Source organism: Streptosporangium sp. NPDC002524 (assembly GCF_040295985.1).
Taxonomy (GTDB): domain Bacteria; phylum Actinomycetota; class Actinomycetes; order Streptosporangiales; family Streptosporangiaceae; genus Streptosporangium.
In genome coordinates this window covers 340,153-395,607 of record NZ_JBEOWK010000004.1, presented here as the reverse complement: position 1 = coordinate 395,607, position 55,455 = coordinate 340,153, and the positions used below count along the sequence as shown (strand labels likewise).

55 protein-coding genes and 3 tRNA genes (2 of these 58 cut by a window edge) are annotated in these 55,455 nt (G+C 70.9%); 29 read left to right on the top strand and 29 right to left on the bottom strand.

Annotated elements, in window-relative coordinates:
• Positions 1–561 carry the 5' portion of an ABC transporter ATP-binding protein gene (locus tag ABT053_RS08880; protein ID WP_502991710.1) on the bottom strand. It extends 243 nt beyond the left edge of the window, so 561 of the gene's 804 nt are visible here — the first part of the coding sequence; it begins with the start codon at positions 559–561; its stop codon lies beyond the left edge, outside the window.
• 187 nt (positions 562–748) lie between these two features.
• Between ABT053_RS08880 and ABT053_RS08875 the strand changes: the two genes are divergently transcribed.
• Both ABT053_RS08875 and ABT053_RS08870 read left to right on the top strand, forming a co-directional pair.
• On the top strand, positions 749–1,399 hold the full coding sequence (locus ABT053_RS08875) for a response regulator (protein WP_350968322.1): 651 nt from the start codon (positions 749–751) through the stop codon (positions 1,397–1,399).
• 131 nt (positions 1,400–1,530) lie between these two features.
• Positions 1,531–2,493: a DUF4328 domain-containing protein gene (locus tag ABT053_RS08870; protein WP_350968321.1), complete on the top strand. Its 963-nt coding sequence runs from the start codon at positions 1,531–1,533 to the stop codon at positions 2,491–2,493.
• Positions 2,494–2,576: 83 nt separating this feature from the next.
• Here ABT053_RS08870 and ABT053_RS08865 read toward each other — a convergent pair whose 3' ends face one another.
• Both ABT053_RS08865 and ABT053_RS08860 read right to left on the bottom strand, forming a co-directional pair.
• Positions 2,577–2,843, bottom strand: a complete 267-nt coding sequence (locus ABT053_RS08865; protein ID WP_350968320.1) for a DUF6504 family protein — start codon at positions 2,841–2,843, stop codon at positions 2,577–2,579.
• Between the two features lie 68 nt (positions 2,844–2,911).
• Positions 2,912–3,667 carry a GntR family transcriptional regulator gene (locus ABT053_RS08860; protein ID WP_350968319.1) on the bottom strand — a complete coding sequence of 252 codons (756 nt, stop codon included), beginning with the start codon at positions 3,665–3,667 and terminating at the stop codon, positions 2,912–2,914.
• A 445-nt stretch (positions 3,668–4,112) separates the two neighbouring features.
• Between ABT053_RS08860 and ABT053_RS08855 the strand changes: the two genes are divergently transcribed.
• The 7 genes from ABT053_RS08855 (at position 4,113) to ABT053_RS08825 (ending at position 11,994) form a co-directional block, all read left to right on the top strand.
• Entirely contained in the window at positions 4,113–5,282 is a 1,170-nt protein-coding gene (locus tag ABT053_RS08855; protein ID WP_350968317.1) for an ABC transporter substrate-binding protein, read from the top strand.
• Entirely contained in the window at positions 5,279–6,160 is an 882-nt protein-coding gene (locus ABT053_RS08850; RefSeq protein ID WP_350968316.1) for an ABC transporter permease, read from the top strand. Before ABT053_RS08855 ends, ABT053_RS08850 begins: the two co-directional genes overlap by 4 nt.
• Positions 6,148–7,002 (top strand): ABC transporter permease, encoded by an 855-nt coding sequence (locus ABT053_RS08845; protein WP_350968315.1) that lies wholly within the window; start codon positions 6,148–6,150, stop codon positions 7,000–7,002. The genes ABT053_RS08850 and ABT053_RS08845 overlap by 13 nt, the downstream gene beginning before the upstream one ends.
• A complete protein-coding gene (locus ABT053_RS08840) occupies positions 6,999–8,174 on the top strand; it encodes an ABC transporter ATP-binding protein (protein WP_350968314.1) in 1,176 nt (391 codons plus the stop codon). Before ABT053_RS08845 ends, ABT053_RS08840 begins: the two co-directional genes overlap by 4 nt.
• Positions 8,164–8,994, top strand: a complete 831-nt coding sequence (locus tag ABT053_RS08835; RefSeq protein WP_350968313.1) for an HAD family hydrolase — start codon at positions 8,164–8,166, stop codon at positions 8,992–8,994. Before ABT053_RS08840 ends, ABT053_RS08835 begins: the two co-directional genes overlap by 11 nt.
• A 37-nt stretch (positions 8,995–9,031) precedes the next feature.
• Positions 9,032–10,891: a serine/threonine-protein kinase gene (locus ABT053_RS08830; RefSeq protein ID WP_350968312.1), complete on the top strand. Its 1,860-nt coding sequence runs from the start codon at positions 9,032–9,034 to the stop codon at positions 10,889–10,891.
• A 140-nt stretch (positions 10,892–11,031) separates the two neighbouring features.
• The gene (locus ABT053_RS08825) at positions 11,032–11,994 is read left to right on the top strand and encodes a quinone oxidoreductase family protein (RefSeq protein WP_350968311.1); all 963 of its coding nucleotides are present in this window, start codon (positions 11,032–11,034) and stop codon (positions 11,992–11,994) included.
• Between the two features lie 73 nt (positions 11,995–12,067).
• On the opposite strand, the gene ABT053_RS08820 is transcribed toward ABT053_RS08825, so the two are convergent.
• Genes ABT053_RS08820 through ABT053_RS08810 form a run of 3 tightly spaced genes read right to left on the bottom strand, consistent with a single transcriptional unit; the run spans position 12,068 to position 14,851 of the window.
• Positions 12,068–13,150 carry a PucR family transcriptional regulator gene (locus ABT053_RS08820; RefSeq protein ID WP_350968310.1) on the bottom strand — a complete coding sequence of 361 codons (1,083 nt, stop codon included), beginning with the start codon at positions 13,148–13,150 and terminating at the stop codon, positions 12,068–12,070.
• Positions 13,150–13,953: a DUF2705 family protein gene (locus tag ABT053_RS08815; RefSeq protein ID WP_350968309.1), complete on the bottom strand. Its 804-nt coding sequence runs from the start codon at positions 13,951–13,953 to the stop codon at positions 13,150–13,152. Before ABT053_RS08815 ends, ABT053_RS08820 begins: the two co-directional genes overlap by 1 nt.
• Positions 13,922–14,851, bottom strand: a complete 930-nt coding sequence (locus tag ABT053_RS08810) for an ABC transporter ATP-binding protein (RefSeq protein WP_350968308.1) — start codon at positions 14,849–14,851, stop codon at positions 13,922–13,924. The genes ABT053_RS08815 and ABT053_RS08810 overlap by 32 nt, the downstream gene beginning before the upstream one ends.
• A gap of 370 nt (positions 14,852–15,221) precedes the next feature.
• Here ABT053_RS08810 and ABT053_RS08805 point away from each other — a divergent pair, with 370 nt between their 5' ends.
• Entirely contained in the window at positions 15,222–16,055 is an 834-nt protein-coding gene (locus ABT053_RS08805; RefSeq protein ID WP_350968307.1) for a patatin-like phospholipase family protein, read from the top strand.
• 188 nt (positions 16,056–16,243) lie between these two features.
• Positions 16,244–17,278 (top strand): 1-acyl-sn-glycerol-3-phosphate acyltransferase, encoded by a 1,035-nt coding sequence (locus ABT053_RS08800; RefSeq protein ID WP_350968306.1) that lies wholly within the window; start codon positions 16,244–16,246, stop codon positions 17,276–17,278.
• Positions 17,279–17,307: 29 nt separating this feature from the next.
• On the opposite strand, the gene ABT053_RS08795 is transcribed toward ABT053_RS08800, so the two are convergent.
• The 6 genes from ABT053_RS08795 to ABT053_RS08770 all read right to left on the bottom strand — a co-directional run bounded on the left by ABT053_RS08795 (position 17,308) and on the right by ABT053_RS08770 (position 25,069).
• Positions 17,308–19,629 carry an NACHT domain-containing protein gene (locus ABT053_RS08795; RefSeq protein ID WP_350968305.1) on the bottom strand — a complete coding sequence of 774 codons (2,322 nt, stop codon included), beginning with the start codon at positions 19,627–19,629 and terminating at the stop codon, positions 17,308–17,310.
• Positions 19,521–20,624 (bottom strand): NACHT N-terminal Helical domain 1-containing protein, encoded by a 1,104-nt coding sequence (locus tag ABT053_RS08790; RefSeq protein WP_350968304.1) that lies wholly within the window; start codon positions 20,622–20,624, stop codon positions 19,521–19,523. Before ABT053_RS08790 ends, ABT053_RS08795 begins: the two co-directional genes overlap by 109 nt.
• Before the next feature lie 243 nt (positions 20,625–20,867).
• Positions 20,868–21,086: an SHOCT domain-containing protein gene (locus ABT053_RS08785; protein ID WP_350968303.1), complete on the bottom strand. Its 219-nt coding sequence runs from the start codon at positions 21,084–21,086 to the stop codon at positions 20,868–20,870.
• Positions 21,087–21,397: 311 nt separating this feature from the next.
• Entirely contained in the window at positions 21,398–22,921 is a 1,524-nt protein-coding gene (locus ABT053_RS08780) for a cobyric acid synthase (RefSeq protein ID WP_350968302.1), read from the bottom strand.
• Positions 22,922–23,304: 383 nt separating this feature from the next.
• Positions 23,305–24,207 (bottom strand): cobalamin biosynthesis protein, encoded by a 903-nt coding sequence (locus ABT053_RS08775; protein ID WP_502991714.1) that lies wholly within the window; start codon positions 24,205–24,207, stop codon positions 23,305–23,307.
• A gap of 55 nt (positions 24,208–24,262) precedes the next feature.
• Positions 24,263–25,069, bottom strand: coding sequence for a phosphotransferase enzyme family protein (locus ABT053_RS08770; RefSeq protein WP_350968301.1), 807 nt, complete (start codon positions 25,067–25,069; stop codon positions 24,263–24,265).
• 448 nt (positions 25,070–25,517) lie between these two features.
• Here ABT053_RS08770 and ABT053_RS08765 point away from each other — a divergent pair.
• A tRNA-Arg gene (locus tag ABT053_RS08765) sits at positions 25,518–25,591 on the top strand.
• An 880-nt stretch (positions 25,592–26,471) separates the two neighbouring features.
• Here ABT053_RS08765 and ABT053_RS08760 read toward each other — a convergent pair.
• Together ABT053_RS08760 and ABT053_RS08755 are read right to left on the bottom strand one after the other, a co-directional pair.
• Positions 26,472–26,843, bottom strand: coding sequence for an STAS domain-containing protein (locus tag ABT053_RS08760; protein ID WP_350968300.1), 372 nt, complete (start codon positions 26,841–26,843; stop codon positions 26,472–26,474).
• 511 nt (positions 26,844–27,354) lie between these two features.
• Entirely contained in the window at positions 27,355–27,888 is a 534-nt protein-coding gene (locus tag ABT053_RS08755; RefSeq protein WP_350968299.1) for a hypothetical protein, read from the bottom strand.
• 238 nt (positions 27,889–28,126) lie between these two features.
• Between ABT053_RS08755 and ABT053_RS08750 the strand changes: the two genes are divergently transcribed.
• Positions 28,127–28,453, top strand: a complete 327-nt coding sequence (locus ABT053_RS08750) for a hypothetical protein (protein WP_350968298.1) — start codon at positions 28,127–28,129, stop codon at positions 28,451–28,453.
• Between the two features lie 23 nt (positions 28,454–28,476).
• Here ABT053_RS08750 and ABT053_RS08745 read toward each other — a convergent pair whose 3' ends face one another.
• Positions 28,477–29,379 (bottom strand): ADP-ribosylglycohydrolase family protein, encoded by a 903-nt coding sequence (locus tag ABT053_RS08745; RefSeq protein ID WP_350968297.1) that lies wholly within the window; start codon positions 29,377–29,379, stop codon positions 28,477–28,479.
• A gap of 147 nt (positions 29,380–29,526) precedes the next feature.
• Here ABT053_RS08745 and ABT053_RS08740 point away from each other — a divergent pair.
• From ABT053_RS08740 to ABT053_RS08725, 4 genes are all read left to right on the top strand, one after another.
• Positions 29,527–29,607: transfer RNA gene (locus ABT053_RS08740), tRNA-Tyr, on the top strand.
• Between the two features lies 1 nt (position 29,608).
• Positions 29,609–29,682 (top strand) — tRNA-Met (locus ABT053_RS08735).
• A 455-nt stretch (positions 29,683–30,137) separates the two neighbouring features.
• Positions 30,138–30,659 (top strand): SigE family RNA polymerase sigma factor, encoded by a 522-nt coding sequence (locus ABT053_RS08730; RefSeq protein WP_350968296.1) that lies wholly within the window; start codon positions 30,138–30,140, stop codon positions 30,657–30,659.
• On the top strand, positions 30,656–31,915 hold the full coding sequence (locus ABT053_RS08725; RefSeq protein WP_350968295.1) for a hypothetical protein: 1,260 nt from the start codon (positions 30,656–30,658) through the stop codon (positions 31,913–31,915). Before ABT053_RS08730 ends, ABT053_RS08725 begins: the two co-directional genes overlap by 4 nt.
• Positions 31,916–32,209: 294 nt before the next feature.
• On the opposite strand, the gene ABT053_RS08720 is transcribed toward ABT053_RS08725, so the two are convergent.
• Positions 32,210–32,827, bottom strand: coding sequence for a hypothetical protein (locus tag ABT053_RS08720; RefSeq protein ID WP_350968294.1), 618 nt, complete (start codon positions 32,825–32,827; stop codon positions 32,210–32,212).
• A gap of 2 nt (positions 32,828–32,829) precedes the next feature.
• Positions 32,830–33,402 (bottom strand): RNA polymerase sigma factor, encoded by a 573-nt coding sequence (locus ABT053_RS08715; RefSeq protein WP_350968293.1) that lies wholly within the window; start codon positions 33,400–33,402, stop codon positions 32,830–32,832.
• Positions 33,403–33,607: 205 nt separating this feature from the next.
• Between ABT053_RS08715 and ABT053_RS08710 the strand changes: the two genes are divergently transcribed.
• From ABT053_RS08710 to ABT053_RS08690, 5 genes are all read left to right on the top strand, one after another.
• Positions 33,608–34,570, top strand: coding sequence for an NAD(P)H-dependent flavin oxidoreductase (locus ABT053_RS08710; RefSeq protein ID WP_350968292.1), 963 nt, complete (start codon positions 33,608–33,610; stop codon positions 34,568–34,570).
• A 258-nt stretch (positions 34,571–34,828) separates the two neighbouring features.
• The gene (locus ABT053_RS08705; RefSeq protein ID WP_350968291.1) at positions 34,829–35,449 is read left to right on the top strand and encodes a histidine phosphatase family protein; all 621 of its coding nucleotides are present in this window, start codon (positions 34,829–34,831) and stop codon (positions 35,447–35,449) included.
• A 145-nt stretch (positions 35,450–35,594) separates the two neighbouring features.
• A complete protein-coding gene (locus tag ABT053_RS08700; protein ID WP_350968290.1) occupies positions 35,595–35,927 on the top strand; it encodes an SCO4225 family membrane protein in 333 nt (110 codons plus the stop codon).
• Positions 35,924–36,061 carry a hypothetical protein gene (locus tag ABT053_RS08695; protein WP_350968289.1) on the top strand — a complete coding sequence of 46 codons (138 nt, stop codon included), beginning with the start codon at positions 35,924–35,926 and terminating at the stop codon, positions 36,059–36,061. Before ABT053_RS08700 ends, ABT053_RS08695 begins: the two co-directional genes overlap by 4 nt.
• A 466-nt stretch (positions 36,062–36,527) precedes the next feature.
• Positions 36,528–37,649, top strand: a complete 1,122-nt coding sequence (locus ABT053_RS08690; protein ID WP_350968288.1) for a YihY/virulence factor BrkB family protein — start codon at positions 36,528–36,530, stop codon at positions 37,647–37,649.
• 278 nt (positions 37,650–37,927) lie between these two features.
• Here the strand turns inward: ABT053_RS08690 and ABT053_RS08685 are convergent, their stop codons facing one another.
• Positions 37,928–40,168 (bottom strand): family 2 encapsulin nanocompartment cargo protein terpene cyclase, encoded by a 2,241-nt coding sequence (locus tag ABT053_RS08685; RefSeq protein ID WP_350968287.1) that lies wholly within the window; start codon positions 40,166–40,168, stop codon positions 37,928–37,930.
• A 221-nt stretch (positions 40,169–40,389) separates the two neighbouring features.
• Positions 40,390–40,602, bottom strand: a complete 213-nt coding sequence (locus tag ABT053_RS08680) for a hypothetical protein (protein ID WP_350968286.1) — start codon at positions 40,600–40,602, stop codon at positions 40,390–40,392.
• Between the two features lie 263 nt (positions 40,603–40,865).
• Here ABT053_RS08680 and ABT053_RS08675 point away from each other — a divergent pair, with 263 nt between their 5' ends.
• Both ABT053_RS08675 and ABT053_RS08670 read left to right on the top strand, forming a co-directional pair.
• Positions 40,866–41,819, top strand: a complete 954-nt coding sequence (locus ABT053_RS08675; protein WP_350968285.1) for a hypothetical protein — start codon at positions 40,866–40,868, stop codon at positions 41,817–41,819.
• Positions 41,806–42,990, top strand: a complete 1,185-nt coding sequence (locus tag ABT053_RS08670) for a helix-turn-helix domain-containing protein (protein WP_350968284.1) — start codon at positions 41,806–41,808, stop codon at positions 42,988–42,990. The genes ABT053_RS08675 and ABT053_RS08670 overlap by 14 nt, the downstream gene beginning before the upstream one ends.
• A gap of 12 nt (positions 42,991–43,002) precedes the next feature.
• On the opposite strand, the gene ABT053_RS08665 is transcribed toward ABT053_RS08670, so the two are convergent.
• From ABT053_RS08665 to ABT053_RS08635, 7 genes are all read right to left on the bottom strand, one after another.
• On the bottom strand, positions 43,003–43,236 hold the full coding sequence (locus ABT053_RS08665; RefSeq protein WP_350968283.1) for a hypothetical protein: 234 nt from the start codon (positions 43,234–43,236) through the stop codon (positions 43,003–43,005).
• A 190-nt stretch (positions 43,237–43,426) separates the two neighbouring features.
• Positions 43,427–44,014 (bottom strand): TetR/AcrR family transcriptional regulator, encoded by a 588-nt coding sequence (locus ABT053_RS08660; RefSeq protein ID WP_350968282.1) that lies wholly within the window; start codon positions 44,012–44,014, stop codon positions 43,427–43,429.
• A 462-nt stretch (positions 44,015–44,476) separates the two neighbouring features.
• Positions 44,477–44,941 carry a hypothetical protein gene (locus ABT053_RS08655; protein ID WP_350968281.1) on the bottom strand — a complete coding sequence of 155 codons (465 nt, stop codon included), beginning with the start codon at positions 44,939–44,941 and terminating at the stop codon, positions 44,477–44,479.
• A 192-nt stretch (positions 44,942–45,133) separates the two neighbouring features.
• Positions 45,134–45,946, bottom strand: a complete 813-nt coding sequence (locus ABT053_RS08650) for an SAM-dependent methyltransferase (RefSeq protein WP_350968280.1) — start codon at positions 45,944–45,946, stop codon at positions 45,134–45,136.
• 145 nt (positions 45,947–46,091) lie between these two features.
• Entirely contained in the window at positions 46,092–47,006 is a 915-nt protein-coding gene (locus ABT053_RS08645; protein ID WP_350968279.1) for a Sco1979 family transcriptional regulator, read from the bottom strand.
• 283 nt (positions 47,007–47,289) lie between these two features.
• Positions 47,290–47,994 (bottom strand): hypothetical protein, encoded by a 705-nt coding sequence (locus ABT053_RS08640; protein ID WP_350968278.1) that lies wholly within the window; start codon positions 47,992–47,994, stop codon positions 47,290–47,292.
• 357 nt (positions 47,995–48,351) lie between these two features.
• Positions 48,352–49,845, bottom strand: a complete 1,494-nt coding sequence (locus ABT053_RS08635) for an Nramp family divalent metal transporter (protein WP_350968277.1) — start codon at positions 49,843–49,845, stop codon at positions 48,352–48,354.
• A gap of 325 nt (positions 49,846–50,170) precedes the next feature.
• On the opposite strand from ABT053_RS08635, the gene ABT053_RS08630 reads away from it, so the two are divergent.
• Both ABT053_RS08630 and ABT053_RS08625 read left to right on the top strand, forming a co-directional pair.
• Positions 50,171–50,659 (top strand): PepSY domain-containing protein, encoded by a 489-nt coding sequence (locus ABT053_RS08630; RefSeq protein WP_350968276.1) that lies wholly within the window; start codon positions 50,171–50,173, stop codon positions 50,657–50,659.
• Positions 50,660–50,980: 321 nt separating this feature from the next.
• On the top strand, positions 50,981–51,766 hold the full coding sequence (locus ABT053_RS08625; RefSeq protein WP_350968275.1) for an NIPSNAP family protein: 786 nt from the start codon (positions 50,981–50,983) through the stop codon (positions 51,764–51,766).
• Between the two features lie 33 nt (positions 51,767–51,799).
• On the opposite strand, the gene ABT053_RS08620 is transcribed toward ABT053_RS08625, so the two are convergent.
• Positions 51,800–52,480, bottom strand: coding sequence for a hypothetical protein (locus ABT053_RS08620; RefSeq protein WP_350968274.1), 681 nt, complete (start codon positions 52,478–52,480; stop codon positions 51,800–51,802).
• A gap of 157 nt (positions 52,481–52,637) precedes the next feature.
• Between ABT053_RS08620 and ABT053_RS08615 the strand changes: the two genes are divergently transcribed.
• Together ABT053_RS08615 and ABT053_RS08610 are read left to right on the top strand one after the other, a co-directional pair.
• Positions 52,638–52,886, top strand: coding sequence for a hypothetical protein (locus ABT053_RS08615; protein ID WP_350968273.1), 249 nt, complete (start codon positions 52,638–52,640; stop codon positions 52,884–52,886).
• A gap of 130 nt (positions 52,887–53,016) precedes the next feature.
• Positions 53,017–53,298, top strand: a complete 282-nt coding sequence (locus ABT053_RS08610) for a hypothetical protein (RefSeq protein WP_350968272.1) — start codon at positions 53,017–53,019, stop codon at positions 53,296–53,298.
• A 353-nt stretch (positions 53,299–53,651) separates the two neighbouring features.
• Here the strand turns inward: ABT053_RS08610 and ABT053_RS08605 are convergent, their stop codons facing one another.
• A complete protein-coding gene (locus ABT053_RS08605; RefSeq protein WP_350968271.1) occupies positions 53,652–54,281 on the bottom strand; it encodes a nucleoside/nucleotide kinase family protein in 630 nt (209 codons plus the stop codon).
• Positions 54,282–54,572: 291 nt separating this feature from the next.
• On the opposite strand from ABT053_RS08605, the gene ABT053_RS08600 reads away from it, so the two are divergent.
• Entirely contained in the window at positions 54,573–54,965 is a 393-nt protein-coding gene (locus ABT053_RS08600) for an isoamylase early set domain-containing protein (RefSeq protein ID WP_350968270.1), read from the top strand.
• Between the two features lie 393 nt (positions 54,966–55,358).
• On the opposite strand, the gene ABT053_RS08595 is transcribed toward ABT053_RS08600, so the two are convergent.
• A protein-coding gene (locus ABT053_RS08595) for an acetate/propionate family kinase (RefSeq protein WP_350968269.1) crosses the window boundary here: on the bottom strand, positions 55,359–55,455 show its end. The gene runs 1,043 nt beyond the window's last position; 97 of the gene's 1,140 nt are visible here — the last part of the coding sequence; the start codon falls outside the window, past its right edge — the gene reads right to left on this strand; its stop codon occupies positions 55,359–55,361.

The window sequence follows — 55,455 nt, the reverse complement described above, 5'->3', positions numbered from 1 at the left end:
GGTGGCGCCGGTCAGCAGGCGCATCGTGTCGTGGCCGGTGCTCTGGTCGAGCGCCCCCGTCGGCTCGTCGGCGAAGACGACCGCGGGACGGGTGACGAGCGCGCGGGCGATCGCCACCCGCTGCGCCTGGCCTCCGGAGAGCTCCCCGGGGCGCCGCTCCTCCATCCCGCCCAGACCGAGCGGGCCGAACCACTCCCGCGCCTGTCTCACGGCGTCGGCCCGGGGAACGCCGCCGAGCATGAGCGGCAGCGCGACGTTCTCGTCGGCGGGGAGTTCCGGCAGGAGCTGGCCGAACTGGAACACGAAGCCGAACCGCGTGCGGCGCAGGGCACTGCGCTTCCGCTCCCCCAGCGTGTCGACGCGTTCGCCGAGCAGGCGCACCTCGCCCGCGTCCGGCCTCACGATCCCGGCCAGGCAATGGAGCAGCGTAGATTTCCCCGACCCGCTCGGGCCCATGATCGCCACGGCCTCGCCCGCGTGGACCGCCAGCCCGACACCGCCCAGCGCCACGGTCGTTCCGAAGCGCTTGACCAGCCCGGATCCCTCTAGGACAACATTCATGTCGAGCACTTTCCCGCGTGGGGAGCGGCGGCAGATCGACCGATCGTCTCCCCGCTCCCCACGCGGGATCGGCCGAAAGAACGATTCGCCGTCCTTCATCGGCACACCGGGGCGTTCGCCGTCGTTCACCGGCACATCGGCCGGATGCCCGATCCGGAACCGCCCGTGGGCTGGCACAATCCATCAGGTGACGATTCGGGTGCTCATCGCCGACGACCAGGAGCTGGTACGAACCGGGTTCCAGATGATTCTGGACGCCCAGGCGGACATGGAGGTCCTGGCGACGGCCGCCAACGGGGCCGAGGCCGTCGAGCTGGCGCGGAGGCTGCGGCCGGACGTGTGCCTGCTCGACATCCGGATGCCCAAGCTGGACGGCCTGGAGGCCACCCGCATCCTCGCGGGGCCGGGGGTGCAGGACCCGATGAAGGTGGTCATCGTCACCACCTTCGACCTCGACGAGTACGTCTACGGGGCGCTGCGCGCCGGAGCGACCGGTTTCCTGCTCAAGGACAGCGGGCCGACGCTGCTCATCGAGGCGATCCGGGCCGCGGCGGCCGGCGACGCGCTGGTGTCGCCGTCGGTGACCGTACGCCTGCTCGAACACCTCTCCCACCCCCGGACCGGTGCCGTCCGGCCGCCCAGCGAGCCCCTCACCGAGCGCGAGCTGGACGTCGTGCGCCTGGTGGCGAGGGGGCGGACCAACCAGGAGGTGGCCGCCGAGCTGTTCGTCTCGCTGTCGACCGTGAAGACGCACCTGGGGAGCATCCACACGAAGCTGGGCGCCAGGAACCGGGTGGAGACCGCCGCGTGGGCGTGGGAGTCCGGCATCGTCAGCTGAGCGGGACGTTTGGGCTGATTAGCGGGAGAGCTCACTGGATAGAAAGAGGGCAGGTCCTCGGCGCATGGCGGGGGGAGATATACATGCGCTCTATCCCATCTCTACAGAAAAGGTCGGCTTCTGCCGTCTATATGGCCCTCACCGCGCTGGTGGTCGCGATCGCCGCCCTGGCGGTGTTCGAACAGGCCCGTGGCCGGCGCCTCGTCATGGAGATATCCAGGCTCGGCGGTGACCCCAACGCCCCCGGCGCCGACGCGGTCTTCGGCGCGGTCACCGTCTTCGCCATCCTGATCATGTTCTTCGCGGCGACCGCGATCGCCGCCGTCGCCGCGTACCTGAACTGGCTGCTCCGTGCCCGGCAGGGCGCCGACCTGCCCGCGGTGGCGCCGGTCCTGGTGAGCTGGTTCGTGCCGGTGGTCAACCTGGTCGCGCCCGTCGTGCTGGCCGACCGGCTGTGGTGGGCCTCGGGCCCGCCGCTGGACCGCCGCCTCCGCTGGACGGCGCTGCTCACCGCCTGGTGGCTGAGCTGGCTCGTCGCGTTCGCGCTGCTGCTGGCCCGGCTGTGGCCGGGGGCCTCCCAGGGGAGCACGAACCTGACCGGTCTCGGGCTGACCGAGCTGGTCGCCGTCACGGTCGCGTCCCTGCTGTGCGCGGCGACCGTGCGGCAGATCACCGGCATCCAGGCCGCGGGTGCCAGGCACCGGCGGCAGGCCGGCGCGGAGCACCACCTCCCGCCGCCTCCGGCGGAGGCGGTCCCGCACCTGCTCGTGAGGAACACCCCTCTCCTCTCGCCCGCCTTCCCGGAGACCTCCTCACGGGAGAGCTCTTCACGGGAGACCTCCTCGCGGGAGACCACTTCGCGAGACGCTTCCTCGCGAGAGGCTTCCTCACGGGAGACCCCTTCGCGGGAGGTTTCCTCGCGGGAGGCCTTCTCAAGGGAGACTCCCGCACGGGACTCTCTCTCGCGGGAAGCTCTCTCACGGGATGGTGTCTCGCGGGAAGCTCCCTCACGGGAGGCTCTCTCACCGGAGACTCTCTCGCCTGAGATGGCCGAGCGGGACCGGCCCCAGGAGGTCCACCCCGCCGGGCAGTGAACGAAGGCCGCCCCGGCCCGCCGGAAGGGAGGCGGGCCGGGGCGGAGGCATGTCCGGGGCGGAGGCATGTCCGGGCGGGGACGTCAGTCCCATGCTCTGATCAGCAGCCAGCCCTCGCCCGCGGTGTCGAACCGGAGCTCGTAGGTCCCGGCCCGGTCGCCCGCGGCGGCCTCGATCCGCCAGAACCGGCGCTCGCCGGGATCGCTGTCGGAGATCTTCCACCACTCCCGCGCGACGACCCAGTGGTCGAGGACGCGGCGGACGGTGTGGAGGCGGTCGCGCCAGACGAACTGGACGGGCTGCCCGTCGCGGATCCACACCTCGATGGGGTCGCCGTAAAGTCTGCTCAAGACGCCTCTCCCGGGCTTTCGGACGAGCACCCGGGGGAAGGCGGGCCTGGCGTATCGAACATACGTTCTTATGGGGCTGGGCGCAAGTCCCCCATCTGCCGTACGAGCGGGTTGGCGTCCACCGAGTTGCGGATGCTGAAGGTCACGCTGCCCGCGCGGTGGCGGTCGTCGGACCACTCGACGGGCCGTCCCTCGTGGGTGGTGGTGACGCGGCGCTGGCGCAGCAGCGGGCTGCCCCTGCGCACGGCGAGCAGCCTGGCGTCCTGGACGCCCGCGGCCACCGCGTCGATGAGGTGCTCGCCGTAGGCGAAGACGAGGCCGACGCTGTCGTACAGCGCCTGGGTGACCGACTCGCAGTCGGGTTCGATGCGCTCGACGGCCGGGGCGATCCACCCGGCGTAGACGGTGCGCTCCAGCATCACCGGCTCGCCCTCCAGGGAGCGCAGCCGCAGCACGGAGAGCACCGGGTCACCCGGCTGGAGCGCGAGCCGTACGGCCTCGGTGGTGTCGGCGCCCCGGTGGCGCTGTTGCAGCACCTGCCCGCTGACCCGGTAGCCCATCGCCCGCGCCCACTGGGCGAAGCTGTGCAGCTCGGCGAAGCTCTGGCTGCGCTCGCGGCCGAGCACGATGCGCCTCGCCCCCTGCCGGGAGCCGACCAGGCCCTCGGTGGCGAGTACGGCGACCGCCTGGCGGATCGTGCCGCGCGAGGCGGCGAAGCGGGTGGCCAGCTCGGCCTCCGAGGGCAGCTGGGCGCCCACGGGGTGCTCGCCTCTCATGATCGCGTCGCGCAGTTCCTCCGCGATACCCATGTAACGGGCCGTCATGCCCGCGCCCCTTCCGGCGTACCCGCGAACGCCCGCGTCCCCGCGAGAACCCGCATCCTGTCCGGACGCCCCGCGAAAACCCGCACCCTCTCCAGGCGGCCCGCGAACGTCCGCGTCCCGTCCCGCGTGCCCGTGAACTCCTGGGCACCTCTCCGCGCATCCGCGCACACCCGGTGACCGCGCAATCTCGCCTCGTCTCTCAAGCCGCCCTCACATCCGGCCCGGCGCGCGTCCGCGGGATCCCTCGCTGCGCGCACCTGGCGGCCGGCTCAGCCCCACCCTAAACAAGCATTAATGGGGCACATAGCCCGGGTTCGCGCATTTCACCGCCGTACTTCGTCCGTTCACCAAACAGCAACTGATTCACGACAGACGAGGTCTAGCTTGTTTGTACAAGTTCGTCTACTTTCGTGAAATATTGCGCGACACCCCCTTGGGAGACACAGTGATCGCATCCCGAGTTCGCTTTGCAGGCCTGGCGGCCTTCCTCCTGGTCGGCACCGCCGCGTGCGGTGCCGCTCCCGGTACGGCGGCGCCGTCCGCGGGCGCCTCCGGCGGAGGTTCCGCGGCCGGAGTGGACGCCAGGACCGCCACCTCCGCGGCCGACTTCGGCGGGCTGGACAAGCTCGTCGAGGCCGCCAAGAAGGAGGGCAAGCTCCACGTCATCGCCCTCCCGCCCGACTGGGCCAACTACGGAAAGATCATCGAAGCCTTCAAGGCGAAGTACGGCATCGAGATCGAGAGCGAGACCCCCGACGCCGCCAGCGCCGACGAGATCAACGCGGTGAAGACCCGCAAGGGCCAGGACCGCGCCCCCGACGTGCTCGACCTCGGCCAGTCCTTCGCGATCAGCGGTGCCGCCGAGGGCCTCTTCGCGCCGTACAAGGTCGAGACCTGGGACAAGATCCCCGAGAACCAGAAGGAGGCGAGCGGCCTCTGGTTCAACGACTACGGCGGCTACGTCTCCATCGGCTGCGACGCCAAGAAGATCGCCAAGTGCCCGGAGACCTACGCCGACCTGCTCAAGCCCGAGTACAAGGGCAAGGTCGCCATGAACGGCAACCCGACCAAGTCGGGCTCGGCGTTCGCGGGCGTGTACGCGGCGGCCCTCGCCAACGGCGGCTCCTTCGACGACATCCAGCCCGGCCTGGACTTCTTCAAGAAGCTGAAGGACGCCGGGAACTTCAACCCCGTCGAGACCACCCCGGCCACCATCGAGAAGGGCGAGACCCAGATCAGCATCGACTGGGACTACAACAACGCCGCCTACGCCCCCAAGATGGCCGAGAAGGGCCTCGACTGGAAGACCGTCATCCCCAGCGACGGCAAGTACTTCCAGCTCTACGCCCAGGCCATCAACAAGGACGCCCCGCACCCGGCCGCCGCGCGCCTGTGGCAGGAGTTCCTCTACAGCCCCGAGGGCCAGAACCTCTACCTCGGCGGTTTCGCCCGCCCGGTGCTGCTGCCCGCGATGAAGTCCGACGGCACGGTCGACGCCGCCGCCGAGGCCAACCTCCCGCCGGTCGAGGGTGAGCCCACCTTCCCGACGGAGGAGCAGGTCAACAAGGCCAAGGAGGTCCTGGCCGGAGGCTGGGGCGCCGCGGTCTCGGGATGACCGTCCCCGCCGTCACGGCCGCCGCCCCGCGCGGCGGCGGCCGTCCTCGCTCCAAGAACTGGCTGGGAGCCCTGCCGCTGCTGGTCGTGACGGCGGTGGCCTTCGGGATCCCGGCGCTCACGCTGCTGGCCGGCGCGTTCACCGTGAAGGACCCGGCGACCAAGGTGTCCTCCTTCGGCACCGCCAACCTGTCCAGGAGCCTCCAGGGCCCCTACCTGAACGCCCTGCTCAGCAGCGTCCAGCTGTCGGCCGTGGTGGCGGTCGCCGCCGCGGTCGCCGGGACGTTCCTCGCCCAGGCCGTGATCACCTCCCGGTTCACGGCGCTGCGCGAGGCCGTGCTCACCTTCTCCGGCGTGCTGTCCAACTTCGGCGGCGTGCCGCTCGCCTTCATCTGGATCGCCACCCTGGGCAACTCGGGGGTGATCACCACCGCGCTGGGCCTCGGCCCGGGGGTGCTGTACAACTTCTGGGGCCTCGCCCTGGTCTACATGTACTTCTCGGTGCCGCTGATGGTGCTCGTCGTGACCCCGGCGCTGGACGGCCTGCGCCCGCAGTGGCGGGAGGCCGCGCAGAACAACGGCGCCACCACCTGGCAGTTCTGGCGCTACGTCGGCATCCCGGTGCTGACCCCGGCCCTGCTCGGCGGCGTCGTCCTGCTGTTCGGCGGCGCGTTCGCCGCCTACGCCACCGCCTACGCCATGGTGGGCAGCACGGTCCCGCTGGTCACCCTGCAGATCGCCGAGGCCCTCACCGGGGACGTCCTCATCGGGTACGAGAACGTCGCGCTCGCGCTGAGCCTCGACATGATCGTCGTAGCGCTGCTGGTGATGGCGGTCTACCTGCCGCTGCAGAAGAGGAGCTCCCGATGGTTGCGGTAGCCACGCTGCCCGACGTCACCCCGGGTCCCGCCGCCACCGCCCGTCCCGGGCAGCGCCGGGCCTGGCGGGGGATCGTGCTGGTCGTCGCGGCGGTCTACTTCGTCGTGCCGATGGCGGTGTCCTTCTGGTTCACCGTCTACTCGGAGGGCCAGGGCTTCTCGCTCGCCGCCTACGGGCGGATCCTGTCGGCGCCCGGCTTCCTGCCCAGCCTGCTGCTCTCCCTCGCGCTCGCCGCCTGCACCATCGCCGCAGTGCTGCTGCTCACGCTTCCGGCGATGCTGGCCGTACGGCTCGGCGCGCCCCGGCTGCGGCCGGTGCTGGAGCTGATCTCCACGCTCCCGCTGGTCGTGCCGCCGATCACCTACGTGGTCGGCATCAGCACGGCGCTGCGCGAGGGCGTCGACGCGCTGGCCGCCACCCCGTTCTGGGCGACGCTGATCGCGATCCAGGACGAGAGGTTCCCGTTCGTCCTCGTGCTCGCGTACGTGATGCTGACGCTGCCGTTCGCCTACCGGTCGCTGGACGCCGGGCTGCGCGCGATCGACGTGCGGACGCTGGTGGAGGCGGCCCGCAACCTGGGCGCCTCGTGGCCGTACGTGCTGTTCCGGGTGATCATCCCCAACATCCGGTCCTCCATCGCGAGCGCCTCGTTCCTCACCCTCGCGCTGGTACTCGGCGAGTACACCGTCGCGGCCCTGCTCGGGTACGAGACGTTCCCCGTCTGGATCGTGACCATCTCCGGGAACGACGGGCAGCTCTCCGTCGCACTGTCGATCATCAGCCTGCTCCTCATCTGGCTGCTGCTGCTCACCCTCTCGGGTGCGGGAAGGAAACGTCGATGACCGTCGAGTTCCGGGGGCTGCGCCGCGCGTTCGGCCGCACGGTGGCCCTGGACGGCCTGGACCTCACCGTCGAACAGGGCGAGCTGATGGCCCTGCTCGGCCCCTCCGGCTGCGGGAAGACCACGGCGCTGCGCTGCGTCGCGGGCTTCGAGCACCCCGACGCCGGAGCCGTGCTCATAGACGGCAAGGACATCACCCGGGTCCCCGCCAACCGGCGTGACGCGGGCATGGTCTTCCAGTCCTACAGCCTGTTCCCCAACCTCAACGCCAGGGACAACGTGGCGTTCGGGCTGCGGGTGCGCAAGGTGCCGACCGCCAAACGGCACGCGCGGGCGGACGAGCTGCTGGAGCTGGTCGGCCTGCCGTCGCACGCCCAGCGCTACCCGCACGAGCTGTCCGGCGGCCAGCAGCAGCGCGTCGCCCTCGCCAGGGCGCTGGCGCTGGAGCCGCGCGTGCTGCTGCTCGACGAGCCGCTGTCCGCGCTGGACGCCAAGGTCCGCGTCTCGCTGCGCGAGGAGATCCGGCGGCTCCAGCTCGAACTGGGCATCACCACCATCTTCGTCACCCACGACCAGGAGGAGGCCCTGTCGGTCGCCGACAAGGTCGCGGTGCTGCGCGCGGGACGGCTGGAGCAGTGCGGCCCGCCCGCCGAGGTCTACGACCGGCCCGCCACCCCGTTCGTGGCGGAGTTCGTCGGCGCGATGAACCACGTCCCCGGCCGTCTGTCCGGCCAGGAGGTCACCGTCATGGGCGAGCTCATGCCGGTGGACGGCCCGCTGCCGTCCTCGCCCGACGTCGACGTGCTGGTACGCCCCGAGGCCGTGCTGGTCACGCCCTCCCCCGACGGGAAGGCCACGATCGTGGCGTCGTCCTTCCGCGGCTCCACCGCGCGGCTGCGGGTGCGGGTGGGCGAGCTGGAGGTCCTCAGCGACGTGCCGGGCCACGACGCGGTACGTCTGGCGCCGGGCACGCGGGTGGACGTCGCCCTCGTGCAGCGGCCCGTGCTCGTCGCGGCGCGCACCGCCCCCGCTCCCGCCCTCACCTCGGAGGACCCGGCGCCGGGGTCCCTGGAGTCCCCGGAGCCCTCGAAGTCCCCTGACTCCTCGAAGTCCTCGGAGTCCTCGAAGTCCTCGAAGGCGGCCGAGTCGGAGGACGTCGCGGGTGTCGGGTGAGCTCGGGGCCGTCCTGTTCGACATGGACGGCACGCTCGTGGACACCGAGGGCCTGTGGTGGCAGGCGTGCGTGGAGGTCGCCGCCGAGCTGGACCTGAAGCTGACGGAGGCCGACGCCGGTAACGTCCTCGGCCGCCTGGTCGAGGACGCGGCCGAATACCTCGCGCGCCGCGCACCCGTACCACCCGGGGCCGAACGGGCCGGGGCGGCGGAAGCCGAGGCGGAACGCGCCGGAGTCGCGAAGATCGAGGCCGGGGCGGAACGCGCCGAGGTGACGGGGACCGAGGTCGAGGCGGAACGTGCCGAGATGACGGAGATGGAGGCCGGGGCGGTACGTGCCAAGGTGACGGGGATCGAGGTCGAACGGGTCGGGGCACGGCTCACCGAGGCCTTCGCCGAGCGGGTCTCCCGCGGGGTGACCCCGCTGCCCGGCGCGATCCGGCTGCTGGACGACCTGGCGGCGGAGGGCGTGCCCACGGCGCTGGTCAGCGCCTCGCCGCGGCTCATCGTCGACATGGTGCTGCACACCGTCGGGGCGGAGCGGTTCGCCCTGGTCGTGGCCGCGGAGGACACCGCGCGCGGCAAGCCGCTGCCCGACCCGTACCTGCTGGCGGCCTCCGGGCTGGGCCTCGACCCCGCCGCCTGCGTGGCCGTGGAGGACAGCCCCACCGGGCTCGCGGCGGCCCGCGCGGCGGGGTGCCGGGTGGTGTCGGTCTCCGGCGACCCGGTGGCTGAGGACGTGCTGAGCGTGGACAGTCTGGAAAAAGTGGACCTGCCGCTGTTGCGACTGCTGGCGAGCGGCCGGAGATCGATAGGCTGAACCACTCATGTGACGGCAGATGCGGCTAGGTACAAAGGTGAACAACCTCAGTCCCGACGAACCCCTGCAGATAGGCCGATACCGCGTGCTCAGCAGGCTGGGCCGGGGCGGGATGGGCACGGTCTATCTTGGCGAGTCCCCTGACGGGCAGCAGGTCGCCATCAAGGTCATCAACCCCGAGTACAGCCAGCACGAACGCTTCCGGATGCGCTTCCGCAGGGAGGCCGACGCGGCGCAGCGGGTCCGCAGGTTCTGCACGGCCGCGGTCATCGAGGCGGCGCTCGACGACGACCAGCTCTACGTCGTCACCGAGTACGTCACCGGCCCCAACCTCGAGGAGGCCGTCGACGCCGACGGCCCGCTCCGCGGCTCCAGCCTCGACGCGCTCGCCGTCGGGGTGGCGACCGCGCTGACCGCCATCCACAGCGCCGGGGTGGTGCACCGCGACCTCAAGCCGTCCAACGTGCTGCTCTCCCCCGTCGGCCCGCGCGTCATCGACTTCGGCATCGCCCGCGCGCTGGACACCCTCAGCGGGATGACCGGGACCGGCGAGATCCTCGGCACTCCCCGCTACATGGCGCCCGAGGTGCTGCGCGGCGAGCCGGTCTCGGCCGCCTGCGACGTGTTCTCGTGGGGCTGCCTGATGGCCTTCGCCGCGAGCGGGCGGGCGCCGTTCGGCGGCGAGGCGCTGCCCGCGGTGCTGTACCAGGTGCTCAACACCGAGCCCTCCCTGGAGGGCATGGAGCCCGCGCTGCGCGAGCTGGTCACCTCCGCGCTGACCAAGGACCCGCGGAACCGGCCCACCTCCCAGCAGCTCCTCGACCACCTGGTGGGCCGCTCCGCCGCGCCCGAGCAGGCCGCCCACTCGGTGCAGGCCTCCTGGCAGGGACCTCAGGCACCTCCTCCGGCACCCCAGGGACCACCCGGCGGCACCCCCTGGACCGGCCCCTCCGGGACACCCGCCCCCGGCGGGGGTCACGGTACCGATCCGGGCTGGAGCCACACCGCGCCGTCCGCGCGAGGCGGCCACACGATCTCCGGTGTCTCGCAGGCGGGGCCCGGCCACGACGGTCCCGGCCACACCCTCCCCGAGCGGCCGGGGGGCGGTACCGGGTTCTTCCCCGGGGGCGGGACGGCCGGGCGGCGGAAACTGCTCGCCGGGGTGGCCGTGGCGGCCGTGATGGTGGTGGCCGGAGGGATCGGCCTGCGCCTCGCGCTCGCTCCCCCCGGCCCGCCGGAGAACCTCACCCTGCTCTACCAGGACGACTTCACCCAGAGCGGCACCGGCTGGAGCGGCGGCACCTACAGCCCGATGACCGGCACGTACGGCTACGCCCCCGAGGGCTACTACGCCGTCGACGTCAGCGGATACTCCCCCGTACGGCGGGAGCAGGCCCCGATCCCGTTCGTGTCCGCCCCCCCGGCCACCCCCGACCCCTCGGCGAGCCCCACCCCGATCACCCCGAGCCGGATCCTGCTCGGCTCCGACATCACGATCCGCTCGGGCACCACCGGGATGGGCGAGTACGGGCTGTTCTGCCGGGGCGAGGACGACAACAAGGCGACCCGGTACGAGTTCCTGCTCGACACCGCGGGCAACGCCCGCATCCGCAAGACCGTCAAGAGCGCCGGGGGCGAGCTCACCAAGCCCGTCAAGGTCGACCTGCCCAAGGGCGAGGTCATCCGGCTCGCGGCCGAGTGCACCGGCGTCGAGGGGGGCGTGCGGCTCACCATGTGGGTCAACGACGAGCAGGCGCAGTCGTTCCTCGACACCAACCCGCTGCCCAACGGGCTGGTCGGCGTGATCGCCCGGGTGGGCGAGAACAGCAACGCCGTCCTGCGGACCGCGTTCGACAACTTCACCCTGCACGGCCCCGCCGTCACCAAACAGCCCTGACCGGCCTGGTCGGCCTGACCGGATGACCGTCCTGACCGGTCTGACCGAATGGCTAGATGACCGAATGGCCTCGACGGCGAGTGATCCGCGCGCCGTTGGGGACGATCAAGACATTTGACCGACCGAAGGAGTTCAGCACGATGCGCGCGATAGTCGTCTCCGCCAACGGCGGGCCCGAGGTTCTCGCCTACACCGACGACCACCCGGACCCCACGCCGAACCCCGGCGAGGTTCTCGTCGACGTCGCCGTCGCCGGGGTGAACTTCATCGACGTCTACCACCGGATCGGCCGCTACCAGCTCTCCCTGCCCTTCGTCCCCGGCGAGGAGGGCGCGGGCACCGTCGCCGCGGTCGGCGAGGACGTCCGTGACGTCGCCGTCGGCGACACCGTGGCCTGGTCGAGCGTGCCGGGCAGCTACGCCTCCAGGACCGCGGTGCCCGCCTCCAAGCTGCTCGCCGTGCCGGAGGGGGTCACCGCCGAGGTCGCGGCGGCCGTCACCCTGCAGGGGCTGACCGCGCACTACCTGACGCACTCCACGTACGAGGTGAAGGCGGGCGACGACGTCCTGGTGCACGCCGCCGCCGGGGGGATGGGCCTGCTGCTCACCCAGATCGCCAAGCTGCGCGGCGCCCGGGTGATCGGCACGGTCTCCACCGAGGAGAAGGAGATCCTGGCCCGCCAGGCGGGCGCCGACGAGGTGTTCCGCTACCAGGGCTTCGCCGACGCGGTCCGCGACCTGACCGGCTCCGGCGTGCAGGTCGTCTACGACGGCGTGGGCGCGGCCACCTTCGACGAGAGCGTCGCCTCGCTGCGCCCGCGCGGCATGATGGCGCTGTACGGCCAGGCGAGCGGCCCGGTCCCGCCGCTCGACCCGCAGATCCTCGCCAGGAACGGCTCCCTCTTCCTCACCCGCCCGACCCTGGGCTCCTACATCGCCACCCGCGACGAGCTCACCTGGCGCGCCTCCGACCTCTACGGCTGGGTGGCCTCCGGGGAGCTGCGGGTGCACATCTCCGAGCGCTACCCGCTCGCCGAGGCCGCCCGCGCGCACGAGGACCTCGAAGCCCGCCGTACGACCGGCAAGCTGCTCCTGATCCCGTAACGAAGCGGCGGACGGGCGCGGCGGACGGACCGGACCCGTCGATGCGGCGAGTGAGCGAGCCGGGCCGGGCCGGTCAGCGCAGCGGGTGGGCGGGCCAGTCCAGGAGGCGGGCGCCCAGGACCGCCGTCTCCAGGGTGAAACGCTGGGTGGAGTCGTCCGGCGAGAACCCGGTGAGGCGGCGGATCCGTTCCAGCCGGTAGGTCACCGCCCGGGTGCTGACGCCGAGCCTGCGCGCGGCGGCGGTCTGGTTGCCCTGGGAGGCGAAAACCGCCTCCAGCGTGGCGAGCAGCGGCTCGGGACCGCCGCGCGCCTCGACCAGCGGGCTGAGCACGCTCGTCACCAGGTCCTCGATGGCCGCGCGGTCCCGCAGCAACACGGGGAACACCAGCAGGTCCGCGGCCCTGAGCACCGGGGCGCGCAGTCCCAGCCGGTCACCGAGCTCGATGGCGTTGGCGCCCTCCCGGTAGGAGGTGACCACCCCGCCGGGGCCCCGGTGCGCCCGGCCGAGCCCGACCCGCCAGCCGGGCGCGAACGCCTGGCGCACGTGGTGGGTGAACTCGCCGTTCGCGACGGTGAGGCTGCCCGGCGCGACGCACACGAGCATCCCGTCGCGGACCGCGACCAGCACGTTGTGCGAGCCGAACCGGGCGACCAGCGCGTCCTCGATCCGCCGGGCCGTCCCCTCGGCCTCCCCCGCGAGCCCGCCGCCCTCTCCGCCTTTTCCGCCTTCTCCGGCAACCCCGACAGCCCCGGTTCCGGTGACTCCGGCGGGGCGCGCGACGGCGACCACGTACGTCTCGGCCAGCCGGAGCCCGAAGTGCTCGGCCCGCTCGGCGAGCCTGTCGGCGCGTCCCTGGAGCAGGTCGTCGACGAACTCCCTGCGCGCCGCCTCCTCCAGGCGCAGCGCCGACCGCTGGGCGTTCTCGTACCCCTCCATCAGGGCCGAGACCGTACGCCGCAGGGCCGGGAAAGGGGTGGGGGTCACCGACTCGGCCAGGGCCAGCGCGGCCTCGACCAGGGCCCGCACGGACGCGCCCCGCTCGGCGGCCAGCGCGCCGGCGGCGCGGCAGTCGTCGAGCTCGGCCCGGCCGGGCGGCCTGCCGGTGGCGGCCGCCTCCCGTAACACCCGGAGATGGCCGCCGAGCAGCTCGTCCATCAGACTCCCACGTCACGCCTGTCGAAGGCCGGCATCGCGACCAGGACCAGCGCGACGGTCGCCCCGGCCAGCACGAGATAGTCCCACGCCGGGAATCCCAGCTGGATCGGGCGTCCGTCGAGGTAGTAGTGGAACGGCGAGATCCAGCGCAGCCAGGACACCCCGTCCACGTCCTTGCCCATGGTCTCGACCACGTATCCGGCCACGGCGACCACCCCGACCACCGCCAGGGCGACCCCCCGGCGTCCCGTCGCGGCGCCGATCGTCAGGGAGAGCGTGCCGAAGAAGAGCGCGAGCAGGAAGACGCCGACGTGACCGGCGAGGATCCTGTCCGCGGGGACGCCCATGTCGACGGCCGCCACCAGGCCCAGCACGACGAGGAAGGTGACCGCCGCCACGCCGAGCAGCGCGAGGGCGAGGGCGGCGAAGCGCTCCAGGACGAGCCGCCTGCGGTCGATCGGGAGGGTGAGGACGAGCTCCAGCGTGCCCGACTCCTCGGGCTGGGCGATCGCCCGGTTGCCGATCACCGCGGCGCACACGATGAACAGCAGCGGCCCGAACAGCTGGTAGACCAGCGCCTGCAGGAAGCCGGAGCCGCTGGTGAAGCCGCCCTCCAGGCCGCCCATGAGGTCGCGCATCGCCCCGGGGAACTTCGTCAGCGCCACGTCCCCGTAGAGGTCGGGGTTGCTCTTGATGGTCGGGAAGTAGGCCAGGTACAGCGTGAAGAACGCGCTGATCCCGACGGTCCAGCCGAGCAGTGCCCGCCGGTAGTCACGCAGACTCTTCGACACCAGCGTGGGCATCGCGCGCCTCCTTCTCCTCGCCGTGGCCGTAGTAGGTCAGGAAGATCTCTTCCAGGTCGGGCTCGGCGCTCACCATGTGCACCACGGTGAACCGCGCCGCCGCCTTGATCAGCGCGTCCGGGCGGCCGTCGATGGTGCAGCGCAGCCCGGCCCCCTCCACCCGCAGGTCACGCACCCCCGGCAGGTTCTCGAACGCCTCCCGGGGCACCGGGGCGTCGAAGTGGAACTCCACCCGGCGCACCGCCTTCTCCCTGAGCGCGGAGATGTCCTCCACCGCGACGAGCCTGCCGCCGCGCACGATGCCGACCCGGTCGGAGACGTCCTCGACCTCGGCCAGCACGTGGGAGGACATCAGCACGGTACGGCCCGAGGCGCGGACCTCGCGGACCATCGCGAGGAACTCCTGCTGCACCAGCGGGTCCAGGCCGCTGGTCGGCTCGTCGAGGATCAGGAACTCCGGCTCGTGCATGAAGGCCTGGATGAGCCCGACCTTCTGCCTGTTGCCCTTGGAGAGCTTGCCCATGGGCACCGACAGGTCGGCCTCCAGCCGCTCGGCCAGCCCCTCGACGCGCCCCTTGGGCACGCCGTCGCGCACCGCGCCGAGGAAGGCGAGGAACTCCCCGGCCTTCTCCCTTCCCTCCAGGGCGAGCTCCCCGGGCAGGTAACCGATCCGGCTCCGCACGCTCGCGTCGCGGGGATCCCTGCCGAGGACCGTCATCCGGCCCCTGGTCGGGCGGATGACGTCCAGGAGCAGCCTGATCGTCGTCGTCTTTCCCGCGCCGTTCGGGCCGAGGTACCCGAACACCTCCCCGGGCCGGATCTCCAGGTCGAGATCCTCAAGCCCGCGGCGCGCGCCGTAGAACTTGGTGAGCCCCTCGGTCTCCACTACCGCTGTCATGCCTCAGATCGTCCCCTCTCGGCGCCGCCGGGGGCATTACCGGACCCGGACAGCTGACGGCCCCTTCGTTGCGCGGATCCGGAACCGGCCCGGCGGCGGGACTGGGGTGAGACCGCCCTTTCGTCATGCGGATCCGGAACCCGCCCGGTAGGGGAGCCAGGGTGAGACCGCCTCTTCGTTGCACGGATCCGGAATCCGCCCGGCCCCGCCGCGCCCGGTCGCGGGACCGTGGTCGGTCATGCGGATCCGGAACCCGTCCGGCCCTGCCACGTCCGATCGCGTGACCGTGGTCGCCCGGCGACGTGTACCGCACACCCCGGAGGGGTCCGCCCCGCCGTACCGCGCCCGGAAGCGGGGCTAGGGTGAGCCCATGAGCCTGGACACTGCCTTCGTACTCGGCGGCGGGGGCGTTCTCGGCGCCCACGAGGTGGGCATGCTGCGGGCGCTCGACGAGGCGGGCATCAAGCCCGATGTGATCATCGGCACGTCCGTGGGCGCGCTGAACGGCGTCGTGCTCGCCGCCGCCCCCGGTGACGCGGTCGCGCGCCTGACCACGCTGTGGGCCTCGGACATCGTCCGCACGGCGTTCGCGGGGTCCTGGGTGACGCGGCTGTCCACCCTCGCCAAGAGCGGCACCCACCTGCACTCCTCCGAGCCGCTGCGTGACCTGCTGGCCCGGACGCTGCCGGTGTCCCGCATCGAGGACCTCTCCGTGCCCTTCCAGTGCGTGGCCGCCTCCGTCGAACGCGCCGCCGCGCACTGGTTCACCGAGGGCCCCCTGGTCGACGCGGTCCTCGCCTCCTGCGCCGTCCCCGGGCTACTGCCGCCCGTCCGCATCGGCGACGGCCACTATCTCGACGGCGGGCTGGTGCACAGCATCCCGGTCGGCCGGGCCGTCGCGCTCGGCGCCCGGCGGGTCTACGTGCTGCACGTGGGCAGGATCGAGCGTCCCCTGGTGGTGCCCCGGCGCCCGTGGGAGGTCGGCATGACCGCCTTCGAGATCGCCAGGCGGCACCGCTTCACCGAGGAGATGGCCACCCTGCCGGACGACATCGAGGTCCATGTCATGCCGGCCGGGGCCGAATCCCGTCCGGGAATAGATCTATCTCAGCTGCGTTACCGGGATTTATCGCATATATCTGAATACATCGACCGCGCGTACCGGGCCTCGACCGACTACCTGGCCCAGCGCTCGTCCTCCTGAGCCGCTTTCGTCCACACCAGCATTGATGTGAAGCACATCGCGTCGTACGCCCACACCGGGGTACTCCACCCCATATGAGGGCTATGTCCAGATCAGCCCTCCCGAGTCCCACCGGCCCCACCCGCGCACCACGACCACAACCCCGGCCACGCACCACAACCGCACATCCACACAGGCAGGAGCCGCTCGTGCTGCCTCCTCGCATCATCCGCCGCCTGGTCCTGGCACCGCTCGTCATCGTGCTCACCGTCGGCGCGGTGCTCACGCTCCCGATCTGGCTGCTGGTGGTGACCGCCGCCTCGCTGCGCCTGCCGCCCCCGCAGCGGCGCGGCACCCGGCTGGTCTGGTTCGCGCTGGCGTGGCTGACGCTGGAGTCGATGGCGCTGTGCGCCTGCCTGTGGCTGTGGGTGACGAACGGCCTGGGCGGCCGGCTCAGCCGCGACGAGTACCAGGAGCGGCACTACGAGCTGATCCAGTGGTTCCTGTCCAAGATCTACGAGGCCGCGGTGCGGATCTTCCGGCTGAGCGTCGAGGTCGACGAACCGGCGCCGACCTCCGACGAGATCTCCCGGCGCCTCACCCGTCCCGTCATCGTCCTGTCCCGCCACGCGGGCCCCGGCGACTCGTTCCTGCTCATCCACCACCTTCTCGCCCGGTACGGCAGGCGCCCGAGGATCGTGATGAAGGCGGCCCTGCAGTTCGACCCCTCGCTGGACGTGGTGATCAACCGCCTCCCCAACGCCTTCGTCCCCCACAAGGTGGCCGAGAGCGGCATTCTCGGCGAGATCCGCCGCCTGTCCTCCGACATGGACGCCGACGACGCCCTGGTGATCTTCCCGGAGGGCGGCAACTTCACCCCGAAGCGCCGCTGGCGGGCCATCCTGCGGCTGGAGCAGAAGGGCCTGGCAAAGGAGGCCGCGCGGGCCCGCAGGCTGGAGCACCTGATGGCCCCCCGCCCCAACGGGGCCATCGCCGCCATCGAGGCCTGCCCCGAGGCGGACGTGGTCTTCGTCGCGCACACCGGCCTCGACGACCTGGTCACCCTCGGGGACATCTGGACCCGCCTCCCGCTCAGCGCCCAGATCAAGGCCAAGTGGTGGCGGGTCCAGGCCGCCGACGTGCCGCGGGAGCGGGAAGAGCAGATCCGCTGGCTCTTCGACCAGTGGGAGGAGATCGACGCCTGGATCTCCGCGAACCAACCGGCCCCCGCCCCCACGGCCTGAGCCGGGAACCCGCCTCCCCCTGCGGCCGACTACAGGCGCCGGATCCTCGCGGTCGGATCGAGCAGGTCCGCGTTGCGGACTTCTTGCCCGTCGTCGAGCTCGATGACCAGACGCGGCTTTCCCGCGAGAGGCGCGACATCGATCACACCGGGCAGCTCGGCCAGATCGACTCGCTCTAATTTCTCCAACGGCCCGAGAGGCGAAAGATCACGAACGTCGCAGCCCCTGATGTTGACCTCCCGGAGTTCTCCCAGCCCGGAAAGCGGTGTGAGGTCAGAGAGATTGACACAGTGAGAGAGCGTTACCTCCTCAAGAGCGAGCGAGGCGAGCGGGGTGATGTCGTCCAGCCAGGGAGCGTGTCTGAGGCCGATCCGCCTGACGTTCTGGCAGTTGCCGACGAGCCCGTCGAGCCCGTCAAAAGCCGGATGGGTGAGATGCAGACTCACCAAACCGGGAAACCTCCCGAAGATAGAGGAATCGGAAAGGCCGTGACAGCCGGAAAGGAACAATATCTTCAGCCCGCTCAGCGAGGTCAGCGGAGTGAAGTCCGTGACCTCGTCGAGACGATCAAGCTTGAGCGCCTCGACCATATGGAAACGGTCGACAAACTCGATGTCGGCCACCGAATCGTTGTGCGACACGATGGCGTACAGCAAGGCGCGCGGCATGGGGGGCCACGGGGAGGCGACGGGATCCTTCCTGAACCGAACCCACAGCCACTTCAAATCCGGATGACGCTCCAGCACGTCCAGCGACCCCGGCCCCGCCAGTTGGAAGACGCCAAGGCCGCGCAACGGGCGGACATCCCTGAGAAAGCCGAGGTCCTCACCGCCGAAGCCGATCCGCAGGTCATCCAAACCGCGTAAGTGCCGAAGGTGGGGAAAGACCCGTGGATTGTCCACTCGCGCGAATCCGCCGTACGGCCCGACCCAAAGGGAGGCATCAGCCAGCACCCGCCGGGCGTACTCCTCGGGATCGAAGTAGTCCCATGCCGTGACCAGCTCATGTTGCACGTCGAAACGGGAGTCACCGGCGTACCGGGAAAGTCGCTCCAGCGCCTCGGGGCCGTTGATCAACCAGCAGGTCCGCACCGTCGCCACCGCCCGCGCCGGGGAGAGCCCGGTGATGTCGTCGGGGAGGCGCCGGAGCACCTCCTCGCCCGCCGAGGCGAGAGCCGCGGCCTCGCCCGCGTTCCGGGGAGGGATCACCGCCGCGAAGCACTCCTCGATGTCCTCCGCGAGCCCTCTCGGCAGTTCCTGGATCGTCTCCAGGCAGCCGACCACGAGCAGCCGCAGCCGCCGGGTGTGCTTACCCCCCTCGGCGACACGGGCGAGCAGCCCCCTCAGCAGTTCCTCGCGCAGCGGCGCGTTGGCGTGCCCAGCGGCCATCACCACGGTCTCGCGCCACTGGTCGAGGTGGGCCCGCTCGATCAGCGGCTCCACGTCGGCGCCGTCGGCCGCCTGCTTGGCGGCGAGGTACTCCTGCACCGTACGGTGCACGAAGTCGATCCGCCCGGAGACCGGCTCCCTGATGACCCCGCTGCGCTGGAGGAGATGGTCCAGCAGGGCCTCGGCGGTGCACTCCACCCGGGGCATGGTCTGGATCTTCTCCTCGACCCGCTTCAGCGCCGTCGCCCTGGACAGCTCGGACCGGCCCCACACCCCGAGCTGCCAGGCGAGGTCCTGCAGGACCCGGACCTTCTGCTCCGGCTCCAGGACGACCTCCGGGACGATCCCCCGCTCGGCGTCCCTGCGCTGGAGCAGGAGTTCGAGCGCCGCCGCGTACAGTCCCATCCGGTTGCGGGGCAGCTGCTTGCCCCGGTCCAGGTTCAGGGCGCACAGCATCGCCGCGAGCAGCGGCGTCGAGGCGAGCGTCCGCAGGTACGGGCTGCTCTCGAACCTGGCCAGCAGCGCGCCCTCGTACTCGTCGAGCTTCTCCGCCGCGAACGGCAGGTTCCCGGAACCGCGCATGGCGGCGTGCCACTGCCGTACGAGTTCCCGCAGGTGGACCGGGGTCATCGGCTCCATCGTCACCGACGAGAACCCCTCCCCCTCCAGCCACCGGGCGTCGGCCGCCGCCGGGCGGGAGGTCACGACGACCCGGATCTCCGGGTAGGCCGTGAGAAGGCCGTCCAGCCACTGCCTGACGGCCGGGCGGTGGCGCGGGCTCAGCTCGTCCACGCCGTCCACCATCAGCAGGGCCCGTCCCGAGCCGAGGACCCGGTGCGCCCAGCCCTCGGGCATCAGCCCGGCGACCGGCCTCGCGACGTCGGCGAGGAAGTCCTCGGGGCGGGCAGGTTCCCCGCGCCGTGGCTGCGGAGCTTGATCACGAACGGGACGGAGCCGTTCCACCCGGCCAGGTCCCCGGTGAGGCCGCCCCGGGCCGCCGTCACCGCGAGCCAGCGCAGCAGCGTGCTCTTGCCCGAACCGGCGCCTCCCCTGAGCAGGACGCGCCGGAACCGGCCAAGCGCGCTCTCCACCCGTGACGTGACGGGCTCGTGGTGGGCCGCCGCCTCGGTCAGCTCGGCGAAACGGACGCGCGGGAGGACCTCGCCCCGGTCGAGCTCATCGGGGTACGCGTTGAGACTGATGTAGGCGACGCTCAGCGTGGCGCGGGGGCGGTAGCTCTCCACCCGGACGCCGAACAGCTCGACCTCGTCGAGAGTCGTGCTGACGTGCCCGAGATAGCGGCGCAGGAACTCGTCGTCGCCCCAGGTGCCCGAGGGCGCGTCGAGCGAACGGGCCGGGAGGCGGGCGAGCACCGAGGAGACCTGCTGGCCGAGGGTGGCGAGGCGGTCCTCGACGGACGAGACGCGGCTCTCCACGGAGGAGACGCGGCCGAGAAGCTCGGTCCCGGCCCGGGGCAGATACTGCGGGAGCTGCTGGACGATCCGCACCAGGCAGTCGAGGCACTCGTCCAGCAGTACGTCGAAGAGGCGTGCCCCGGCCTCGCCGAGTTGCGCGGCCGGGTCGGGCAGGCCGGTCCGGATCGCCCTGGCGAGCTTGATCGGGTCCATGTCCGCGGCCAGGAGCGCCCTGTCGGAGAGGTCGGCGGCCTGGACGACCGCCACCACCTCGTGCAGGACGGCCGCCCGGTCGTTCTCGGCGAGGCCGCCGTACTCCCGCTCGACGAGCACCGTGAGCCGTCTCTCCACCCCGTCGGCGATCGCCTCCAGCTGCCGTTCGAGGCTGCGCCGCAGGAACCGGTCGGGAAACCCGCTCTGGATGAGAGTGGTGAGGTCGGCGCCCCGCTCGGCCCTCGCCGTCCGGGCGGCGAGTCCCTCACGCATGGCGCGTTCCACCACGGCCTTTCCCGCGGCGGCGGCGACGGCTTCGAGTCCGGGCATCCTGCTCCTCGGCGCGCTGTGGAGTTTCCCTCCAAGGATTACCGAGGATCACCGGAAAAGAAGCGATACGCCGACAAATCCATCGTCCCCGAAGAGCACCGGGAGCTTCGGGAACACCGGACGACCTACCGGTCCCAGGGGAGGCTCGGGAGCACCGGACGACCGAAGGACCCATCACCGGGAGAGGCCCGGGAGCACAGGGAGCACAGGGAGCACCGGGAGCCGTGGACGGCCGGCGGGGACCTACCAGTCCTGGGAGAGGCCTGACATGCGGCGGAGATACTCGTCCTCGTCGATCTCACCGGCCGCGTAGCGGCGCTTGAGGATCTCGCGAGGGTTGTCGGCGACAGCCGCGCGAGCCTCGGACGCCCGTGTCGCGGACGCGCGGACGAGCATGATCACGCCGAGGACCACCACCGCGACCACCGCGATGACGAAGAGCAACATCAGGATGCGGGTCATGGTCGGCCTCCCATACCCCCATCGGACCTGGCGGGGGAATACCGAGTTTACCCGGCAGAGGAACCCTCTCCTTTTCCCCGGCCGAAGCGATCCGCCCGCCTTCGCCCCTCAAGGGAACCCGCCCTCGCCCCTCAAGGGAACCCGCCCTCGCCCCTCAAGGGAACCCGCCTCCGCCCCTCAACGAAAACCACGCGAGGGGCGAGAACCCACCTCCCCGACCGGCAAGGGAGACACCGGCTCGATCACCGAAGGAAGGGACCTGGCCGAATGGCGGCGGGAACACCGGCTCGACCGGCGAAAGGCGTATCGGCTCAACCGGCCGCGGGAACACCGGCCGAGAAGTCCGGAGCCTCACGCGAAGCCCCGCCGGGCGGCAACACCGGCAGCCCACGCGGAGCCCCGCCCTCCAGCAGCCGGAGCAGCGCATCGGTGTCGACGTTCCGCTCGATCAGGTCGCCGAGCGCGTCCAGCCGCTCCTCCCTCAGGGCGGCGAACGACACGTCCGGCGCCGGGGTGAAGTCACGCCCGGAGGCCGCGGCCACCTCGGCGAGGAAGGCCCGGCGGAAACCGTCGTTCTCCAGGGCGCCGTGCCAGGTGGTCCCCCACACCGAACCGTCCCGGCAGCCGTCCAGGAAGGGCTCGCCGCCGTCGGCCGTCACCACGCCGTGGTGGATCTCGTACGCGGAGACCGGATGGCCGTACGCGGTGCCGGACGGGCGGCCCAGCGTCTTGTCCGCGGCGAACTCCACCGACGCGGGCAGCAGCCCCAGCCCCTCGACCAGGCCCGCCCCCGACTCGACGTCGTCGCGGATGGTCCTGGCGAGCATCTGGTAGCCGCCGCAGATGCCCAGCACCGCCCGCCCCGGCAGGGCCGCGGCCAGGCCGGTGGCGCGGAGCCACGCCAGGTCGGAGACCGTGGCCCGGGAACCGGGCAGCACCACCAGGTCGGCGTCGTCCAGCTCACCGGGGGAGGTCACGAAGCGGACCGTCACCCCGGGCTCCGAGGCCAGCGCGTCCACGTCCGTGAAGTTGGAGATCCGCGGCAGCCGCACCACCGCCACCCGCAGGGTCTGCCCGCCATGCGGGGCACGCGCTCCGATCGCGGGCCGGTTGTCCAGGGCCAGGGAGTCCTCGACGTCCAGCCAGAGGCCGTCCAGCCAGGGCAGCACCCCGTACACCTCGCGGCCGGTCAGCTCCCTGATCATGTCCAGCCCCGGTTCGAGGATCTCGGGCGCCCCCCGGAACTTGTTGATCACAAACCCGGCGATCAGCGCCTGGTCGGCGGGCTCCAGCAGCGCCACCGTCCCGTACAGCGCGGCGAAGACCCCGCCCCTGTCGATGTCGCCGACCACGACGACCGGCAGGTTCGCGGCACGCGCCAGGCCCATGTTCGCGATGTCCCCCCGGCGCAGGTTGATCTCCGCCGGGCTGCCCGCCCCCTCGCAGACCACCACGTCGTACGTGCTCCGCAGCCGTTCCAGCGCGTCCACCGCGACCTGGCGGAGCCGTTCCTTGACGTCCCAGTACTCCATCGCGTCGACCTCGGCCATCGGCCTGCCCATCACCACGACCTGGCTGCGCCGGTCGCTGCCCGGCTTGAGCAGGATCGGGTTCATGTCCGCGCTGGGCTCCAGCCCGCACGCGGCGGCCTGCATCGCCTGGGCCCGGCCGATCTCGGCGCCGTCGGCGGTGACGAAGGAGTTGAGCGACATGTTCTGCGCCTTGTACGGCGCGACCCTCACCCCCTGCCGGGCGAGCCAGCGGCAGATCCCGGCGGTGACGACGCTCTTGCCCGCGTCGGAGGTCGTCCCCGCGACCAGCAGCGCCCCCTTCACGCCTCCGCCCCGCCCCGGCACACGCCACCCGAACGAGCCACGACACCGGGACAACCCACGGCACCGGGACGACGGGTGACATTAGGACAGATCGGAACAACGAGCGGTTCTCCAGGGGAATCAACCATCATGGCGACCAGCATGCCGCCCCGGCGCCCGCACCGCCCACCCGGACTCCCCGCGGACCCCTGACTTGCGGACCCCCACCCCGCAGATCCTCGACCCGCGGATTCCCGACCCGTGGATCCTCGACCCGCGAACCCGGGGCCCGCCCCCGAACCCCCGCAGAACCCCCTGCTCCCGGGGCCCGGCCCAGCCCCCCGAACCCGTCAGCGACTTCTCCCCAGCGGCCATCCACAGGTCCGCCGGGGTCCACCGGGGGTTCATCGGCGCCGCAGAACGGCCAAAACAGCCAGAGCCGCGGCCCCGAGTCCCACCGCCCGCGCCAGCCGTACCGACCTGCGGATGTCCGCGACCGAGGGCGCGGGCCCGTCACCCATCTCCGGCCGATGCTCCACCCGGGTGCCGTACACGTTGACCCCTCCCAGTGTGAGGTCCAGCGCGCCCGCGAAGGCGGCCTCGCAGCGGCCCGCGTTGGGGCTGGGGTGGCGGTGGCCGTCCCTGCGCAGCACCGCCGCCGCCCGCCTCGGCGAACCCCCCACCAGGGGAGCGCCCAGTGCGGCGAGCAGCCCGGTGATCCGGGCGGGCACGAAGTTGGCGACGTCGTCGAGGCGGGCCGCGGCCCACCCGAAGCGCTCGTAGCGCGCGTTCCGGTGACCGACCATCGCGTCCAGCGTGTTGACGGCCCGGTACGCGAGCAGGCCGGGCACCCCGGCCACCGCACCCCAGAACAGCGGCGCCACCACCGCGTCCGAGGTGTTCTCCGCGATCGACTCGACGGTGGCCCTGGCGAGCCCGGACTCCCCCAGCCCGGACGGGTCGCGCCCGCACAGGTGCGACAGCCGTCCCCGCGCCCCCGCGAGATCGCCGTCCTCCAGGAACCCGGCCATCGCCGCGCCCTCGCGGCCCAGCGTCGTACCGCCGACGACCGCCCACGTCGCCGCCGCGCTCAGCGCGGCCCGCACCACCGGGTTGCGCGCCCGGGACGCGATGTGACCGAGCAGCGCGACCGGGACGACGCACAGGACCACGTGGAGGACACCCCGGGCCCGGCCGTCTCCGTACACGCGCCGCTCCACCCTGGCGGCGGCCGTACCGAACAGCGCGACCGGGTGCCCGCGCCGAGGGTCGGCGAGCACGGCGTCGATCGCCACCCCGGCGAGCATCCCCACCCCCTCGGCCACCCCCGGCCGCCATCCCCGCACCCTGGTCTTCTGCCGCCTAGACGAGATGCTCATGGAGCTCATCCTGGTGGGTCTCCAGCCACGCGCAGGCCCGCCGGATGCGTTCCCCCGCCCCACCGGCCCACATCCGGGCCCATCCGCCGCCCTCGCCCTGCGCCTCGGCCTTGACCCGCATCGCGTGGTACGAGCGGTCGAAGCGGAGCCGGGCGAGATCCAGCAGGTGACGGCGGTCACGGGGCGTCAGGCCGTACGCGTCGCAGAACAGCCGGAGCCGCGGACCGACGTCGAGACGGCGCTGGAACGGCTCCAGGTCGACGGGATCGGCGATCGGCGCCCAGTGGCGCAGCGTGGTCACCACGTCGAACAGCCTGGTCGTCGGCCGGGCCATGTCGAAGTCGATCAGCGCGGCGGGAAGCCCGTCGCGGAAGATCACGTTGTCGAGGTTCACGTCGCAGTGCCCGACCAGCTCCGGTGCCGCGTCGTCGTTGGACCCGGCCTCCCAGACGGCCCCCCGCGGCGGGACGAACCCCTCCACCGCGTCGTGGAACCCGCGCAACAGCCGCGCCAGCGCGACCAGGGACTCCCCGGTGAGCGCGTACGAGGGCAGCGGCCTGGCCGCGGACTCCCCCTCGACGTAGCTCAGGATCTCCCTGCCCCGCTCGTCCACCCCCAGCGCCCGGGGAGCGCCCTCGAACCCGGAACGCTCCAGGTGACGCAGGAGCGCGTGCACCGACTCCGTCGAGGCCCTGCTGGGCCGCCGGACGGTGTCTCCGACCCGCACCACCCCGTCGGTGACATCACCGCCCAGAAGGGGAATCTCCTCTTGGACCGTGGTGACGAACATGGCATACGAGCCTAGACCGCCTCACCTCCCCAGGAGAACGATTCAGACACACCGCCCCCGCCAACCGAGCCCCCGGAAGCCCTCCCGCCCTTTCGCCCCCCGAACACCCGGCCCCGCCCCCCGAACACTTCATCCACCCCGTGCCCTCTCGGACACTTAACCCCAAACTTCCAAACCCCGCCCACGCCCTCCAGGACCCCCACCCCTCGACTTCCGAACACCCGGCCCCCGCCCTCGCCGCGCCCGGCGGAAGAACGACCAGGTCAGCAGCCCAGAAGCCCCCTCCGCCGTCCCGGCTCCCCCCTTTCGAACGGCCGTCACCCGCCTGAGCCGGAGCAGTCGAGCGGTCACTCCCCCGGGGGAGCGGGAGATCAACAGAGTGATCCTCACGACACCGGCCCAAAACCGATACGTGGGCACTCCCTGGATCATGCACAATTGAGCGGGAGCACCCTTAGCTCAGCTGGATAGAGCATCGGACTTCTAATCCGACGGTCGCAGGTTCGAATCCTGCAGGGTGCGCTGCCAAGACCAGGTCATCCACGCGCTGACCTGGTCTTTCGCTTCTCCGGGGCCCGACCCTCTCATGCAGCCGCAGGCGGCCGAAAGCAGCCGTATGCCACCGGGCACGGAACATGCGCGGAGTGGATCGGCCCCCGTTTTACCAGGTAGGGCCGGCGATTCCGGAGGCTCGCGGAAGGCCTCGGAGCCTTCCAGGGCACGCTGCGGGGTGGTTCGTGATGTCGAGATGTGGCACCAGGCGGATCATGACGACCCGAAAGGCCGATGCCGCGTAGACGGCCGAGCATCCTCCGTGCGCAAGTGTGGGCGAATCGCCGACGCTACCGCCCAGCTCCCAAGATTCCCGGCGTCTCCAGCCGGACCTGTGCAGCCATCGCACGAGTCGAGTTCCAGCGTCTAGGGCCTGGAGCCATCGTCGGGGCCCTCGCCGAATACGAACGGTTCCTCCGGCAGTCCGGCCGCTATCCCTATCTGCCCGAAGCAAACTGCCCTTGCTGCGACCCGGCAGAGGCCCGGAACACCCTGGAATACGCCCTGCGACGCCTTCGATCCCCAGCCAAGGCAGAACTTTCACGAATTGCGACACGGCTGGACGAGGAGTTTTACCACCGAACCATCCCAGACCCCTGGGCGCGCTATTACCCCTGGCGCTTCGGCGGATGGTGGCATCACCGCATTCACGAACAATGATCACCTTCCGACACAGCGACACCAGCCGATCACGAGCTGAATCACTGCCGAATCGTTCCGAGTGGCATCAAGCAGTGGCGCGCCGCGCATGCGGCCTGGAGGCCGGTCACGGCGCAAGCGCCGCACGGGGCATCGCCGTAGCGGCCCTGCGCCGCACCCAACACCGTGCCGACCATCGGCACACCGCCGCCTACCTGAAACCGCCGAACTCGTTCACGGCCTGCTCAACGGTCTCGCGAAACTCCAACCGCAGGTCCAATCTCCCTCGCCGGAAACGCTCCCTGAGATCAACCGGAGTCGCCGCGATAAGCAGCCTCCCGCCAGCCGTCATGACCCGCTTCGCCGCACCGATGACGGCCCCGACCCCATCGTCATCCCAGGCGGTGACTCCCTCCAGGTCGAGAATCAATCGCGGAGGACCGTCCACCTTCAGACTCACTATCTCGCTTTGGAGGAGCATCGCCGGGGCAGCGTCCCGGATGAGATCACCCCTCACATGCAGAACGGTGTACTCGCCGTAATACCCCAACTCCAGCGTGATTCCAGGTTTCTTACTCGGCACGGCGCACCCGCCTTTCTGGCTCTACCCGCTGCTGCCTCATTCTGCCTCCGGCAGGGGTATTTCGGCTCCGGGATGATCGGATCGCAAGACCGAAGAGTTGTAGACGGCCGAGGTAGAGCCGGATCTTCCCGCCTGCCACGTCCCCGGCAAGCCCAACATCTCGACTCCTCCGGATCGAGACCATTTGTGACCGTTGACATCCCATGACCGAGGAACGTCCACCGGCCGACGTACACGCGAAGACGACCTTGATCCTCCGTCCCCGAACTGTCACCCCCTCCGGGATGGGACGAGGCAGACGGGAAGATCTGACGGGAGGAGTGTGTGCGTCCGCACGGGGCTCTCAAGCCGTGCCTGTTGCGCACCCGCCGGCAGGGGAAACCCGGGGGGATCACGGGCAGCCGAGGTACTCCCCCGCAGGTCAGCTTCTCTCCAGCTCAGGGACCAGGTGCGTTGGAGATTCCCCAAGCTGACGACGCCACCCGATCTCTTCCGTGCCGGCCTTACCGCATCACCCGCCGCTTAGCCAGCACCGGAAATATGAGCTCGTGGACTTGAGTACGACGGGGTCACTGTGCGACGCCGGCCAAATTTGAAGAAGGTAGTGATCGATCACCACATCGGGAAAACTCTCTTCACGGGCGGCGTCCATTCCACGCGCGTGATACCGGAAACGGTAGGTCCCGGGGCCGGCAGATAACGAAGGGATGCCGTGAACGCCTGCACCCCCCGATTCATACAGTGAGATGTAACCTGACGGCGACTCGAAGCTGATCTCCACTATGTCTTCATAGCCCTCAAGGTCGGCACCCGGATCCTGATCGGCAACAGCTACGGTGAAACTCACCGTGCCTGTGTGAAGACCGGTGATCAGGAAGGCGATCCCCTTCTCCACTCGGATGATCCCGATGGGATGAGTTGGAGAGTCGTCCAACATGCCGTCTGGATAGCAGTCGTCATCCTCATCGACGAGGTAAGCGTGGCTATAGCGCACTTCGACGTCCATCTGTGCGATTTCCGCCGCAGGAGTTTCGTCTCTTTCCATGGTCGAGAAGCATAGGAGGCTCCACTGACAAGATCACTGTGCTGCCGCCCTGGTGAGAAACCCTGTTTCCACTGAGAATGTAGCCCTCTTGAAAACCGGTGCCGTCGGTGGCGTCTCCTCCCGGAGAGCACGGAACACGACAAGCTGACCGATCATGTTCTGTCAATGGCATCTGAGATGGTCTGCGACATGGTGTTCTTCATCTACCGCAGCGTTTACGAGCCCCCCCGGCAGGTTGGTGCGGCACTTTCCCGACGCGACGGTGCTCGACTGGTTTCGCAGGGTGTGGGACGAGGCGGGAAGCGGCAACGCCCACGAGTGGATCGAGCGCGAACTCGGGGCGAGCGTCTACAGCCTGTCCACCATCGTCGATGAGTACTTCGGCCATCGCCAGTGGTTCGTCTTCGATGACGTCTGGGCCGCCGCCCACCCCGACCTGGCCGTTTCGCTGCTGCATCACGGCTCTCACTGGGATCCTCGCTGCCATCGCGATCACGGGATCGGGGAATGCACTCCGCGGGGGCGGCAGTATCGACCTGCGGGCTTACCGGGTGCGGGAGCGTAACCACCCGATGCGGTATTTCACTCTCAGTCTGAGAGACCGAGGGGCGGGGCGCCCGCCCAGGCCGGTAGCGGCTCGCATCGTTTTCGCCATCCCGAAGGCAGGCGAGCACTTCCCGAAGCCGCGACAACGCCTCCGACGATCGCGCAGGTGGTGTCGATGTCACCACCCGCCACCGCGGTGGTCCACATGGCCGCCTCGAAGTCCCGGCGTTCGCGGGCGGCGACCCAGAGGGTGAAGGGCACCGTGTCGTGCGCGCTGACCTGTCGCCCGTTGCCCAGCGCTTTGGCGGCGAGGACGGGATCACCGATGGTGAGGAGTCGCCGGGCCTCGACGATGCCGTCGCGGACCATGCTCGCGGGCACATGCTCCGTGATCCTGTCCAGGAAACGCCCTGACGGGAGAGCGGGCTCCGTGGCGGTCGTCGCGGCGGCCACGGCTACGGCTATCGCACCGGCCACCGCTTCGGGGTGGGTGTGGGTGACCCGCGCCGACAGGGTGGCCTGGTGGACGACGTGTGCGAGATCGTCGGCGAACCAGGCACCGAGCGGCGCGACCCGCATCGCGGCGCCGTTGCCCCACGAGCCCTTGCCGTCGAACAGCTCGGCCGAGAGCGTCCGCCAGTCACCGCCTTCGCGGACGAGGCGGAGCATCCGGTTGGTGGCCGGGCCGTACCCTCGGTCGAAGTCGTGGCGGGTGGCGAAGCCGGCGGCGAGCCGATCCTGGTCGATGACGCCGTGATCGGCCAGGACGCGGTAGACGGAACACGCCATCTCGGTGTCGTCGGTCCACTGCCACGGGCCGGGCGGAAGCAGACGGCCGGACAGGGCGTGGCGGTTGGCCGGGACGAAGAACTGGGAACCGAAGGCGTCGCCCAGAGCGAGGCCGTGAAGAGACGTGGTGGCACGCACCAGAGGGTCGGAGGACATCTCCTTCATCATGACGCACGCGCCCCCTCATGACGGAGAGGCGGCCACGGCCTACGTTCCCGATGTTCGCCGTGAAGCGCGTCCCCTCCCGGCGCGCGAAAACGAGGTGAGACCGCCGGGGCTCGCTCGGTAGTCTCAACCCAACGCGCAGGGGCTGAGCACGTGGTGAGCTCACCCGGTTGTAACCCGGACGCTTCGGCTGTGGCGGTTCGACCCCGTCCCACTGCACGCCTGCATAGCTCAGTCGGTGAGAGCGCCGCACTCATAATGCGGAGGTCCCAGGTTCGAATCCCGGTGCAGGTACGCCTCGATGTCGATCATCCAGGCTGTGGTCCGGGCACCCGGACGTGGCCCCCTCGCGGAGGAGTGGAGGCGACGCCCAACGGGGTTACGGGTCAGGGCGGGTGCCACAGGTATGGCACCCGGGGCGTGGCGTCCATGACAACGAGATCAAAACCCATGCACAGCCGTACGCGAGATTCCGCGTCTGGCGCACGTCTCGGATCTCGTTCTCGATCGGGTCGCGAAACGTGCGCGGGATGTCTTCGGCTCCGTTCTCCCGCGTGAGCCCGAGGATTCGGAAGTTCCGAGAAGCGATTGCTGGGCCGGAACGGCGGAGCCCCCGAACTGGGCCTGGTGGGCATGGCCGTTGTCGGGCGGCGGTACCGGACCGTGTCGGCGGTGCCCGAAGTTCTGGCCGGGCGGGACCCAACCTTTCGACATGTCACGAGCGTCAGTAACGGTTGAGAGGAGTCCCCTTGGACCGCAATGACAGCTTCCGCGGGTTCGTCGCCGGCCATCAGCAGGCGCTGATGCGCACCGCCTACCTGCTCACGGGAGACGCTCACCAGGCCGAGGACCTGCTGCAGAGCGTCCTGCTCAAGGTGCTCGGACGCTGGTCCAGGCTGTCGCGCGTCGAGCACCCCGAGGCGTACGCGCGCAAGGCGCTGCTGAACCAGTACATCTCGTGGCGGCGGCACCGGGTCAGGGCCGAGCTCCCGACCCCAGACCCGCCTGACCGGCCGTACTCGGGTGAGGACTCGACCATCGTGCGGCTCGTCATGCGCCAGGCTCTCATGCGGCTGCCACCCCGGCAGCGGGCGGTGATCGTACTGCGCTACTACGAGGACAGGACCGAACGTGAGACGGCCGAACTGCTGAGCTGCTCGATCGGGACGGTGAAGAGCCAGGCCCACCACGCGCTGGCCCGCTTACGCGAACTGGCGCCCGAGCTGGCGCCGAAGCTCGCCGACCTGGAAACCGAGGAGGCCTACCGATGACCTGGCTACGGGACGTGCTCGTCGACCTGGCCGACGACTCTCCACAGGTGGACCTGGCCGAACGCACGATCGCGACGCACGGCCGCAGGCGGCGTACCGTGATCTCGCTCCTCGCGGCGGCCATGGTCGTGCTCGTCGCTCTCGGTACGACGGCCGGCATCCGGCTGCTGCCGGACGAGCCACAGAAGACCGCTTCCAAAGGCGACCTGCCGGCAAGCAACCTGCCAGCAGGCGACCTCCCGGCGGGCGACCTGCCAGCAGGCGATCTTCCGCCGCGCGGAGTGGGGCCGGTGAGCCACGCGTACAAGACCTTCTGCGGGCCGGCCACTGGAAAGGCGCCGTCGGGCTGCCGGGACGGAGGATGGCGGGTGGTCACCCGGAGCGGCGAGACCTACCACGTGACGGAGGCGCTGCCCAGCCTCGCCCCCGGCCGCACCGGCCTGCGCGACAGCCCGCTCGCGATCAGCCGGGACGGCCGGAAGATCGCCTACTACGGCGCCGAGGAGGGCACCTTCCAGGTGCGCGATCTGGCCTCGGGTCAGAAGACGACGGCCGCGCGCAAGGTGCCGAAGTCCCTGCTGGGAAGCGTCTCGCGTTTGATGCTGTCGGACGACGGGCGGTTCGTGGCTTTCAGCAAGGTCCCGGAGTTCAAGCACCCCGCGCTGCTCATCGACATGCGCGACAGGGCCGTCCGCGAGTTGCCGAACCGTTGGGTCCCCGTCGGCCTGTCGAGGGACGGTGCCACCATCACGCTCGCGGACTACTCGCCCAGATCACGGCTGCAAACGATCTCGAACCTGTGGCCGAGCTCTTCGAAGGGCGATTCCACGTCGTTCATCCTGCCGGTGAGCTACTTCTTCAGCCCGCTCGCCCCCGACGGGAAGACCGTCGCGGTGATCGAGAATCTCAGTACCCGCGAGAAGCCGTGCCGCCGGGGCGGCGACCTCGCCCTGATGGACACGCTCACCGGCAAGAAGCGGAGGACGACCGTCATCAGCGGGCTGCCCGCCGACGTCTCCCACATCTCGCTGCGCACCTGGCTCGGCGCCGAGGAGGTCACGGCCCTGACCATGTCCCTGCGGTGCAGGCCGTTGTCCCAGGTGCCGGACGACGAGCCCGCGGTGATCGACCCGCCGTACCGGACGTTCACCGCCTACGCGGTGAACGTCGAAACCGGTAGGGCGAGGAAGCTCGCCACCTACAGGGCGCAGGGCTTCTTCGAGATCGTCCTGCCCGGCCCGCCGGGGGCGATGTGATCTCGGCACACCGCGGGAGGTGTTCCGTCCTCGCCGACCCCGAACGTCCGCGCCACCTCTTGGTCACCTGTCGCGCGTGTCCTGGGACGGAATCGTCACCCGTCTTCCGGGACGGGACGAGCCGCCGCCGGATGGTCCGGGTGAATGTCAGGGCGGCGGCACGGCCCTCCACCCGCCCGCCGTCCGGGCCTGCGGTACGGGTGCTTTCCCCTGTGTTTCCCCGGGAAAGCACCCGACTTCGGATGTCCGTCACGCCGGATCGAGCCCAGGCACCACGGTGTCGGCAGGAGGGTCTCAGCCGGTGTCCTCGACGGGCGTGCACGGTCGCACCGGGGTGTCCGCCTGGGCCAGCCACGTGCCGAGTCGCCAGGGCGCCTGCGCGTTCGCGTTGTCGCGGAACTCCATCACGAGCGTCTCGCCCGGTTCGATGTGCTCCGGGGAGATCCGGATCGTCCGTACGGAGGTCACCGTGGCGGCCTTGGGCGAACGCGACTCGTTCACGACCGCGCGCAGCTCGTCCGGTCCCGTGGCGGGTGGACCGTCGTAGGTCGCGTCCACGGCGGCGAACCGGGGGGCCGCGCACCGCGTGCCCGCGGCCAGGAACGTCACGTCCGCCCTGACCCCGGCCGCGCCCAGCCTGGCCTGCAGCCCGGCGGGGTCGCGCAGCTCGTTGACGGTTACCGTGATCGTGCCGTCCGGGCTCCTGGCCAGCGCGTAGGCGGGGGTGCCGTTTCCGACGACCAGCGCCGTGCCGGCGACGGCCGCCGCGACACCGGCCGCGACCAGCAGCCGGGGGGCGGTGACGAAGCGCCGCCGGGGGCGCATCCCGTCGAGGAGCCGTCGCCGCGCTCCGGCGAGCTCCCCCGGGTTGGCCGGCTGAACGGTGCTCCACATGGACTTCAGTTCGTGCATCGTCATTCTCCTCGTTCTTCCTGGTCCAGGGCTTGGCGGATCTGGAGACGGGCCCGGTTGAGCCGCGAGGCCACGGTGCCGGGCGGGATGGCGAGCGCGTCGGCGACCTCCTGGTAGCTCAGCTCGGCCCAGGCGACGAGCAGCAGCACGTCGCGATCGGCCCGTTTGAGCCCCAGCAGGGCCCGCGCCAGCGGCCGGTTGACCGCCAGGGTGTTGACTCCGTCCTCCACCTGCGGGCCGGGTATCTCCGCCGGATGCACGCCGCTGCGGATGTACGCGCGGTAGAGGTTCGTCTCGGTGCGCCGTCGCTTGCCGATCACGTTGGAGGCGATGCCGTACAGCCACGGGCGGGCGTCGGGGCGGCCCCGGTCGTAAACGCCCCGACGCTGGAAGGCGGCCAGAAAGGTGTCGGCCACGACGTCCTCCGCCTCGCCGGGTCCCAGTCGCCTGGTCACGTAGCGGTGCAGGAGCGGCGCGTGCCGGTCGAACAGAATGGCGAAGATCTCGGGCTCGTCCAGCGACCGCTCGATGAGGGTCGCGTCATCGACCTCGATGACTTCGCGGGGGATCGTCATGCATGCTGGCCTTTCCTGGCGTATGAGGTCACCTGTACTTACCGCGCCGGGCCGGAATCCTTCATCGGACGATCGCCGCACCAGGGGGACGCGTCCGACGCGGAACGATCCTCGGCAGGCGTCGTCCGCTGTGGAACGTCAGGGCGTCGGTGGTCGGTTCGCCCCGCTGATTCCTCGAATACCGGCAAGGGGGATGATGGCGGTCATGACGTTGTCGACGGCGTTCACGGAGTTGTTCGGTGTCCGGCACCCGATCGCCCTGGCACCGATGGGCGGGTCGGCCGGTGGTGCGCTGACGGCGGCCGTCTCTCGCGGCGGGGGGCTCGGGTTGCTGGGCTCGGGGGACGGGGACCGCGACTGGCTGGCCCGCGAGGTGCCGCTCGTCACGGAAGGTACGGACAGGCCGTGGGGAATCGGTTTCCTGACCTGGGCGATAGACGTCGGCGCGGTCGAGCGCGCGCTGGAGTACGACCCCGCGGCGGTGATGCTGTCCTTCGGTGACCCGAGCCCGTTCGCCGGCCGCGTCCACGAGTCGGGCGCGGCACTGATCATCCAGGTCACCGACCTGGACGAGGCCAGGCGTGCGGTGGACCTGGGCGCCGATGTCATCGTGGCGCAGGGCACGGAGAGCGGTGGGCACGGGGCACGGCACGGGCGGTCCACCCTGCCGTTCGTGCCCGTAGTGGTGGATCTGGCGGCACCGGTGCCGGTGCTGGCGGCCGGCGGGATCGCCGATGGCCGCGGGGTGGCCGCGGCCCTGGCCCTTGGCGCCGCCGGGGCGCTCATCGGCACCCGTTTCCAGGTCACGGCCGAGGCTCTCGCCGACCCCTCGATCATCAAAAGGATCATCGAGAGCGGCGGGGAGGACACCGAGCGCAGCAGCGTGCTGGACATCGTCCGGGGCTCCCGGTGGCCGTCGAGATACACCGCTCGCACTCTCGGCCATCCCACCCTTGACCAGTGGCGGGGCAGGGAAGCCGAACTCGCCGCCGACCCCCGGGCCAAGCAGGCTTACCTCGATGCCGTGACAGGGGGCGATGTGCCCCCGCTGCCGGTATGGGCCGGCGAGGCCGTCGACCTCATCGACGACCTGCCGTCCGCGGCCGATCTCGTCTCCGCGCTGGCCGCGCAGGCCGAGGACGCGCTGGCCCGGGCGGGAAGACGGTGAGACACCCGCTCGCGGCCGATGCGAACGGTTCGCCGGGTCGCCGGATCGCCCTGGCCCTCTCCGCGCCGCCCTGGCCGCAGTCCCGGGAAAGCCGCCCTGGCCGCAGTCCCGGGAACTGAGTGAGCTTCAAGACAGCGGTCACCGCCTCGGAAGGCGGCACGCGGACCGAGGGCCCGCGATCTCCCGGGCGCTTCGCACGAGGCACCGGCCACCGCCGCGCCCGCGTCGGTAGGGTGACCCGGACGCGAAAGGAGCGCCTTGTCGTACTCTCCCCGCTATCTGTACGTCACCCGGCACGGCGAGGCCTCACCGGCCGGGGGCTCGCTGACGGAGAACGGCCGCCGCCAGGCCGTGCTGCTCGGCAGGCGGCTCCGGAGCGTCCCCATCTCGGTGATCCACCACGGCCCGCTGCCCCGCGCCGCGCAGACCGCGAGCCTGATCGGCGAGCAGCTGGACGGTGTCCCCGTGCGCGTCTCGGAGCTGGCCGGAGACTACGTCCCGTACGTACCGGAAAGGGAGGAACTGCCACCGGAGTCCGCCGACTACCTGCTCCGTTTCCTCGACCTGTTCCCGGTGGAGGAGCGTGAGCGCGGCGCGGAGCTGGCCGCCGAGGCACTGGAACGGCTGACGGGGCCGGTGGAGGGCGAGGAGACCCGTCACGAGCTGGTCGTCACCCACAACTTCCTGGTCGGCTGGCTCGTCCGGGCCGCGCAGGACGCCCCGCGGTGGCGCTGGCTGGGGCTCAACCACTGCAACGCGGCCCTGACGGTGATCCGGTACGCGCCCGGCCGGCTCTCCGGCGTCCTCTGCTACAACGACATGGGCCACCTGCCCGCCGAACTGCGCTGGACCGGCTTCCCCGACGAACCGCGCCCGTGAGTCCCCCCGCCGGACCACCGGCCTGAACGGAACCGCGACGGGCCGCACCCGGTCCGGCCGGAGCGGCTTCTGAGTATTCGTACCGGGATCGACCGGGTATTCGTACGGAGGTCTCACCGGCGGCCCCGGGGGCAGAATCGGGGGCATGAGACCAGTTCGCGACGCGGCCCGTTTCGCCTCCCGGTACAAGCGGGGCACCCTCGCCCTCGTCCTCAGCGGCGGCTACATGCTGATCGTCATCGGTGCGCACGTCTTCGCCGAGGTCGGCATGCGCCAGAGCGACCAGGGCCTGTCGGCGGTCATGCTGATCCTGGCGACCCTGCCGCTCTCTTGGCTGGTGATGATGATCCCCCCGGAGACGATTCCCGTCAGCGCGCATCTGCTGCTGCTCACCGCCGCCGGGTTCGTCCAGGCGTCGATCCTGTGGTGGCTCCTGCGCGGGCCGAGGGTGGACGTCCCTCCGGCGCGGGAGCGGTGACCACCACCGCCACCGCGACGAAGATCCACGCGTGCGCGGGCACGGGAACGGTGACCGCCGCGGCCACCGCGACGAAGATCCACGCGTTCGCGCGCCCCGGCACGGGAGCGGTGACCGCCCGCCGGCCCGGATAGTTCCGGGTCGGCGCCGGCGGACGGCCACCACCGTGCCCGCGGGCGGGGGCACGCCCACGGACGACTGGGTCCGATCAGGTCAGAGGAGACGGGCTGCGGAGATGTCTCCGCGTGCGCGTGACGTCGCGCGTACGTCCTGGTCACCGGCTGTTCTCATCGGCCTGCCTATCGAGAACGGGCGGCGTGACGTCACCGGGATGCGAGAGAGCGCTCTCTCGGCACCGCCAGGCTTACGTCAAGCCTTAAACGAAGAGGTGTCGTATTTCTATACGGTTAACCACGTCTCGCGCTACGGCAGAACGACACCTTTGTTCGGCTCGTTGTGGATCGAGCGGAGTCGAGGCCCGCCCACCCTCCGGGGACGACGCCGCCCCCGGACGGCGACGAGCCGCGCCGCTCCGGATTTCACCAAGATCGGCCGGTCCGCGGACGGTGAAACGCCCGCTTGGGGGTAGAGTGCGCGGTCATGAAGGCCACCCCCGAGGCGAGCCGTTGGACCAGCGGGTTCGTCAGGGTATGGGTCGCGGCGCGGGACCGGTGCGGCTGGTTCGACCACCTTGTCCGGGCCGCCGTCCACTACGACCGAACCGACGCGGGCCGCCTGTCCGCGGGAATGACCTACTACGCGTTCTACGCCATCTTCGCGCTCGCCCTGCTGGCCTTCGTGATCATGGGTCACGTACTGGACACGCCCGCCGCGCTCGGTCAGGTGGAGAGCTATCTGAGCGACACGTTCCCCCGGCTGGACGTGCAGGCGCTGCGCGAGGCGCGGGACACGGCCGGGGTGATCGCCTCGTTCGGCCTTCCGCTGACCGGCCTGTTCTGGATCGACTCGATGCGCTCCTCCATGCGGGCGGTCTGGGGCCTGGAGCAGTATCCGGGCAACTTCTTCCTGCGCTGGCTGATCGACCTGGCCGTGCTGGTCACGCTCGGGCTGCTGCTGTCGATCTCGCTGGCCCTGTCCTTCGGCGCCCAGAGCGCGCTCACCTGGCTGGCCGGGCAGACGATCGGGGTCGACGCGCTGCCGGCGCAGTGGACGCTGTCCACGGTCGCCTTCGTGCTCGGCATCTGCGTGAACATCCTGCTGTCGACGGCGTTGCTGACGCTGGCCCCCCGGCTGCGCCTGTCGCCGCGCCGGGTCATCGGACCGGCCCTGGTCATCACCATCGGGCTGGAACTGCTGAAGACGATCGGGCAGGTCTACCTCAACTTCAGCTCGGCGAGCCCGGCGTACCAGGTCGTCGCGGGCGCGGTGGGCATGCTGCTGTTCCTGAAGCTGGTGAACGTGCTCATCCTGTTCGCCGCCTCGCACGCCGCGACCAGCCGCTACGGCACGGTCATCGACCTGACCACGCGGCGGTCCGTCGGCGAGCCGCGCACGGAGGTCGTCACCGCACCGGCGATCCCCGAGATCAGGTCGGAGCCGCCGGCGCGGGAGGAAGCGGAGCCGGAACCGGAGCCGGAGGCAGCCCCCGAGACGGACGCGGCCCCGGAGGCAGAAGCGGAGGCGGAGGCGGGATCCCAGGCGCGGACACCGCCGCGAGCCGGGCCGCGCAGGTACGACTTCAGGTCGCGGCGGGTGCGCTGACCTCACCGCCGGGCGGCCGCGATCTTCCGGAAGGCCCGCGAGCCGCCACGGCCACGAACTTCCGAAGGAACCGCGAGCCGACAAGGCCGCGACCTTCCGAAGGGACCGCGAGCCGACGCGGCCATAACCTTCCAGAGGGACCGCGAGCCGATACGGCCATGACCTTCCGGAGGGATCGCGACCCCCCATGGCCTCGACCTTCCGGAGGGACCGCGAGCCGACACGGCCGCCTCCCACCCCCCGTCCCCGCCCACGAAGGCCCGGATCTCCCCGCCGTGTCAGGGGAGCGGAGCCGGCACCGCCCTCAGCCGCGAGCCGACGCGCGCGGCCGCGGTGCCGAGACCGGCGGGGCCGCCGACCGGGCGGACCGTCGCGGGCGGGTGGTGCAGCTCGGACTCGTCGTAGCGGCGCGTCTTCATGTGCCACAGCAGCACGCCCGCCATCCAGTCCTGCAGCTCTGTCACGTATCCGCCGAGCGTCTTCCTCGCCTCCCCGTCGAGGTCGAAGTCGTCGAGGAGAGCCGGGAGCTCGGTGGCGACGATGTGCTCGAACTGCCGCATCCGGGACGTCATCAGGTCGTTGACGATGTCGGCCGCCCGCCGCGCGTCGCAGCCGAGGAAGTCCTGGACCACCAGGACGCAGTTGTGCAGCTCGCCCTCGAACTGGATCTCCTTCTGGTACGAGCAGAGGTCGTTGACCAGGCAGGCGTAGTCGGCGGCCGAGTCGTCCAGGCCGCGCATCGTCCGGGTGTCGTAGATCTCGGGCGGCACCGCCTGGCCGTGGGCGAGCCGCGACAGGCTCATCGTGAGGTCGGAGCCGAAGGTCCTGCGGCGCATCTCGATGTAGTCGACCGGGTCGGGGACCCGGTTCTGGATGTGGTTGGCCAGCTCCCACAGCCAGCTCTCCGTCATGTCCTCGATCGCCTGGCGGAATCGGGCGCGCGCAGCCTTCGACATCGGGGCCGCCGTACGGGACCACAGGTCGGCCAGGCCCCGCTCGATCGGGTTGACCGGCGGCGGGGTGGCGGAGAGGTCGAGCGGCATGAACGCCGACAGCCGCTCGTTGAACACCTTCGCCCCGGCCATGTCGCGGCGGGGCCCGAACACGACCGGGAAGTAGTCGTCGGCGTAGGTCCCCCAGGTGAGCCAGAACGTCGAGATGTCCAGCTCGGGGCCGGGGGCGTCCGGGTTGATGGCCCCGGCGCAGATGGCGAAGTCGTAGGTGTCGAGCTTGTGCTCGGTCCAGATGGCGAGGCCGGGGAAACCGGGCAGCTGCTCGAACATCCCCATCTCGCGCGCCCACTTCACCGCGTTGCGGCGGGAGGCGTCGAGGTGGGGATTCATCCGGGCGGTGTACGGCATGTAGATCTCGGGCAGCGGCAGCGGCCCCACCTGCCGCAGGGGGGCGTGGGCGTGGCTTCTGGGACCTCCCGGGCCCGTGACGCCGGGCGCCAGCCTGACGCGCGCCGCCGAGACGCCCAGGCCGGTGGGCCCGCCGAGCAGGGCCGGGGCCGCCGGGTCCGCCCGCGTGGCCCCGTTCATGTAGCGGCTGGAGCGCATGTGCCACTCGTGGCCGCCCGACTGCCAGTCCTGGAGCCCCTTGACGTACGCGAGGACGTCGAGGCGGGACCGCAGGTCCAGGCCGTGCTCCTCGAAGAGCGGGGGCAGCTCGGTGACGACGGTGTTCTCGAACTGGTGCAGCCGGGAGGTGATCAGGTCGTTGACCGCGTCGGCGGCCCGCTGGGTGTCGTAGCCCAGGAAGCGCTCGAAGACCAGCACGCCGTTGCTGAGCTCGCCCTCGTCGCCGACCTCCCGCTCGTACGAGAAGAGGTCGTTGCGCAGGTGCACCGCGTCGGAGAAGGTGTCCCTCAGCACGCGCAGCGGCCTGCTCGCGGCGACGGCGGCCGGGACCTCGGCGCCCGCCGCGTGCTCGACCAGGTTGGCCGACCAGGGGGCGCCCCCGACCTTGCGCCGCATCTCGACGTACTCGATCGGGTTGGCGACGCGTCCCTCGTTGATGTTGGCCAGCTCCCACAGGGACTCGTCGAGGAGGTTCTTCGTGCTCTCGACGAACCTGGCCCGCCAGTCGGCGGACATCGCCGGGATCGTGCGGGCCCACAGGTCGGCGAGGCCGCGCTCCACCGGGTTCTCCGGCTCGGGGGGCGGGCCCGTGGGACGTACCGGCATGAAGGCCGCCAGCCTGTCGAGGTATTCCTTGGCCCCGGTCAGGTCCCCGCTGCGCTTGAAGGTCTCCAGGAAGTGGTCGTCGAAGAAGAACACCCACACGTACCAGTCGGTGACGAGGTCGAGCTCGGCGGCGGGGGCGTCGGGGTGGGTGTAGGCGCACAGCAGGCCGTAGTCCATGGCGTCGAGTTTGTGCTCGTCCCAGATGCCGAGGTCGGGGTCGAGGATGCCCATGTCGTACGCCCAGGCCCTGGTGTGCTCGCGCGCGGTCTCCACGTGGGGGTTCAGCCTGGCCGGATACGGCAGGTAGAAGTCAGGGAGCTCGAAGGGTTGCATGTTCTGTCCTTCCATATCTGACTTCGACGCTTCCGGGAACGCCCTGGGCATCGGACGCCGGGACCGCGACGGAGTAGCGGGGGGGGCGGATCGGCGAGACGGCCTGCCCTCCGGCAGTCACGCCAGCCAGAACGTTACGCAATGACCACGGAGAGTGAAAGGGATTGCCACGAATACCCGTGGCGCGCGCCGGTTACCGGCGCGCTCCGGCGAGCACTCTGTCAGGACGGCTGAGAGGCACCGGCCGGTGTTCCGGCCAGGGCGGGACGTCGTGCTCCGGCCGCGAGGTCACGGAGCATGTCGGCGAACGCGAGCGCCTGCTCCGGTGTCATGCGGGGCTCGGCGCCGACGTAGAAGACCACGATGTCGCCGCTCGGGGACGTCGTGGCGGCGAACGGAAGGGGCGGGGAGATGACCATGATGGGAGCAATCATGGCCTGTCCCACCGACAGTTCACAGTTCATTTACCCCCGGCCCCCCGCCCCTGACGATCAGGACAGGCCGGACCGGCCCGGACCGGCCCGGCCTGGACCGGGCGAGCCGAGCTGGGCCGACGCCGACGGGGAATTCGTCGTCATCGCCCGCGACACGAGGGGCGCGCAACATCAACTAGAGCCTTCGCGGGAGTAGGATGCGCGGAAATGAAGTGTCGGCGACGGTCGCCCGACGCGGAGCGAAGTGTGAGCGGAGGTCGCCGATGAGCGCGGGGTCGTCGTTGCCGCACGGGGAGGGTCCGGACCGGGCGAGGCCGAACCAGGGGCCGAACCAGGGGCCGGACCGGTCCTGGGGCCGGGTGTCGGGCTGGGCGGGCGAGCGGTTCGGCGACCGCGCCGACGTCGTGCGGCGGCAGCTGGCCACGTCCCTGCTGGAGGCGATGGGCAACGCGCAGGACGCGCAGAGTTCCGGGCACAGCGACAAGCGATACACCTACGGCTTCACCATGATGGCCAGGCGCTACGAGGCGATCGCCGAGGGGCTGCGCGACGAGCCGGGCTTCCGGCTGGTCAGGCCGCACGGCTCGCCGCACCACCTGGTGGTCCTGGGCGGCAACCTGCTGCTGCCCTTCCGCTACGCCGAGGACGACCGCACGCCGATCTCCGAGGCCCGCGTCAGCGACGGCCGGATCTCCGCGCTGGTGCGCGAGCTGTTCGACCGGTTCGGCCCGGCGACCTCCTACCGCCAGGAGGAGCTGGACCTGGCGCTCGCGGAGGAGCCCGCCCGGTCCGCGCAGCCCCCTCAGTCGACCCAGGAGGAGCTGGACCTGTCCGCCGGGGCGGACGGGCCCGCCACGGTGCGCCCCGCCCTCACCGGGCTGCCCGGCGACACCCGGCTGGTCCCGGTCGCCTACGCGGGCAACGCGCAGGCCGGGCTGCTGCGGCTCTACTGGGGCGAGGCGGAGCTCATCGACGAGTTCGGCAGGATCCGGTGGCTGCACCACGAGCCGATCCCGCTGCCCGCCGCCTCCCCCGGTGCCGTCCGCGACCTGTGGGCGACCGAGCCCGGTGCCACGTCACGCTTCGACGACGGTCTCGTACCGGCCCTCGCGTTGAGCACGAGGTCTCCGGCCGAGCGGAAGAATGGCAAGATCTTCCCCGTAAGCAGCGAGGCACCCGAGGAAACCGTGGTCACCGGCGACAATGAGCAACCGTAACCAGACCCCTCTGTTCGGCGCTCCCGGCGTCTCCGGGAGTGGCGGGCCGAGCCCGCAGGCCGTGGCCGACGCGTTCGACCAGGGGCGGCTGACCCAGGCGCGGCAACTCGCGGGGATGACCAAGAAGGACCTGGCCGAACGGATCGGCGTCACTCCCGCCGCGGTGGGACAGTACGAGACGGGCATGACCCGTCCCCGGCCCGACCTCGTTCCCCGGCTGGCCGACGCGCTCGGCGTGCCGGCGGCGTTCTTCCTGCTGGGCCGCCCGCACGGCAAGCTGGACGGGTCCATGGCGCACTTCAGAAGCCTGCGCTCCACCCGCGCGCACCAGCGGGCCAAGGCCGCGGCCTTCGTCGAGCAGGTGTGGGAGCTGGCCCACGCCCTGGAGAGGCAGGTCAGGCTGCCGCACGTCGCCCTTCCCGGCTTCTCGGGCGGCGAGGTCCACTCCGGTGTGGAGCTGCCCGGCGACCCCGCCCAGGCCGCCCGCGCCCTGCGGCGGCTCTGGGGGCTGGGCACCGGCCCGCTGTCGCACATCGTCCGGCACATGGAGTCCCACGGGATCGTCGTGGTCTTCCCGCCGCCCGACGAGGACGCCACCACGGTGGACGCCTTCTCCACCTCCCAGCTGCCCCGCCCGATCGTGGTGCTGACCGCCAACCGGTTCGACGACATCCACCGCTACCGCTTCACCGCCGCCCACGAGCTGGGGCACCTGGTGCTGCACGGCGACACGGCGTCGGGAGACACCCAGCAGGAGCGGGAGGCCGACGTCTTCGCCGCCGAGTTCCTCACCCCGCGCGACAGCATCCTGCCGGAGCTGCCCGGCCGCCTCGACCTGCGCAGGCTGGTCGAGCTCAAGCACACCTGGGGCGTGTCGGTCGACTCCCTGCTGTACCGCTGCCGCGAGGTCGGGCTCATCTCCGATTCGGCGGCGAGCCGCGCCTACCAGCGGCTCAAGACGCTGCGCGACCAGCCGGGCTTCGCCGCCGAGCCGATCAGCGGCTATCCCGGCGAGCAGCCCGTGCTGCTGCGCAGGGCCTTCGACCTGGCCGTCTCCGAGACCGGCCTCACCATGACGCAGCTCGCCGCCCAGCTGGCCTGGCCCGTCTCCCGGGTCCGCGAGCTGCTCGACCTGCCCGACCAGCGCCCGGCGCTGCGCCTGGTGCCCTGACCTCCGCTCCGGTTACTCGCCCTCGACGCCCTCGACACGCTCCTTGATCCACTCCAGGCCGTCCTGCCAGGAGGCGAAGGCCTGGAGATAGCGTCCGTCGCGGGCATGGAAAATGTGATAGCGGAAGTCTCCATTGCTGCCCGTACGAATCAGGTCGTAGAGATCGCCCTTGGAGCGATACCACACGCACTCGCCGTCTGCGGGACGCGAGGGCGATGCGTAGGCGAACTCACGTGTGATGGACATGGGACGGATGCTACGGACCGGTGAATCAGCAGGCAATGCCGTATCTATTTCATTCAGGGATAAAGTTCGCCTTCCCCTAGAACCTGAAAACCTGGCGGGAACGCGTACGCGAGGCCACCGGCACCGGAGCGGCGAGAAACCCGGGAGGAACCAGGGAGGAACCGGGGGAACCGGGGAGGAATCCAGGGGGCTACCGCCGGTCGGCAGACGCGGCGAGCTGATCGATCAACATCGCCAGCCGTCGCTCGTGGTGGCCCGCGGGAAGACGGCCACTGCGGGTGAGGGTGACGAGACCGTGCACGGAACCCCAGGCGACCTCGGCCAGGACGCCGGTGTCGCGGCCGTCGGCGAAGGCGGCGATCGCCTCCCGGAACTCGGTGAAGGCGGCCTGGAGCGGGGCGGGCGTGTCGGGACGGCCGAAGGGCAGGTCGACGGCGAGGGTGAGCATGGCGTCGTACAGCGACGGGTTCAGGCGGGCGAAGCCCGCGTAGGCGTGGATCAGGGCGGCGAGCGCCTCGCGCGGGGTTCCGGCCGTCGCGCGGGCCTTGCCCAGCTCGGCGGTGAGCTCGGCGAAGCCTTCCAGGGCGACGGCCGCCACGATGGCGTCCTTGCCCGCGAAGTGGCTGTAGAGGACCGGCTGGCTGTACTCGATACGCTCGGCGAGGCGGCGCGTCGTGACCGCCTCCCACCCCTCGGCCTCGGCCAGCTCGCGAGCGACCGTCACGATCAGCCGATGGCGTCGCGTTCGCTCGCGTTCGCGGCGCTCCTGTGTGGACATCCCGCAGATGCTAGCACCGCTATCGAGAAGGTCTTTGCTAGTAATAACGCCGCTCGCACATCTAGCACCGCTATGGCAAGTGGTATTCCGGCGGACAGGTGTTCAGGCGGGCGGGTGTTCAGGCGGGCGGGTGTTCCGGCGGGCGGGTGTTCCGGCGTGCTGCGGCCCGCGCCAGGCGCGTCCGCCTGGCGCGGACCGACCGCGCTCGTCGCCCGGCGGACGGCGTGGAAGTCCGCCCCGCAGGCGCCTGTGCGGGCTTCACCCGGCGGCGCGGCGTGGGGGCTTACCCGAAGGGCGACGTGCGGGCTTGACCCGGCGGGTGGGCTCACCCGGCGGGCGGCGTGCAGGCTCACCCGGCGGGCAGGCTCACCCGGCGGGCGGTGTGCGGGCTCACCCGGCGGGCGGGCTCACCTGGCGGGTGGCGTGCGGGCTTACCCCGCGGGCGGGCTCCCGGCAGGCGGGCTACCCGGCGGGTGGCGTGGGGGTCGGGGACACCCGGTGGTCGGTCAGGTGCAGGTCCCCGCCGAGCGTCACGCGCAGCTCGTCCAGGACCTTCCTGGCGCCGAGCACGGTCCACAGCTCCCCGACCAGGTGGGGGTTGTACTCCGGAGCCTGGTCCATCCACTGGTCCTTGCCGGACTGGGTGACGAAGGTGCTGATGAAGAACTGGCCGACGGAGGTCTTGCAGGCTCCCGTCCGGATGTCGACCGCGTCGACCTGGATCTGGGGCTTGCAGTCGACCTTCTTGGCGAGCTGCTCGACGGTCGGAGGCGGGCCCGCGGGGACGGCGGCGGCTCCGGCCGCGGCGGCGGGGGAGCTCGTGGGCTGGTCCGCGCTGCAGGCGAGGGAGAAGGACAGGGCGAGAATCACCGTGGCGACCACCCGGGCGTTCCTGGCGACACCGGTCTGGCGCGAATGTGTCAACATCCTTCAGATACGCTCACCGGCTCCGGCGGGTTCACCGTTCTCCGGCCCGGTCTCGGCGGGGGCGATCCCCGTCCGCGCTCCCCGGGGAGGAACGCGGACGGAGGTGGGACGTCCCCTGCGGGCGTCCCTTGCGGACGTTCCCTGCAGGCCTCCCTTGCGGGCGTTCCCTGCAGGCGTCCCTTGCGAGCGTCCCTACGGGACGCGCCCGACGGCTCCCACGGTGACGGCTCCGGCTCCCGGCGGGATGACGACGTCGCCGGAGTCGGGCCGCCAGTCGTAGACGGGCACCAGGCCGGGTTCGAGCACCTCCAGCCCGTCGAACAGGCCGCGGATCTGGGTGAGAGTACGGGGGAAGATGCCCCCCGCGGTGGTCGTGCCGTAGACGCCGCGGCCCTCGCGGACCTGCTCCTCGGTGAGGTCGCCCGAGGTGACGTGGGAGATCACCACGTGGCTGCCGGAGACCAGCCGCTTCCCGAAGGAGGCCGCGATGCCGGAGACCTCCTCGTCGTCGGCGACGAAGTGCAGGATGGACACCATGAGGACGGCGACCGGCTGGTCGAAGTCGATGCGCTCGCGGACGTCCGGGTGGTCGAGGATCGCCTCCGGCTCCCGCAGGTCACCGGGGATCACGACGGTCTGCGCGTTGTCGGCGAGCAGCGCGCGGGCGTGGACGAGCACGATGGGGTCGTTGTCGACGTACACGATCCGGGAGTCCGGTGCCTCGCGCAGGACGACCTGGTGCACGTTCTCCTGCGTCGGCAGGCCCGTGCCGATGTCGATGAACTGGCGGATCCCCATGGCCGCGAGGTGCCGCACGGTGCGCCCGAGGAAGGCGCGGTTGGAGCGCGCCACGTCCTTGACGTTGGGGACGAGCTCGACGATCTTCTCGCCGGCGATCCGGTCCGAGGCGAAGTTGTCCTTGCCGCCCAGGTAGTAGTCGTACATACGGGCCACACTCGGGACCGCGGGGTCGATGCCCGGGGGAGCCTGCTCGTGCTCAGTCATGTCCTCGCCTTCACCACGTCTTTCCCGCATGGTAGACGAGCGATCGACACCTTTAGATCATGAACTGATATTTCGCCCGATAGCCAGATAAGACGGCTCTCGGTCATCAGACGTCGCAATTACCCTGAAACCACACCCGGCCCGGTCAGTCCTGGAGCTCCTCGCGGAGGTCGCGCAGGAACTGCTTGCTCTCGGAGACGGAGTACGCCTGGATGCACAGACGGTCCATGACCTGCATGTAGTGGTCGGTCTCCTCCAGCTTGTCCACGTAGAGGGCGCTCGTCAGCTGCTCCATGTAGACCACGTCGGGCAGGTCCCGCTCGGGGAAGCGCAGGATGGAGAACGGGCCGCCGGCCGCGGCGTGACCGCCCCGCTCGAACGGCATGATCTGCAGCCTGACGTTGGGCATCTCGACGGCGTCGAGCAGGTGGTCGATCTGGGCGCGCAGCACCCGGGGCCCGCCGATGGGCCGCCGCAGCACGGCCTCGTCCATCACGGCCCAGAGCGTCGGGGCGTCCGGCCTGTTCAGGCGCTCCTGGCGGGCCATACGGAGCGCGACGCGGCGGTCGACCTCGTCCGGGGCGGCGGCGCCGTGCACGAGCATGATGACGGCCCGCGCGTATTCGGGACTCTGCAGGAGGCCGGGGATGAACTGCACCTCGTAGGTCCGGACGATCGAGGCGGCCTCTTCGAGCCCGACGTAGACCTGGAACCAGTTGGGGAGCAGGTCCCCGTACTTGTGCCACCAGCCGGGGGCGCTGGCCTGGCGGGCCAGCGTGAGCAGCGGGGCCCTTTCCTCGGTGTCGGTCACCCCGTACATCGTCAGCAGGTCCGCGACGTCGCGTTCCTTGAAGCCGACCCGCCCGAGCTCCAGCCGGCTGATCTTGGCGTGGGAGGCGCGGATGGCGTAGCCCGCCTGCTCGCGGGTGATGTCCTTGGCGACGCGCAGCCTCCGCAGCTGGGCGCCCAGCAGGATCCGCAGGATGGTGGGGCCGCCACCACCCGCGTACGCGAGAACGCCGCCTTGCTCGCCGCCGTCTTCCGCGGTCTGTCTGGCCATGTGGGCTCCCTGTCGCACCTTCCTACGGTGCCACAGTTTCACACATACAACGCGTTTCGCACAGCTCCGTCACGCACGCCCTTGCTTCTGCACTTGCACCCGCATGTGCAGATCGAGACAAATCTCCCTTTCCCGCTGCTCTCTCGCTCGGCGGGCCGCGTCCGAAACCCCTCCGCGCCCCGATCCCGACGCGACGTCACAGTCCCGATGTCACAGTCCCGACGTCACCAGACCCGACGTCACCAGACCCGACGTCACCAGACCCGACGTCACAGTCCTGACGTCACAGTCCCGACGCGAGGTCGTACGTGTCGTCGCGCGGGTCGCCGTACGCGTCACCGTGCAAGGCCCCCCGGCCCGCGGTGGCGGCACGGCGCGACAGCATGCCGCGCACGATGTCGCACAGCTCGCTCGTCTCCCTCGGCGACAGCACCCGGCTGAGACGGCGTTCGACCACGCCCCCGCTCAACGGCCCCGGCGCCCTCGTCACGTTGAGATAGCCGGACAGGAACGCGATCCTGAACAGTTTCTCCTGCGAGGGCGACTCGGCGGAGGACCGGCCGGGCACCTTGACCGGCCTCGACGCCCCCTCCCCGTCGCGCGACACCTCCAGCCCGGGAAACAGCAGGTGGGCGGCGGCCCGCTGCAGGGCCAGCCCGTACGCGCGCATGGATCCGTCCGTGGATCCGTCCGGGGAGAAGGAGACGATCGAGCGCCCGACCGCCTCGGCGGAGTCCGCCGACAGGTCGGCGATCCCGGTCTCCTCGCCGAGGCAGGTGTAGACGCGCACCACCTGCTCCCCCACGTACCCCGGCTGGACGTGCTGGGAGAGCGTGACGGTCACCGTGGACCCGTCGGGATTGCGCAACTCGGCGATGTCGGCCGCGTGGGTGACGTACGTGGTGGCGTGGTCGCGCTCGCACCACGGAGGGCACGAGGTCCCGGAGCGGGGGCGAAGAGTCCCGACGGAGGCCGTGATGTCGTCCATCCCAATCCTTCCAGCGTGGAGAACCGCGTCGTCGAGGGCGTGCGGGCACGACGGCGGATCGCGCCCGGCCGCGAGACGGGACCGGGGTTCGGGTCCCGTCTCGCGCCACCGGTTTCGAGGTCGCTTTCACCAGCAGGTACGCAGGACCGGGGTGCCGGGTTCAGCCGGGTTCGGCGGGGTTCAGCGGGGTTCGGCGGGTGTCACCCGCCTCCTCTCCGTTCTTCTCCGTTCTTCTCCGTCCCTCTCCGCCTTCACCGTCGCTCCGCGTCCCCGCGACGGAAGTCCGTCACGGGGACGCGGGAACGCGGGAACGCGGGAACGCGGGAACGCGGGAACGCGGGGACAGGGTTGCCTGGATCAGAAGGTGACGAGCGGGTCTCCGACGAAGTCGGCGATGAAGTTGACGAAGAAGAACCCGAAGAACAGGAAGTTGAGCACCAGGATCACGTAGTGCCACCAGCGGGGACGCGCCGGGCGGGGCAACCTCGCGTTGAGGTACATGAGCATGAACGGATAGATCAGCGCGCCCAGGTTGGACATGTTGGCCGACCACTGCACCAGGCTTATCGGGAGTGCCAGGTGCAGCACGACGGCGATGACCACCAGCAGCCCGAACATGAACGGGTAGTAGAACCTGCGGGGATCGCCCTCGATGAGCACCCGCAGCCGGGGGCTGGTGGCGTGGGCGGCGTCGGTCACCACCCGGACCATCGCCTCGAAGATGCCGAGCTGGGTGGAGAAGAGGATGAGCACCCCCAGGATGAGCGCGCCGACGAACATGGCCTGGCCGTACTCGTCACCCAGGGCGCTCGCCACGAACGTCGGGACGTTCTCCTGGGTCGGCCGCTCGCCGGACAGCTCGACCGCCCTGGACATCAGGATGGTGGGCAGCAGCATCCCGAGGACGGCCCCGACGAAGAAGACGCCCCACATGTCGACCAGCAGCAGGCGGTACCAGCGGCGCCAGCGGCCCGCGTTGGCCTCGTCGTCGGGGAAGGTCACGCCGCTGGCCAGCAGCTCGCTCTTCGGCCCGCGCATCCCGGCGATGAACCCGGTCCGGTAGCCCATGCCGTAGCCCTTGTCGCGGTAGTGGCCCATGACGTACCAGTTCAGCCCGGAGGCGAGCGCGGTGAACCCGGCCAGCGCGCCGAGCTGGGTGGCGGTGATGCCCGCCGGTGGCGCCGCGGGGGTGACGAAACCGCGGATCGCGTCCCACCAGATCTCGAACGGCACCACGAACAGGTCGATGACCAGCAGCGCGACCAGGATCGCGCCGACCATGCCCCAGTTGGCGAGTTCCAGGGCCCGGCTGATCCTGCGGGCGGCGGCGGTGATGACGAAGACGAGCAGGAGCAGGGCGATCGCCCACAGCCGGGGTTCCTCGGCCCCGGCGGGCGCGACCTCCCCGTGGACGAGCGCGTAGACGCCCTGCCCGGCGGAGGCGGCCCAGCCTCCGGCGATGAACGCGAAGATCACGACGAAGACCGAGAGCGGCACCCAGAGCTGGAAGCCGGGCGGGACCCGCCCCCAGCCGACCACCGGCGCCTCACCGGTGGCCACGACGTAGCGCGAGCACTCGACGTTGTAGAAGGTCTGCAGGATGGCCGAGACCAGGATGACCCAGCCCACCCCGACGAACCCGTACTGGCCGACGGCCTGCGGCCCCAGCAGCCACTCACCGCTGCCGATGGAGATGCCGAGCGCGATGAGGCTCGGGCCTACGGCGAACTTGAACAGCTCCTTCTTCCCAAGCCGGGCGACTCCGAAGACCTCCTCGGGCTCGGGCAGGTCCGCGACGGCGAGATCCGGGCGGCTGACTCCGAGCGGATGGGACCGGGTGACTTCAGTCATGACGATCCTCCAGGGTTGCGGAACCCCCCTGTTACGACAGTGATCCTCTGATCGCACTTCGACAAGACCCCATTCGTGATGCTCCGCGGCCATCTCCCGGATCCGGGTCCCGGGACAAGAAACCGGAGCCGAGGAACTGGAGCCGAGCAGCCGGGGCCGAGGAGCCGGAAACAGAAAGCCCGAGACGGGGAGCCGGAGGCAGGGACCGGAAACGGGGGCCGGTGACAGGGGCCGGACACAGGGGCCGGAGAGGCTCGGCGGCCTTAACCTGCCTTTAGGGTTTCCGCAGCGTGCCGCTAACGGGTGGCCCGGCAAGGTGGTGGACATGCGAAACACGACGAAACTCACCATCGCCGCCGCCGGACTTCTCGCCGTCGTCTCCGGGGGTAGCGCAGTAGCCTTCGCCGGAACCGCGACGCCCACCCCGGCCCCAAGCGGTACGGCGACGAGTCCCGCACCGGTCGGCGAGACGCCCGGGACCCGGACCACTCCCGCGACCCCCGCGCCCGGCGAGGCCGAGGCCAAGGTCAAGCGGGACGCGGCCATCAAGATCGCTCAGGACAAGGTGCCCGGCGCCAAGCTCGTCAAGGCCGAGTTCGACGGCGACGACACCCCCACCAGCTGGGAGGTCGAATTCCTCCAGGGTGACGTCGAGCACGAGTTCGACATCGACGCCACCAGCGGCGCGATCCTGGAGCAGGACCAGGAGACCGAGACCGCCGCGGAGCGTGCCGCCGACGCCGCCGATGACGCCAATGACACCGATGACGTCAACGACACCGACGACGACGCCGACGACCAGGACGACGACTGACAGCAAGCAGGAAGACAGCTGAGGGGGAAGGAGCCCGTGACACCTCGTGTGTCACGGGCTCCGGTCTTCGGGCCCCGGCACGGTCTCGGACAATCCCCCGGCGGTCCCCCGGTAGTTCTCCGGGCGACCCTCGGACCATCCCCCGGCACGGCCTTCGAACCCGGCCGGACGCGACGCGGTGGCGGCCCGGTGGCGGCCCGGGGGGCTCGGTGGGGGCCCGGTGGCGGCCCGGCCATGGGAGCGGGTCACTGACGCAAGGTGTCAGTGACCCGCTCCTAGCATGCGGGCACCACTGAGCAGTACCGGGAAGGACCGACCACGGTGACGAACGACGCCCGTCACGGGCAGGCGGAGAACACCTGCTGCCCGATCCTCGAACTGAGGCGCTACACGCTGCACCCCGGCAGGAGGGACGACCTGATCACCCTGTTCGACAGGGAGTTCGTCGAGTCCCAGGAGGCCGTGGGCATGCGCGTCGTCGGCCAGTTCCGCGACCGGGACGACCCGGAGAGGTTCGTCTGGCTGCGCGGGTTCCGTGACATGGGGTCGCGGGCCGAGGCGCTGGCGGCCTTCTACGGGGGACCGGTGTGGAAGGCCCATCGCGACGAGGCCAACGGGACGATGATCGACTCGGACGACGTCCTGCTGCTCCGCCCGGCGGCCCCGGGAACGGGCTTCGACCTCTCGGGCGCCGTCCGCCCCACGGCGGGCGATGCGGCCACGGCCGCTCCCCCGGCCCACGATGAGGCGGCCTCGTCGTGGTTCACCGCGACCATCTGTCACCCGGGCATACCCGGTGACGAGTTCGCCCGGTTCTTCGACGACCGGGTGGCACCGCTGCTGGCGGAGACGGGTGCCGCGCCGCTGGCCCGCCTGCTGACCGAGCACGCCGAGAACACCTATCCGGCCCTGCCGGTACGGACCGGCGAAGACGTCTTCGTGTGGTTCTCCGCCTTCGCGAGCCGGGAACGGCACGACGAGCACGCCGCGCGGCTCGCGCGTTCGGAGAGGTGGGCACGGGAGGTCCTTCCCGAGCTGTCGGCGCGCCTGGTCTCCCCTCCCGAGCGGCTGAACCTGACGCCGACGGCGAGATCCCTGCTCCGCTGACCCCGGCCGTGGGCGAGGCCACTGCCCCGGCGGTCAGCGCCGCCGTACCCGGTAGGCGAGAGCCGTGAGAGCGGCGACACCCAGAAGCCCCGCCACCACGTACGAGGGCCGCCACCAGGATCCCTGCTCCACGATCGCGACGCTGGTCGTCTCCGCCGGTGAACCCCCGGCGGGCGCAGCCGCCGGAGTGGCGACGGGCGTGGGCGTGGCGGACCTGGAGGGAGGGGTGCCGGGGGTGACGTCGCCGAGGGGCACACTCGGCGGGCGGATCGCACCCCAGTAGTCCTGCCGCGGCGGCTGGTTGGCGATCATCTGCCTGAACTCCCTGGGAACCGGGGCGACCTTCAGCCGGCCGGGCACGGTCAGGGTGCCGATCGGGTAGGGCGAGAACCAGCCCTGGATCGCCTCCACCTCCCAGGTGCCCTTGGGCAGCGAGACCGCGGCGGCGTAGTGGGCGGGCTCCTTCAGCGCCACGCCGGAGAACTGGAGGCTCCTCTTGCCGTCGGTGAACTTCAGCGCGACCTCACCCAGGTCGGCGCCCTCGTACGGGTGGGTGCCGTGCTGGAGCAACCAGAAGCCGAGGGTGTACGTCGTGTCCGGGCTCGTCGCCGGGACCGGGTCCATCACGGTGAGCGCCCAGCCTCCCGCCCGCGCCGGGGCACCGAGGGCCAGCAGGGGAACGATGAACGCCAGGAGGAGAAGAATTCGTCTCATACGGGAGGTACACCGGCCGGGCCGGTCGGGTTCCCGCCACCGCGCGAGGCGCCTTCCCCGGTTACCGGGGGCGCGGGACCGGTGAGCGGCGAGCGGGTCCGGGGCGACACGGCCAAGATCGTGGAATCGAAGCCGAACGCAGGGGTATGGACAGCGAATGAGCCTTCAGGAAGAACTGCGGCAAGTCGAAGAGGATCTGGAGAGGCTGCGTGCCGAGGTCGCCGAGATGCGGAGGCAGGTCGGTGAGGTCGGCCCCACCGACCCCGCCGAGCGGTCGATGATGATCAACCAGGCCGACGAGCAGGAGATCCTTGTCGGCGAGCTCGAAGCCAGGCGCGAGGACCTCCTCAAACGCCTCGGCGGGGAGGGCGAGCCCGACCACGCGCGGCCACGCGGTACGAGATAGGCGACGACGCCCACCCTCCCGGGGATCCCCCCACCTGCGGTTCGTCACATTCGGTTATCCGTGATTTCCCGGGGTAACCATAAGAGCGAACCATCATCAGGGGGATGAAATGATCAATACGCTTCACAAGATGGGCATAAAGTCCAGCATGATGTACGTCGCCGGGCTCGCCTCGATCGGCGCGTCGGTCGCGGTGTGGTTCACGTCGAACTCGAAGGAGAGCGCGGGGGTCGACCGGGCCGACCGGTGGGGGATCTTCATCGGCGAGTGGGCGCCGACCTTCTTCGCGATGGGAATCGCGCTGCGCATGGAGGAGACCCGCGAGGAGATGCGGTCCTCCATCGAGCAGGACTCGTTCCGCGGCTCGTACTCCGACTCCGAGGGCAGGATTCCCTCGCGCGCGGGCGTGTAGCGCCGCCGGACGGTCGCAGGCAGGGCGCGTCCCCGGACGCGCCCTGCCTCCGCGTCCGATCGCCCTCCTCGTCCGATCGCCCTCCGCGTCCGGGTCCCCACCCCGCCGGTCCGGCTCCTGGCCCCTGCTCTCTGCCGCCGCCCCCCGCCCTCTGCCGCCCCCTGCCGTCGCCCCCGCCCTCTGCCGTCCCCCCGCCGCCGCTCCTGCCCTCTGTCACCGCCTGCCGTCGACCCCGCCCGGATCTCTCCCGGCTCCCGCGCCCGGCCTCACCACGGTCTCATGCCCGGCTCCCCTCACCCCGTTCCCGTCCCGCTCCCGTCACGGTTCCGGGTTCCGTTCCGTCCGGAGGCCGGTCATGACCAGGTGACCAGGGCCGGATGTCTCGGGTCGTCGACGCGGACGACCACGTCCGCGACCTCTCCCGGAGCCACCTCCTCCTCGTAGCGCGCGTAGGCGGGCAGCGTCCAGCGTTGCTCGTCCGGGGTGCGCCGGGCGAGCGCGCCCGGGGAGAGCCGCAGGTGCACGGTCAGCTCGAACGGCAGCCCCCGGCCCAGCAGCAGGGGCCCGGCCAGCAGCAGCACCCCGCCCGGGGGGACCGTGACGTAGGGCGCGCGGGTGGCCCTGTCGACGGCGCTGTCCCACAGCGTGGGCAGCACCTTCCCCGACCGGCCCGGATCGAGCGGCCTCAGGACCTCCCTGGCCAGCCCTCCGTAGTCGAACCAGTCGGCGTAGAAGGAGTCGGGGTCGGTCCGGCCGTACTCGAAGCGGAGCGAGGTCGGGCGCAGGAAGTCGGCGGTGGAGACGCGGAGCACCTCCCTGCCGCGGAGCCGGAGCGGTTCGGTGAGCGCGTCGGCGAGGCTCTCCGGCCGCGCCGCCGGAGCCCCGTCGAGCGCGACGCGCACCCAGGAGTCGCGGGGTGCCGTGGCCACCCGGTCAGCGAGTTCCTCCACCAGCGACGACGGGGAGATCGGCCGTATGTTCACCCCACCATCCTGGCCGATTCGCACCCGTCTCCGGCCGGGGCCGGTCAACCATCATGACCCGGTCAAAGTCGGACGTGATGCCGATCAAATATCGGTCTGTCCGGGTTGTCCCGCCGCTACGGGCGGTAACGATCCATATGGATCGACGGTTCGGCCGTGACTGGGCGTCGGCCTCCTGGTCGCGTCACACCCATGTCGGCGCGGTCCGGTAGTTGGCGTGAATCTCACGTCTTTCCGCAACCAAGATCACGGCACGTTACGCACGGAGACAGTGATGTCAGGAGGATTTCAGTGATCAAGCGCGGTAAGCCGACCAAGAACGGCCAGGTCAAACTGACTTTCAGCATAACGGAGAGCCCGACCGTCGGAGGAGTCTCGCTGGTCGGCGACTTCAACGGCTGGGACCCCTACGCCCATCCCATGCAACGCAGGGACGACGGCACCTACCAGGTGAGCCTGATGGTCCCCGCCCGGCAGCCCATCCGCTTCCGCTACCTCGCGGACGGCGGCGTGTGGTTCGACGACGCGGACGCGGACCACCACGACGAGCACGGCGGCCGGATCAATCCCGCCGACGTCCAGGAGGCGCCGGAAGGCCCCAACGCGGCGCGTAACGTCGGCAAGCCGATGCGGCAGACGCTCTCGGCCGGGCAGCCGGTCACGGCCTCGGTGGCCGCCTCCTAGTGTCTCGGTGACCGCTCGCAGGACGGCCCCCTTCACGGGGCAGACCGTTCCACCGTCTCCGCGATCAGTGTGACGGCCCGCCCCGTTCCCTCCCGGCAGGGACACGGAAGGGGCGGGCCGCCCCGCGAGAACTCGCGAGCGAACCCGCCGAACCCCCCTGGACCCGTCCGGTGCACCGGCGGCACCGATCCGGACTCCCTCCCCGAGCTCAACGGCGGCGCGCCGGTCCCCTGTCGAACCCGCCGGACCATCGGGCCGACAGCGACGGCGACGACCCATTCCTTTCCTCGAACCGCGGCGAACCGCCACAAACCGCGACGGACCGCGACGACGGACCGCGACGACCGGATCCCGCGCCGGCCTCCAGCCGATGCCGACCGTTGTCAGCCGATGTCAGTCGAGCGCGCCGAGGGTGTCGCGGGCGAGTTGCAGTTCCTCTCTCGGCCGGACCACCAGCACGGGCACGGACGCGCCGGGCGCGCTGACCGCG

Excerpts from the sequence above, each read along its gene's own strand:
- ABT053_RS08785 (WP_350968303.1), bottom strand. The coding sequence starts at position 21,086 with ATGACCCGCATCCTGATGTTGCTCTTCGTCATCGCGGTGGTCGCGGTG.
- ABT053_RS08635 (WP_350968277.1), bottom strand. The coding sequence starts at position 49,845 with ATGACTGAAGTCACCCGGTCCCATCCGCTCGGAGTCAGCCGCCCGGAT.
- ABT053_RS08610 (WP_350968272.1), top strand. The coding sequence starts at position 53,017 with ATGGGCATAAAGTCCAGCATGATGTACGTCGCCGGGCTCGCCTCGATC.
- ABT053_RS08655 (WP_350968281.1), bottom strand. The coding sequence starts at position 44,941 with ATGTTGACACATTCGCGCCAGACCGGTGTCGCCAGGAACGCCCGGGTG.
- ABT053_RS08650 (WP_350968280.1), bottom strand. The coding sequence starts at position 45,946 with ATGACTGAGCACGAGCAGGCTCCCCCGGGCATCGACCCCGCGGTCCCG.
- ABT053_RS08825 (WP_350968311.1), top strand. The coding sequence starts at position 11,032 with ATGCGCGCGATAGTCGTCTCCGCCAACGGCGGGCCCGAGGTTCTCGCC.
- ABT053_RS08665 (WP_350968283.1), bottom strand. The coding sequence starts at position 43,236 with ATGTCCATCACACGTGAGTTCGCCTACGCATCGCCCTCGCGTCCCGCA.
- ABT053_RS08620 (WP_350968274.1), bottom strand. The coding sequence starts at position 52,480 with ATGAGACGAATTCTTCTCCTCCTGGCGTTCATCGTTCCCCTGCTGGCC.
- ABT053_RS08845 (WP_350968315.1), top strand. The coding sequence starts at position 6,148 with ATGGTTGCGGTAGCCACGCTGCCCGACGTCACCCCGGGTCCCGCCGCC.
- ABT053_RS08720 (WP_350968294.1), bottom strand. The coding sequence starts at position 32,827 with ATGCACGAACTGAAGTCCATGTGGAGCACCGTTCAGCCGGCCAACCCG.
- ABT053_RS08810 (WP_350968308.1), bottom strand. The coding sequence starts at position 14,851 with ATGACAGCGGTAGTGGAGACCGAGGGGCTCACCAAGTTCTACGGCGCG.
- ABT053_RS08770 (WP_350968301.1), bottom strand. The coding sequence starts at position 25,069 with ATGTTCGTCACCACGGTCCAAGAGGAGATTCCCCTTCTGGGCGGTGAT.
- ABT053_RS08680 (WP_350968286.1), bottom strand. The coding sequence starts at position 40,602 with ATGATTGCTCCCATCATGGTCATCTCCCCGCCCCTTCCGTTCGCCGCC.
- ABT053_RS08755 (WP_350968299.1), bottom strand. The coding sequence starts at position 27,888 with ATGGAAAGAGACGAAACTCCTGCGGCGGAAATCGCACAGATGGACGTC.
- ABT053_RS08815 (WP_350968309.1), bottom strand. The coding sequence starts at position 13,953 with ATGCCCACGCTGGTGTCGAAGAGTCTGCGTGACTACCGGCGGGCACTG.
- ABT053_RS08820 (WP_350968310.1), bottom strand. The coding sequence starts at position 13,150 with ATGGACGAGCTGCTCGGCGGCCATCTCCGGGTGTTACGGGAGGCGGCC.
- ABT053_RS08710 (WP_350968292.1), top strand. The coding sequence starts at position 33,608 with ATGACGTTGTCGACGGCGTTCACGGAGTTGTTCGGTGTCCGGCACCCG.
- ABT053_RS08775 (WP_502991714.1), bottom strand. The coding sequence starts at position 24,207 with ATGCTCGCCGGGGTGGCGATCGACGCCGTGCTCGCCGACCCTCGGCGC.
- ABT053_RS08840 (WP_350968314.1), top strand. The coding sequence starts at position 6,999 with ATGACCGTCGAGTTCCGGGGGCTGCGCCGCGCGTTCGGCCGCACGGTG.
- ABT053_RS08630 (WP_350968276.1), top strand. The coding sequence starts at position 50,171 with ATGCGAAACACGACGAAACTCACCATCGCCGCCGCCGGACTTCTCGCC.
- ABT053_RS08790 (WP_350968304.1), bottom strand. The coding sequence starts at position 20,624 with ATGCCCGGACTCGAAGCCGTCGCCGCCGCCGCGGGAAAGGCCGTGGTG.
- ABT053_RS08805 (WP_350968307.1), top strand. The coding sequence starts at position 15,222 with ATGAGCCTGGACACTGCCTTCGTACTCGGCGGCGGGGGCGTTCTCGGC.
- ABT053_RS08645 (WP_350968279.1), bottom strand. The coding sequence starts at position 47,006 with ATGGCCAGACAGACCGCGGAAGACGGCGGCGAGCAAGGCGGCGTTCTC.
- ABT053_RS08640 (WP_350968278.1), bottom strand. The coding sequence starts at position 47,994 with ATGGACGACATCACGGCCTCCGTCGGGACTCTTCGCCCCCGCTCCGGG.
- ABT053_RS08685 (WP_350968287.1), bottom strand. The coding sequence starts at position 40,168 with ATGCAACCCTTCGAGCTCCCTGACTTCTACCTGCCGTATCCGGCCAGG.
- ABT053_RS08700 (WP_350968290.1), top strand. The coding sequence starts at position 35,595 with ATGAGACCAGTTCGCGACGCGGCCCGTTTCGCCTCCCGGTACAAGCGG.
- ABT053_RS08850 (WP_350968316.1), top strand. The coding sequence starts at position 5,279 with ATGACCGTCCCCGCCGTCACGGCCGCCGCCCCGCGCGGCGGCGGCCGT.
- ABT053_RS08690 (WP_350968288.1), top strand. The coding sequence starts at position 36,528 with ATGAAGGCCACCCCCGAGGCGAGCCGTTGGACCAGCGGGTTCGTCAGG.
- ABT053_RS08860 (WP_350968319.1), bottom strand. The coding sequence starts at position 3,667 with ATGACGGCCCGTTACATGGGTATCGCGGAGGAACTGCGCGACGCGATC.
- ABT053_RS08660 (WP_350968282.1), bottom strand. The coding sequence starts at position 44,014 with ATGTCCACACAGGAGCGCCGCGAACGCGAGCGAACGCGACGCCATCGG.
- ABT053_RS08745 (WP_350968297.1), bottom strand. The coding sequence starts at position 29,379 with ATGTCCTCCGACCCTCTGGTGCGTGCCACCACGTCTCTTCACGGCCTC.
- ABT053_RS08615 (WP_350968273.1), top strand. The coding sequence starts at position 52,638 with ATGAGCCTTCAGGAAGAACTGCGGCAAGTCGAAGAGGATCTGGAGAGG.
- ABT053_RS08675 (WP_350968285.1), top strand. The coding sequence starts at position 40,866 with ATGAGCGCGGGGTCGTCGTTGCCGCACGGGGAGGGTCCGGACCGGGCG.
- ABT053_RS08670 (WP_350968284.1), top strand. The coding sequence starts at position 41,806 with ATGAGCAACCGTAACCAGACCCCTCTGTTCGGCGCTCCCGGCGTCTCC.
- ABT053_RS08870 (WP_350968321.1), top strand. The coding sequence starts at position 1,531 with ATGGCCCTCACCGCGCTGGTGGTCGCGATCGCCGCCCTGGCGGTGTTC.
- ABT053_RS08725 (WP_350968295.1), top strand. The coding sequence starts at position 30,656 with ATGACCTGGCTACGGGACGTGCTCGTCGACCTGGCCGACGACTCTCCA.
- ABT053_RS08715 (WP_350968293.1), bottom strand. The coding sequence starts at position 33,402 with ATGACGATCCCCCGCGAAGTCATCGAGGTCGATGACGCGACCCTCATC.